The organism is Thalassospira xianhensis MCCC 1A02616, assembly GCF_003326475.1.
Taxonomy (GTDB): Bacteria; Pseudomonadota; Alphaproteobacteria; order Rhodospirillales; family Thalassospiraceae; genus Thalassospira; species Thalassospira xianhensis.
Genome location: NZ_JPWA01000008.1, coordinates 1 through 57,671, shown reverse-complemented (window position 1 = coordinate 57,671; position 57,671 = coordinate 1). Strand labels below are relative to the sequence as shown.

General features: G+C 51.2%; 49 protein-coding genes and 8 tRNA genes (1 of these 57 running past the window's edge). 27 read left to right on the top strand and 30 right to left on the bottom strand.

Translation table 11 applies throughout. From position 1 onward, the window contains the following. The 3 genes from TH5_RS08640 to TH5_RS08630 form a co-directional block, all read right to left on the bottom strand. A protein-coding gene (locus TH5_RS08640; protein WP_114121516.1) for an ATP-binding protein crosses the window boundary here: on the bottom strand, positions 1–118 show its start. The gene continues 2,894 nt to the left of window position 1, outside the view; 118 of the gene's 3,012 nt are visible here — the first part of the coding sequence; its start codon is at positions 116–118; its stop codon lies beyond the left edge, outside the window. 116 nt (positions 119–234) lie between these two features. Next, a complete protein-coding gene (locus tag TH5_RS08635; protein ID WP_114121515.1) occupies positions 235–3,090 on the bottom strand; it encodes an AAA family ATPase in 2,856 nt (951 codons plus the stop codon). 25 nt (positions 3,091–3,115) lie between these two features. Then, positions 3,116–4,054 (bottom strand): prepilin peptidase, encoded by a 939-nt coding sequence (locus TH5_RS08630; RefSeq protein WP_114121514.1) that lies wholly within the window; start codon positions 4,052–4,054, stop codon positions 3,116–3,118. Between the two features lie 348 nt (positions 4,055–4,402). On the opposite strand from TH5_RS08630, the gene TH5_RS08625 reads away from it, so the two are divergent. Continuing rightward, positions 4,403–4,792 carry a hypothetical protein gene (locus TH5_RS08625; protein ID WP_114121513.1) on the top strand — a complete coding sequence of 130 codons (390 nt, stop codon included), beginning with the start codon at positions 4,403–4,405 and terminating at the stop codon, positions 4,790–4,792. 73 nt (positions 4,793–4,865) lie between these two features. Here the strand turns inward: TH5_RS08625 and TH5_RS08620 are convergent, their stop codons facing one another. Together TH5_RS08620 and TH5_RS08615 are read right to left on the bottom strand one after the other, a co-directional pair. Beyond that, entirely contained in the window at positions 4,866–5,348 is a 483-nt protein-coding gene (locus tag TH5_RS08620; protein WP_167443503.1) for an Hsp20 family protein, read from the bottom strand. A 129-nt stretch (positions 5,349–5,477) separates the two neighbouring features. Then, entirely contained in the window at positions 5,478–6,350 is an 873-nt protein-coding gene (locus TH5_RS08615) for a DUF4349 domain-containing protein (protein ID WP_167443502.1), read from the bottom strand. Between the two features lie 78 nt (positions 6,351–6,428). Here TH5_RS08615 and TH5_RS08610 point away from each other — a divergent pair, with 78 nt between their 5' ends. The 4 genes from TH5_RS08610 (at position 6,429) to TH5_RS08595 (ending at position 10,993) form a co-directional block, all read left to right on the top strand. Then, positions 6,429–7,460: a hypothetical protein gene (locus tag TH5_RS08610; RefSeq protein ID WP_114121510.1), complete on the top strand. Its 1,032-nt coding sequence runs from the start codon at positions 6,429–6,431 to the stop codon at positions 7,458–7,460. Between the two features lie 269 nt (positions 7,461–7,729). Continuing rightward, a complete protein-coding gene (locus tag TH5_RS08605) occupies positions 7,730–9,655 on the top strand; it encodes a hypothetical protein (protein ID WP_147250070.1) in 1,926 nt (641 codons plus the stop codon). Then, on the top strand, positions 9,652–10,254 hold the full coding sequence (locus TH5_RS08600) for a DUF488 family protein (protein ID WP_114121508.1): 603 nt from the start codon (positions 9,652–9,654) through the stop codon (positions 10,252–10,254). The genes TH5_RS08605 and TH5_RS08600 overlap by 4 nt, the downstream gene beginning before the upstream one ends. A gap of 25 nt (positions 10,255–10,279) precedes the next feature. Next, positions 10,280–10,993, top strand: a complete 714-nt coding sequence (locus tag TH5_RS08595) for a metallophosphoesterase family protein (protein WP_114121507.1) — start codon at positions 10,280–10,282, stop codon at positions 10,991–10,993. Here TH5_RS08595 and TH5_RS08590 read toward each other — a convergent pair. Beyond that, positions 10,957–13,356 carry a preprotein translocase subunit SecA gene (locus tag TH5_RS08590; RefSeq protein ID WP_114121506.1) on the bottom strand — a complete coding sequence of 800 codons (2,400 nt, stop codon included), beginning with the start codon at positions 13,354–13,356 and terminating at the stop codon, positions 10,957–10,959. The two genes, TH5_RS08595 and TH5_RS08590, sit on opposite strands and share 37 nt — an antisense overlap. Before the next feature lie 174 nt (positions 13,357–13,530). On the opposite strand from TH5_RS08590, the gene recQ reads away from it, so the two are divergent. Then, positions 13,531–15,411 carry a DNA helicase RecQ gene (recQ, locus tag TH5_RS08585; protein ID WP_114121505.1) on the top strand — a complete coding sequence of 627 codons (1,881 nt, stop codon included), beginning with the start codon at positions 13,531–13,533 and terminating at the stop codon, positions 15,409–15,411. Here recQ and TH5_RS08580 read toward each other — a convergent pair. The 5 genes from TH5_RS08580 to TH5_RS08560 all read right to left on the bottom strand — a co-directional run bounded on the left by TH5_RS08580 (position 15,408) and on the right by TH5_RS08560 (position 16,985). Then, entirely contained in the window at positions 15,408–16,130 is a 723-nt protein-coding gene (locus TH5_RS08580; protein ID WP_114121504.1) for a hypothetical protein, read from the bottom strand. The genes recQ and TH5_RS08580 overlap by 4 nt on opposite strands. A gap of 256 nt (positions 16,131–16,386) precedes the next feature. Continuing rightward, complete coding sequence (locus TH5_RS08575) at positions 16,387–16,707, bottom strand: cyclic-phosphate processing receiver domain-containing protein (protein WP_114121503.1); 321 nt, start codon at positions 16,705–16,707, stop codon at positions 16,387–16,389. Positions 16,708–16,726: 19 nt separating this feature from the next. Next, positions 16,727–16,803, bottom strand: a tRNA-Asp gene (locus tag TH5_RS08570). Between the two features lie 19 nt (positions 16,804–16,822). After that, positions 16,823–16,895, bottom strand: a tRNA-Glu gene (locus TH5_RS08565). Between the two features lie 14 nt (positions 16,896–16,909). Further along, positions 16,910–16,985: transfer RNA gene (locus tag TH5_RS08560), tRNA-Glu, on the bottom strand. Positions 16,986–17,528: 543 nt separating this feature from the next. Between TH5_RS08560 and TH5_RS08555 the strand changes: the two genes are divergently transcribed. From TH5_RS08555 to TH5_RS08515, 9 genes are all read left to right on the top strand, one after another. Further along, positions 17,529–18,500, top strand: coding sequence for a hypothetical protein (locus tag TH5_RS08555; protein ID WP_114121502.1), 972 nt, complete (start codon positions 17,529–17,531; stop codon positions 18,498–18,500). 216 nt (positions 18,501–18,716) lie between these two features. Further along, positions 18,717–20,282 (top strand): hypothetical protein, encoded by a 1,566-nt coding sequence (locus tag TH5_RS08550; protein WP_147250069.1) that lies wholly within the window; start codon positions 18,717–18,719, stop codon positions 20,280–20,282. 270 nt (positions 20,283–20,552) lie between these two features. Beyond that, a tRNA-Trp gene (locus TH5_RS08545) sits at positions 20,553–20,625 on the top strand. Between the two features lie 22 nt (positions 20,626–20,647). After that, positions 20,648–20,723: transfer RNA gene (locus TH5_RS08540), tRNA-Thr, on the top strand. Positions 20,724–20,741: 18 nt separating this feature from the next. After that, positions 20,742–20,984 carry a hypothetical protein gene (locus tag TH5_RS08535; RefSeq protein ID WP_114121500.1) on the top strand — a complete coding sequence of 81 codons (243 nt, stop codon included), beginning with the start codon at positions 20,742–20,744 and terminating at the stop codon, positions 20,982–20,984. Then, a tRNA-Thr gene (locus TH5_RS08530) sits at positions 20,975–21,050 on the top strand. The genes TH5_RS08535 and TH5_RS08530 overlap by 10 nt, the downstream gene beginning before the upstream one ends. 26 nt (positions 21,051–21,076) lie before the next feature. Then, positions 21,077–21,150, top strand: a tRNA-Cys gene (locus TH5_RS08525). 2 nt (positions 21,151–21,152) lie between these two features. Next, positions 21,153–21,229 (top strand) — tRNA-Arg (locus tag TH5_RS08520). A 25-nt stretch (positions 21,230–21,254) separates the two neighbouring features. Continuing rightward, positions 21,255–21,755, top strand: a complete 501-nt coding sequence (locus TH5_RS08515) for a hypothetical protein (protein WP_114121499.1) — start codon at positions 21,255–21,257, stop codon at positions 21,753–21,755. Between the two features lie 56 nt (positions 21,756–21,811). On the opposite strand, the gene TH5_RS25280 is transcribed toward TH5_RS08515, so the two are convergent. From TH5_RS25280 to TH5_RS08500, 5 genes are all read right to left on the bottom strand, one after another. Next, positions 21,812–22,138, bottom strand: a complete 327-nt coding sequence (locus TH5_RS25280) for a hypothetical protein (RefSeq protein ID WP_147250068.1) — start codon at positions 22,136–22,138, stop codon at positions 21,812–21,814. Between the two features lie 32 nt (positions 22,139–22,170). After that, entirely contained in the window at positions 22,171–23,694 is a 1,524-nt protein-coding gene (locus TH5_RS08510; protein ID WP_114121498.1) for a hypothetical protein, read from the bottom strand. Between the two features lie 109 nt (positions 23,695–23,803). Further along, positions 23,804–24,106: a hypothetical protein gene (locus TH5_RS08505; RefSeq protein WP_114121497.1), complete on the bottom strand. Its 303-nt coding sequence runs from the start codon at positions 24,104–24,106 to the stop codon at positions 23,804–23,806. 18 nt (positions 24,107–24,124) lie between these two features. Beyond that, complete coding sequence (locus TH5_RS26055; RefSeq protein WP_279627754.1) at positions 24,125–24,256, bottom strand: hypothetical protein; 132 nt, start codon at positions 24,254–24,256, stop codon at positions 24,125–24,127. Between the two features lie 46 nt (positions 24,257–24,302). Further along, entirely contained in the window at positions 24,303–24,833 is a 531-nt protein-coding gene (locus tag TH5_RS08500) for a hypothetical protein (protein WP_147250067.1), read from the bottom strand. A gap of 105 nt (positions 24,834–24,938) precedes the next feature. On the opposite strand from TH5_RS08500, the gene TH5_RS08495 reads away from it, so the two are divergent. Continuing rightward, complete coding sequence (locus tag TH5_RS08495; RefSeq protein ID WP_341866606.1) at positions 24,939–25,388, top strand: peptidyl-tRNA hydrolase; 450 nt, start codon at positions 24,939–24,941, stop codon at positions 25,386–25,388. A gap of 368 nt (positions 25,389–25,756) precedes the next feature. Here TH5_RS08495 and TH5_RS08485 read toward each other — a convergent pair whose 3' ends face one another. The 5 genes from TH5_RS08485 to TH5_RS08465 all read right to left on the bottom strand — a co-directional run bounded on the left by TH5_RS08485 (position 25,757) and on the right by TH5_RS08465 (position 29,831). Continuing rightward, positions 25,757–26,428, bottom strand: coding sequence for a hypothetical protein (locus TH5_RS08485; protein ID WP_114121494.1), 672 nt, complete (start codon positions 26,426–26,428; stop codon positions 25,757–25,759). A gap of 8 nt (positions 26,429–26,436) precedes the next feature. Then, positions 26,437–27,351, bottom strand: coding sequence for a nucleotidyl transferase AbiEii/AbiGii toxin family protein (locus TH5_RS08480; protein ID WP_114121493.1), 915 nt, complete (start codon positions 27,349–27,351; stop codon positions 26,437–26,439). A 196-nt stretch (positions 27,352–27,547) separates the two neighbouring features. Continuing rightward, on the bottom strand, positions 27,548–27,823 hold the full coding sequence (locus tag TH5_RS08475; RefSeq protein WP_097052928.1) for a hypothetical protein: 276 nt from the start codon (positions 27,821–27,823) through the stop codon (positions 27,548–27,550). 32 nt (positions 27,824–27,855) lie between these two features. Further along, positions 27,856–28,515, bottom strand: coding sequence for a hypothetical protein (locus TH5_RS08470; protein WP_114121492.1), 660 nt, complete (start codon positions 28,513–28,515; stop codon positions 27,856–27,858). A 71-nt stretch (positions 28,516–28,586) separates the two neighbouring features. Next, positions 28,587–29,831 (bottom strand): hypothetical protein, encoded by a 1,245-nt coding sequence (locus tag TH5_RS08465; RefSeq protein WP_114121491.1) that lies wholly within the window; start codon positions 29,829–29,831, stop codon positions 28,587–28,589. A 328-nt stretch (positions 29,832–30,159) separates the two neighbouring features. On the opposite strand from TH5_RS08465, the gene TH5_RS08460 reads away from it, so the two are divergent. After that, positions 30,160–31,764, top strand: a complete 1,605-nt coding sequence (locus tag TH5_RS08460) for a single-stranded-DNA-specific exonuclease RecJ (RefSeq protein ID WP_167443500.1) — start codon at positions 30,160–30,162, stop codon at positions 31,762–31,764. A 9-nt stretch (positions 31,765–31,773) separates the two neighbouring features. On the opposite strand, the gene TH5_RS08455 is transcribed toward TH5_RS08460, so the two are convergent. Next, entirely contained in the window at positions 31,774–32,514 is a 741-nt protein-coding gene (locus TH5_RS08455; protein WP_114121489.1) for a hypothetical protein, read from the bottom strand. Between the two features lie 187 nt (positions 32,515–32,701). Between TH5_RS08455 and TH5_RS08450 the strand changes: the two genes are divergently transcribed. The 8 genes from TH5_RS08450 to TH5_RS08420 all read left to right on the top strand — a co-directional run bounded on the left by TH5_RS08450 (position 32,702) and on the right by TH5_RS08420 (position 41,660). Next, positions 32,702–32,977 (top strand): hypothetical protein, encoded by a 276-nt coding sequence (locus TH5_RS08450; protein ID WP_114121488.1) that lies wholly within the window; start codon positions 32,702–32,704, stop codon positions 32,975–32,977. Between the two features lie 55 nt (positions 32,978–33,032). Beyond that, the gene (locus TH5_RS08445) at positions 33,033–33,671 is read left to right on the top strand and encodes an RT0821/Lpp0805 family surface protein (protein ID WP_244204860.1); all 639 of its coding nucleotides are present in this window, start codon (positions 33,033–33,035) and stop codon (positions 33,669–33,671) included. Between the two features lie 150 nt (positions 33,672–33,821). Then, entirely contained in the window at positions 33,822–38,120 is a 4,299-nt protein-coding gene (locus tag TH5_RS08440) for a bifunctional DNA primase/polymerase (protein ID WP_147250066.1), read from the top strand. Positions 38,121–38,199: 79 nt separating this feature from the next. Next, positions 38,200–39,063 (top strand): hypothetical protein, encoded by an 864-nt coding sequence (locus tag TH5_RS08435; RefSeq protein WP_114121486.1) that lies wholly within the window; start codon positions 38,200–38,202, stop codon positions 39,061–39,063. 166 nt (positions 39,064–39,229) lie between these two features. Further along, complete coding sequence (locus TH5_RS25475; RefSeq protein ID WP_167443499.1) at positions 39,230–39,391, top strand: hypothetical protein; 162 nt, start codon at positions 39,230–39,232, stop codon at positions 39,389–39,391. A gap of 94 nt (positions 39,392–39,485) precedes the next feature. After that, positions 39,486–40,457: a hypothetical protein gene (locus TH5_RS08430; RefSeq protein ID WP_114121485.1), complete on the top strand. Its 972-nt coding sequence runs from the start codon at positions 39,486–39,488 to the stop codon at positions 40,455–40,457. Between the two features lie 122 nt (positions 40,458–40,579). Continuing rightward, complete coding sequence (locus tag TH5_RS08425) at positions 40,580–40,798, top strand: TraR/DksA C4-type zinc finger protein (protein WP_114121484.1); 219 nt, start codon at positions 40,580–40,582, stop codon at positions 40,796–40,798. A gap of 1 nt (position 40,799) precedes the next feature. After that, complete coding sequence (locus TH5_RS08420) at positions 40,800–41,660, top strand: hypothetical protein (protein WP_114121483.1); 861 nt, start codon at positions 40,800–40,802, stop codon at positions 41,658–41,660. Positions 41,661–41,683: 23 nt separating this feature from the next. On the opposite strand, the gene TH5_RS08415 is transcribed toward TH5_RS08420, so the two are convergent. From TH5_RS08415 to TH5_RS08400, 4 genes are all read right to left on the bottom strand, one after another. Beyond that, positions 41,684–43,846, bottom strand: a complete 2,163-nt coding sequence (locus TH5_RS08415) for a PcfJ domain-containing protein (RefSeq protein WP_114121482.1) — start codon at positions 43,844–43,846, stop codon at positions 41,684–41,686. Between the two features lie 33 nt (positions 43,847–43,879). Continuing rightward, complete coding sequence (locus TH5_RS08410; RefSeq protein WP_114121481.1) at positions 43,880–49,240, bottom strand: strawberry notch C-terminal domain-containing protein; 5,361 nt, start codon at positions 49,238–49,240, stop codon at positions 43,880–43,882. A gap of 222 nt (positions 49,241–49,462) precedes the next feature. After that, complete coding sequence (locus tag TH5_RS08405) at positions 49,463–49,792, bottom strand: hypothetical protein (protein ID WP_114121480.1); 330 nt, start codon at positions 49,790–49,792, stop codon at positions 49,463–49,465. Between the two features lie 4 nt (positions 49,793–49,796). Further along, complete coding sequence (locus TH5_RS08400) at positions 49,797–50,699, bottom strand: hypothetical protein (protein ID WP_147250065.1); 903 nt, start codon at positions 50,697–50,699, stop codon at positions 49,797–49,799. Between the two features lie 35 nt (positions 50,700–50,734). Here TH5_RS08400 and TH5_RS08395 point away from each other — a divergent pair, with 35 nt between their 5' ends. Beyond that, complete coding sequence (locus TH5_RS08395) at positions 50,735–53,200, top strand: AAA family ATPase (RefSeq protein ID WP_114121478.1); 2,466 nt, start codon at positions 50,735–50,737, stop codon at positions 53,198–53,200. Between the two features lie 29 nt (positions 53,201–53,229). On the opposite strand, the gene TH5_RS08390 is transcribed toward TH5_RS08395, so the two are convergent. Continuing rightward, positions 53,230–54,051 carry a hypothetical protein gene (locus TH5_RS08390; protein ID WP_147250064.1) on the bottom strand — a complete coding sequence of 274 codons (822 nt, stop codon included), beginning with the start codon at positions 54,049–54,051 and terminating at the stop codon, positions 53,230–53,232. Positions 54,052–54,193: 142 nt separating this feature from the next. Then, entirely contained in the window at positions 54,194–54,946 is a 753-nt protein-coding gene (locus TH5_RS08385) for an acetate and sugar kinases/Hsc70/actin family protein (protein ID WP_097052911.1), read from the bottom strand. A 187-nt stretch (positions 54,947–55,133) separates the two neighbouring features. Between TH5_RS08385 and TH5_RS08380 the strand changes: the two genes are divergently transcribed. Further along, positions 55,134–56,171, top strand: coding sequence for an alpha/beta hydrolase (locus TH5_RS08380; RefSeq protein WP_114121476.1), 1,038 nt, complete (start codon positions 55,134–55,136; stop codon positions 56,169–56,171). A 61-nt stretch (positions 56,172–56,232) separates the two neighbouring features. Here the strand turns inward: TH5_RS08380 and TH5_RS08375 are convergent, their stop codons facing one another. Both TH5_RS08375 and TH5_RS26140 read right to left on the bottom strand, forming a co-directional pair. After that, on the bottom strand, positions 56,233–57,282 hold the full coding sequence (locus TH5_RS08375; protein ID WP_114121475.1) for a hypothetical protein: 1,050 nt from the start codon (positions 57,280–57,282) through the stop codon (positions 56,233–56,235). Positions 57,283–57,285: 3 nt separating this feature from the next. Further along, entirely contained in the window at positions 57,286–57,504 is a 219-nt protein-coding gene (locus TH5_RS26140; RefSeq protein WP_385968959.1) for a (2Fe-2S)-binding protein, read from the bottom strand. Positions 57,505–57,671 lie beyond the last annotated feature (167 nt).

Genomic DNA, 57,671 nt, shown 5'->3' with positions numbered 1-57,671 from the left:
CTTTGGCAATCAGTGTTTTCCCGAAAGCGGTGTCGAGGAAATTGAACGACGCAAGAGATTTCTTGCCCAGGCCGCCGCCCGCTGCAATGAGCGTGTCTATCAAGCCAACAAGACTCATGGTTTTTCCTTGTAAAACGGATGGATTATAAGGAAATAATTCCACGTTTTACTTTATTCATCAAGGAAAATGGAAGCGAGTCAGCATGGCTCGCTTCCTTAATTGGAGGGTCACACTCAGGGCGTGGGGCCCTGGCTTTCAACTTCATTGTCATCATTAGCCGGAGCCGGGCGCGATGCAAACCCGGCAAACGGAGAAAACATGGTTCGACGCGGTGGTAATACGGTTGACGGCTGCGGCTCCTCGACCTTTGGCGGTGGTACGTCTTGCACTGTCGGCCCGGTTGCCGCCGGTGGAGGTGTAACCGGAAGCTTCACCTTCCCTCCGAATGGCCGGAGGAGGGGAGGCTTCAATGCTGCCTTTTGAGTTTCCTCGCGCGGCTTTTCCCCTGACGGAACGGGTGAAGCGGTCGAAATAGTGCCATGGACTTCTGGCTTCAACTTCGGAGGCGCACCAAATGGCGTAAGCGGCCTCGTGACAGGTGTCGCGGGTGCAGACTGTTTAGATGCAGTCTCCCGGGCATTGTGACCTGACGCGATGTTGGATTGAGGCTGTGAAGGGCTTGTTCCAAATGGTTTACGGAATCCCAGTCCCATTCCAGGCGCTAACGGTGGAAGAGGTGCGTTCTGGTTGGCTGCTGTCGTTGTACCGTCGACCAGTTCCAAGGTGCGCTGGGCTTGCTTCGCGAGTGCTTCCCAGTTGATTTTGCGGGTCGAGTTGATGTTCAGGCTACGGATAAATGACCTGAGCAACGTCTTTCGGCTTTCATCGTTAACACGCGTGACGGCCGTTTTGAACGCCTCTTTTTGTCCAAGCACAAAAAGCCGCTTCTTTGCCCTCGTCCAGCCAGTGTAAACCTGCTTTTTGTCGAGCATCCTTGTATGTGCTTCAATGCAGCCCATGACAACCACAGGGAATTGGTTGCCTTGGCTTTTATAGATGGTACCGGCATATGCAAGAATGAGCTTGCGCCATTTGGACGTGGGGAACTCAACTTCGCGACCGTTCATCAGCCGGAGCTTGATGATATTCCGTCCGTTCTGGTTCTTTCCACTCCCAATGATAAATGCCCGGTCACCATTAATCAGGCCGAGCTTTTTATCATTCTCGGTCACCATCACCTTGTCGCCGAGCCGCGGGGCGGGCATGGTTGGGTCGTCATCTTCGCTGCGATAAAGGCCCGGTATCGGCAGCCCGTCCGGGTTCAACCTGGCTGACAGGCGTGCGTTGACTTCCCAAGAGCCGCCTGCGCCGGGTGCCTGGGGAATGAGGACTGCGACATCATCGAGCGGGTCATAGCCTTGCTCGGGAAGGATTTCGCAGACCAGTTTTTCAATTTCTCCAGCAATACGATCGGAAGCCATTTCATGGAATGAAACTCCCTTGTCGTTCTCTGGCCCGAGTGTCGGCACTTCTCCTTCCCGGATTTTTGCTGCACCAATAGCAATCCCGCTATCACCTTCCTGGCGGTAGACTTTGAGGAGTGCGACCGATGGCAACAGAGGGGTCTGATCGGCTACGGTTGCTTCCAGCAAGTCCTCCAGAACCGTCCCCGGGCCAACCGATGGAAGCTGAACAGGATCACCTACTATGAGCAGTTTACCGTCTGACGGGAGCGCCTGAAGAATTGCTGACATCAACTCAGCATCAAGCATGGACGCTTCATCGATGATAACCCGGCAGCCCCCTGGCAATGGAGACCTGGAATTTCTGCGATAAGTCGTAATATCGGTGGAAGGGTCATGAATGGCACCGAGCATGGCATGAACGGTTTGCGCCGGACGCGCGGTCGCCGCGGCCAGTCGCTGTGCCGCATCTGCGGTGGGAGCGGCCAAAAGAAGCGGGCCCCTGTCAATGGCTTCGGACAGCTCACAAACAGCTTCCATGACTGTCGATTTACCCGTACCGGGGCCACCTGTGATGATCGAAACCGGTTCCGATACGGCCATATAGATGGCAATACGCTGAACCGCGTCAAAACGTGAAAATTCAGGCCTCTTGAACAGTGGGGCTGCGTGTGCCTTTACAAATTCCGCATCATGACGCTGTCCATCGTTAACCATCTGGGCGATGCGGTTGGCGATATCAATCTCTGCATGAAACAGATGAACTGGTGCGCAAATGGCCTCTCCGCCAATGCGATAAATCGCAAAATCTTCGGCGTCGCGGTTCAGGTTGTTGAGAAGGAAACTGGTCAGAACCTGCCTATCGATCCCGGATACTTCGCCAAGGTTGGACAGCAAACAGTCAAGGTCCGCAAAGGTTGAACCTTCTGATTCCTGTTTGCGCAGAACTTCATTGACCGCTGCGACCAGACGTCGACTGTCTACCGCACTGATACCCATATGGGTGCCCAATATGTCAGCATTTGGAAACCCAACTTTCGGGATTTCCGCTGCCGCATATGGATTGGCACTAATCATGTGGTAGGTCTGTTCCTGCCAGGCCGTCAGGATGCGGTCCATAGCGCGAGACTCAACACCGGCCGCTTGCATCAGCGAAACAGCCTTCTGACCATTTACCTTGCGTCCCCACACTTGCAAAATGATGTTGCGAAACCTTTTGGGATCGGAGCACATCTCAAGCAGGATTTCAGGGTTTTCCGTGGCCTGCTTCAGGCAAGCCGCACCACGCCTATCAACGAAGAGATCCACTGCATCGCTTGAGACACCATGCCCGGCGGGAGAGAAGGCCACCTTAAGGAAGCTTTTTATGCCAGACACCGTTTGAGGGATGTCGGGTCTAATCTGCTTCCCATTGAAGATTTCTTCACTCTTCCCACGGTAATTCGAGGGTCTCCACTCACCTTCAACGACAAAAGCGTCGCCAACCGCCACTTCGCGCGCAAACCCGCCGACTTTTGTCTGCGCAATTTGACCTGTCTCGGTCTCATACTCAACGGCAAGGAAAACTCGACCGGTATCCTCATTCGTTGAGAGAACCTTGGTGATAATCCCTCTGATGGTATCCATAAATTCCCCGTTACAGCCAAGCTGTTTATTCTAGATGCTCAACACTGTCGTAACTCGGGGACTTGCAAACAACGCAATGAAGTTCGGGGTACTGAAAAGAAAAAGGCACCTGGTCTCGCAAGGGTTGCGCAGTATCTGTCGATAGAAACGCGATAATAACAAATGAAGCACAAATGGATGGACCCATAGGAACCCAATCTTTTCCTTTACCCCGCTCAACGAGACAGTGCACTATGCAGAACAGCGAGCAGAGAAACATGCCCAACACGAGGCTTCCAGGGCCAACCCAAGTCCCGTAGGCTCCAAACAGAAACACATCTCCAAACGCGACAGCATTAACCTTCTTCTGAAGCGAAATAAGCATCATTATTAGGAGTGGAACACCAACTCCTATGGCGCCACCAATAAATCGCATGATGGCATCTTGCTCGAAAGGCGAGAATAACAGGCCGATGACGGCAATGGGGATAACGATGATGTCGGGTAGCATGTATTCACGGATATCTATCCACGCCAGGAGCACTCCGGTCCAGAAGAGGAAAAGGATGGCAATCAGTTCTGGCGTCGGGCCGAGTAAGTAGGCAACAGTGCCAGAAACAAGGCTGGTTACTGCTTCTACGCATGGATACACCGGTGAAATCGGCTTCGCGCAAGAGCCACACTTTCCGCGTGAAAGAAGCCATCCAAAGACAGGAATGAGAGACCAGGCCGGGATGGTGCGCAGGCAGTGATCACATTTGGACCTTCCGCCCAGAGTGGAGGGCAAATGTCTGTTTGCCTTCACATCTGACGCGACCTCCTCAGGTATCTCCCACCCCAGCATGCCGGGAAGGCGTTGCGCTACAACCCCGAAAAAGCTCGCGATCAGAGCGGCCAACAGGGCGACGACTGAAGCCAAAAACAACGGGAACTGTTCGAATAACCACACCCAGTCGGAAAAGTATTGAGAAATCACTTCGAGCATATCGAATTTCCTGATTGAGCGGACGATGAAAGAGAGTTTGTACAAACCCAATCGGCCGGGCGGGATTGCCGGGACGCGGAAAGTGGCTAAAGGAAAATTGCAAAACAAGGCGTCTTGGTCAAGGAAAATAAAGATTACAATTGGGATTGTCCTTAAAATAGTGTCATCTCTTCAAGGTGTTGCGGGAGATTTTCCTTTATGCGTAAACAAAATACTGCAATTTTGTTGTCGACTTGCGACGGTATTTCCCTCTAAAACATAAACTCTGTGTACAAGATTCCCGGTCGCTGCTTAGGCCCTCCGGTTCCCGCCCAAACCCGCATTTGCTTGCCTACGAGGATGGATTGAATGACCGACAACGCGCATGCGCAACAGCTCGATCTCTTTTCCTATCAGCCAGTACCCCCCAAATTTGATGAAGAAGCCTACCGACAGCAGAAGGTTAAGCCCGCAGCTGACGTCCTTCCGTTCAAGCCAACCAATCCTGAATTAGAGCCGGAAAGTCCGGCTTTAACACCTGCCCCAGATTTGCAGACTTCGCCGCGCCCAGCCAGTTTCACCGGACGCTTTCAGGGCAGACGTCGCGCCAAACAAATTATCAGCATGGAGGAGCGCCTGAAAGCCGAGGCTCGGGACCGCGCAATGATTGACGAGTTTCTGTCCAAAGGTAAGGTCCAGAAACTGGAAACGCGGTGGGCAATCGGAGCCGTCAGCCTATCATCATTGCCCGATATTTAGGTCGAGTGGCCACGCGAAAAAGAGGGGGGAGCAACAATGTGCTCCCCCCTCTTTTCAGATATCTGGAAGACGATCAGTTGGTAATGTCGACGTTAACCGCCTGAGGCTTGGAGGGCTTCGTCGAGGTCAGCTTGATTGACAGAACACCATTCCGGTGCAGAACAGAATCCAGCTTCAGATCGGCAGGAATGCGGATATCATGTTTGAACCCGGTAAGTTTTTTCACAGAGCGCAAGAGCTGGAAGTCATCCATCTCGACAGCGTCGCTTCCTTTGGTGCCGGTATCGGGTTCCGACGCCGGTTCCCCGACGATGGTCACCAGTCTGTCTTCGGCTGAATGCGTAACCGAGAGCTCCTCCGTAGCGTACATGGGAACGTCAACGACAAGAAATGCTACACCGGCGTCCTTGTGATAGCGCATAACCGGCACATTCGCAGGGATGCCGTCGAAACCAAGTTCTCTGAGCGAATGAAGGAACCTGGACGCAGGGTAGTCCGGGCTAAGAACAGTGTAATTCTTGAAGGCTCTTTTGAAGCGCGTAATATTATCGTCCATTTCAATCTCTCCGATTAGAGCAGAATGAGGGAAGGTGCCCATGATTGGCGCACCGTTGCGTGCTCCTTTGTGCGGCAACACGCAACGGCAAGCATACATGTTTTCCTTTGTTCGGTAAAGGAAAACTGATTATTGTTCTTTTCTCCGCCAGAACTTGAGTGACCGAAAAGTTGGACGTTTGAAGCCCATAATACGCCAGATGAAAACGAACAGCGAAAACGGTATGAGCCATGGAACAGCAAATGCGATGAATGCGATAACGGCACCCAGGCTTGAAGCGAACTCGGACGGAACGCTCTGGAAGCTATAGATGACCGGTGCGAACCAGCGCCCTCCAGTGACCGGTGTTGCGAAAGAAATCGTCAGGAAGTCAGAAGATGTCTCAACTTTGATGCGATTAAAGCGGCCATCCAATGCTTCAATTTCATTTTGAACCCTTGAAAGCTCCTGAGCCACCTCAATTAGGTCACTGACTTTGTTAGCCCGCGACTGAATATCTATTAGACTGGTGCGCTGTGCATGCAGCATTGATTGGCGTGCAGTGATGTCAGTCACCTCTTCACGATAGTCGGTAGCAGAGGTTGTCGACGAAGTTATCGTGTTTGAGCTGGATGCGACTTCTTTTACCGTCTCAATTGCCGCGGCTGGCATGCGCATGCCAAGATGGGCATAAGGATGGTCGCCTGCCGTAAGGGAGGCCGAGATCAATCGACACCCATCGAGGGAAAAACATGCCTCGCGAGTACGAGCGTACGCCGCCGAGACATTTGAGCTCTCAACAGAGACATCATGGCGATAGGCGAGCCATTCGCTAGCCCTTTTCCGCCCTGCCGTCTCTCCCAACCTATTCAGGGCGGCCGGTGCAATGCGTCCGGCATGCTCTACCTGCATAGCGGCGCTCGGGGGAGAGGCCATGGTCGCTTGGGAATGTGGGGATTCATCCCGGCAGCCAGAGAGTAAAAGAACCGCAGCCGCGGTAAGGATAACGATATTGCGTTGCATTCTGTTTTCCTTATAATTGAATGGAATTGTTTGCATCATACAGCAAAATTATAGTTTTGCTGTATTTCCAGGTGAATTATGAGCCAGAAAGTTGCGATTGAGGTTCCATATGTTTACAACGCGACTGTCGTTAAGGCACGCTGTCGAAAGCATGTGGATATCCTTTTCCGCGATGAAGCGCCGATGCTACTCGAAGCCGTTCCCTCCGAGCAACGTCATGAGGCGTTCCGATATCAGAACTCCAAGGTAAAGCATGAAATCATCCTGTCGACTTTTGACGGGAAAGACGGCGTTTACAAAGCCCTGTTAGAACCAGACCTGAAAACGCCTCTGTCTCCGGGCAGATTGGAGTACCTGCTGTCCAAGAAAGGCGTGACATGGTGCGACAATCCATTTCCGTTTGCCGCTGCGGCTCATATGGTGAACCGCAGTGGCACAGATATCATCGACATCCGCACCCACCAATATCGCCATGAAGTCCCGATTAAAGAATGGCGATGGGATGACCGGTTGGCACGAATAGCAAATTTGCAATGGTGGCTCGATCTTGTAATTCTATGTAACGGCGTCCTTTATCGAAGGGATTTGGAGCCAGTTTGGCTGGTAAAGCTGACGTCTCCTGGCGAAGCGAAAATATCGGCAACAACATGCCCGGCCGGAGAAGACCCCTTTTTCACGTTCAAAGCCGATGCTTTGGACGAGGCGATCGATTTCGTTAAGGAACGCCTGAAATCCAGATTCAATATCGACGGGGCGCTTAAGGTGTCATCGGCCCTGGCGGTTAGGCGTAACGACCGGCAGATGGCGGCCTACCATGTTTTGAAGGTGTTCCTGTCAGACATTGAGTGCAATCCGTTGCAGGAGTTGCCGACCCATATCCTCCGTCTTTATTGCGCCCTTCGTGAGTGCAAGGAGTCTGTATTGGGCTCTGGATGGTCCGAAGAAATTTGTGACCAAATTATTCGTAATGCCCTGACACTTTCAAAGGTTCTTCAACAGAATGTTGGTTCTCCCACATGCATCAAAAAGAGTGTGCTGCAAAGGTTCTCATTGCGATGGGAACTGGAAGAAGTAGACCCGTTTCGGGGGTTATCAATTTCCTTTGATTGACGAAACCGAGAGCATGTGGTCTATGTTTTCCTTTCATTGAAGCAAAAATGGTCGTGTTTTGCATTGTTGACGGATAGGTTTTGTTGAAGATATTGTAACGCCGGGATTGAGTGATGTTGACTTTACCTAACAAGGAAGCCTTTAAAAGGTTGGCAGAGCATTTCTGCAAAAGCCCAGAGACAGCACATCTGGTAGAGAGGTCGATTACAAAATTCCGACTTCGGGCGGCAAGCATGTTTGCTGAGGCTCCGGCTCCAGGAATCAAGTCGATGGCGCGTATCTATCGGTCGGCGGTATTTCAGTTTGACGATGGGCGAGTTGGAAGTACTGACCTGTTCGTGTTGGCTGACCCACGCGCCTTTTTCACACAAGATATGGGCAAGGCCAGCTGCCAGTACTCGTTGAACAACGGTGCTCAGGTTTTCATCGAAAAGCAGCCACCGGTGATGACAAGAAGTGTGCCTACGATACTTGATTTTACCGGCGGAAGGGTGATCAACACACTCGACGACCAGATCAGAATGTTGGAGTACTATCTCAACAAGGACCTGGCTGGACATCCTGATATCGGTGATATCCTTCAGCCGATCCGGCCCGTAATCCAGGGGAAATCCGAGGAGAATTATGGGGCAGACATCTCGCCACATCGAAAGATGCGCGCGGAAGTGTCAGATGGCGTCAAAACGGTTTTGAGAAGGTTTATCGAAAGCGAAGCCAGAGAAGCGCTTGAACAGTTTCGCGCGTCCCTGAACCAGAACATTCTCGAAGCAATGAATGGCGCTGCTGCGAACGGTATTAAAAATTACAACTGGGCGGTTGGCGTTCTGCCCGATGGAAGCCTGGATGCGGAACTGGGCAGGCGGCGGCAGCAGGCTGCAAAAGCGTTTCCAATCCTCTATTCAGCGGTGGGTGCAACATACGGCCCTGTTTGCGATGCCATTGAAAATGCAGAGCCGCTAAATCCGGTGCTTCAGAATATGTTCAATATTGAAGCTTCCACACTGCGAAAGTTGAACGGATTAACTGTTGCCAACGCCGGGATGGAGACCCCTCCAAACCACATGGCAATTGTGGGCTTCACAAAAGATATCGAAATGATGCCAGATGGCCCTGCACCCCAAACTCGTGAAGGGTGGAGGTCATATCTTACTTCGGTCTCTTTGGCCAAGAAATTGGGGAGGATGCTTGTCGGAACGGAGGGGGCGACGGCTCAAGACGTTGTCGAGAAGTTCCTGCAATCCGGTAGAGGCAGATGGGAAGATATGTCTCCGGATGCGCTAGAGGTCGCAAACGAGGGCTTCAGGGATATGTTCCTGGACCTTTATGAGAACCTTCTAAAACCGGCGGCCGAATTCTATCGCTCCAAGCATAACGGCTCGGCTTATGCTCCCAACTATACCATATCTGAAGCTCTGCAATGTCTGTTGGAGGGATGGAATATCGAGCAGGTAGCGGAAGCTTGCACATACTGGGATGCAAAGCAGGCGGAAATGCAACATGCCCTCTCTTTGGCTTACCCGGGCTCAGATGCGAGCAGGGAAAGAAAGGCGAGAGACAGTTGGCCGCCGTTGCACCAATCGGAATGGCGCTCCAAAACGGGCCTTCTTGTCGTTCATCTGACTAACCAAGACATGCTCGACGATGAACGCAAGCAGTTGAAGCACTGTATCAACCAGTATGCCAAGAAGGCTTTGTACGAAGGTTCACATCTGGTTTCCATCCGGACGCCCGCGGGGACGTCATTGGGAACGGCTGAAATCATTCAGGAAAGATTGATCCCGCTCGTTAAATCGCAGGATGACGAAACAAACAATGAGCTTTTCTCATTGCCGCCATCTGTCCACCAATTCCGCGGTATGAAAAACGCAAAGCCCCCAAGCGAAGCATGGGCCGCGCTTTGGGAATATATGACGGCAATCTACACAGGAAGTCTGAAAATCGAAACAGACTATCTGGAGAGCGCCCTGAATGATCGGCGTATCGGGGTCGCTTCGGAACATCATGCTGGTGCCTGCTATGACAGCCAAAACCCGAAAGCCGTAGACTTTGCCTTCGAGCAGTTTGCTCCTATTCTGCCGAAGCGCGTCAGGAAGAAGGGCTTCAAGGCACTGTTTGGAGACAGGTTCGAGAATGAAGTTTACGCAGCCTTGCATGAACCTCAGGAACCTCTGCGGGCTCCCGAGATGGGGGCATGATGGAGCGAGCGGAGATCTTTACGATCGGGCACTCAACGATGGAAATGACGACATTCATTGACCGTCTGAGGAGCCACGACATCTCAGATTTGGTGGATGTCCGATCATCTCCATACTCCAGATACTGTTCACAGTTCGACAGACAACATATTCGAACTAGCGTCTATCGGGCTAAAATGCGTTACACGTATCTCGGCCAAGCTTTGGGCGGCAGGCCAAAGGCAGCTCATTGCTACAATGGGCATGTCGCCGACTATGAAATCATGGCAAAGGAAAGCAGCTTCACCGACGGCATCAAACACCTGCTAGCGGGCGCAATGCGCGGGCACAAGATATGCCTGATGTGTTCCGAAAGCAGCCCGTGTGATTGCCACCGGTGCCTGCTCGTTGGACGGGCCCTATCGTCGCAAAGTGTGGTCGTTAAGCATATTATGGGTGACAACAAGATAGCGAACCAATCTGACATCGAGGAATTATTGCTTCAAAAGTCATCAATGACCGAACCTGATTTGTTCGCATCACGTGATGAGCAGTTGAGCACTGCCTATCGAAAGCATAGCATGCAGGTTGCCTATTCTTTGAAGCTTATGACATCATGAATTTGACTACGACCGAGAGCATTTGATGACAATCTTGTTTTATGGCGATCCGCACAAAAAATTCTCCCATTTGAAGGATGCGGTGGCGAAGCAGAAGCCTGAGCATGTTGTCATTTTGGGCGACCTCGAGCTTGAGCGTTCCATCAGGGAAGAACTGGCCTCTTTCTTCGAGAGCGGGATTGGTGTCTGGTATATTCTGGGGAACCACGACACCACGACAGGCGAACAGCTTGACTGGCTGCTGGAGGATTATCCAGAAGGGAACCTCGGCACGAGAACGGTCACTATTTCAAGTGATGGTACGAAGCTGACGCTCGGTGGGCTTGGCGGGGTCTATCGGGGTAAAGTCTGGTTCCCTAGATCTGAGGAGCCGCCAAAGTTTCACACCCGTGCAGAATACCTTGAGAAGCTCGCGCATCATGCGCGATGGCGCAAAGGGCTGCCTTTGCGGCAAAGGGATACGATATTCCCTGAGGATCATCAAATTCTCAGCGCCATGCGATGTGATATCCTGGTTACTCATGAAGCGCCGTCATCTCATGTCAACGGAACTGTTGAATTGGATCAGTTGGCTGCCGACATGCATGCCCGCCTGCTGGTTCATGGACATATGCACGACAGCTATGTAGGAATGACCTCTACCGGTATACCGGTCAGAGGCTTGGATGGGTGCGAACTCCTCTCGGTTAACGCGGCCGAGTTTCAGAAGCTCGCATCCTGTTCCAACGCATCAACGTAGCGAAATCTGGATAGCTGAGACAAGGCATCCATATAGGCGCGCGGAAACAGCTTCATAAACTGCTCGGCACCTTCCACATGCCATTCGGCCAAGGGGTCACGTTGTCCGTAGGCTCTCAGCCCTACCGCATCCTTGATATGGTCCATGACCGCCAGATGCGTTTGCCAAGAGGCATCCAAGGCTTTGAGTATCGCTTGCTTGACGAAGGCCGCAACGACATCCGGAGGCGTGTCAGACCACAGGTCTACGAACTTTTCCAGTACCTGGCTTGTCAAAAGCGCTGAAAGCTTGGAAATGCTGGTGACTTCCGTAACACCCGACATGTCACGTTCTGCAAGACCGAAATGCATGCAAACATGAGCCTTAAGCCCATAGATATCCCAGTAAAGAGGCATCTCTGGAGGGCGGGCATAGCGATCAACCATCCTATCTACCGTCGCTTCCAGGATTTCACGCGTCTCCGCGAATATGTTGTCCGAGCGCAGAAATTCGTTTCTCGTCTGGTAGAAGGCAAGTCGCTGGGCATTCAAGACGCTGTCAAACTTTAACATTATCCGACGGGCGTCATACTGCCTGTCGGACTGGTATTTTTGCCAGTTGCGAAGATGTTTCAATGCCCGCTCGCGCCGAACGACCTGACCAAACCGATCCGACTTGAATGGGGGAATCGTGCTTCCGGCACCATCTTCACAATCTTCCAGAGACAGGAGGAAAATTGTTGTTCCCGGGTCACCTTGTCGACCAGAACGACCTCGCAACTGGTCTTCTACGCGCTTGCTATCGAACAGCGCCGCACCAATAACCAGAAGCCCTCCTGCCGCGACAACAGCACGCCTGGAGTGTTGGGTCACCGGCAGACCAAATCTATTGGCGCATTCTGATTGTTCACCCCCTAAAAGAATATCAGTCCCTCTCCCGGCCATGCTCGTGGCTATCGTAACTGCTCCAGGTCGTCCGGCATTCGCAATAATCTCTGCTTCGCGTGCATGGTGTCTTGCGTTCAGAACCGAGTGAACAATTCCTTCAGCCGACAGCAGAGCTGACAGCCTTTCCGAATCTGCGACAGATTTGGTTCCGACCAAAACCGGGCGCTGAATCTTATGCGCCTCGCGCACCAAACTAACGACAGCCTTATCACGGCTTCGGCAGGAGCGGTAAACCCGGTCTGGTAGGTCCACCCGGTTGACTGCCTTATGCGGTGGTATGGAAATCACCCTCAGGCCGTAAATTTCCGCCAGTTCATGGCGTTCCTGGGCGGCCGTGCCCGTCATGCCAGATAGCCTTGGATACATGCGGAAGAAATGCTGATAGGTAATCGATGCAAGCACAGTATTCTCTGGCTGCACCGGAGAACATTCTTTTGCTTCGAGGGCCTGATGCAGTCCCTCAGAAAATCGTCTGCCGTGCATCCCTCGACCCGTGTTCCTGTCGACTATAACAACTTCGTCGTCGACCACCAGGTAGTCGCTGTCCTTTTCAAACAAAAAGTGTGCCTTGAGGGCTTGGTGAATGAAGGGAACTAAATGAAGGTTCACCTCATCATACAAATGAGTGCCCGGTCCCATCGCTCGGGAGTTCAGCAATAACTGCTCAACACGCGACAGACCGGCATCAGTTAACTGTACGGAATGTACTTTCCGGTCAAATAGCACATCCGCCGGTTCAATTTGAGAAACGATTTTGTCCGCCAACAATACCGCTGACGACCAGTCTTCACCCACACCGGATATCACAAGCGGGGTGCGCGCCTCGTCGATCAGGATGGCGTCCACTTCATCAACAATGGCAAACTGAAAAGGCTGTTGAACGATGTTTTCTTCCACAACTTGCATATTGTCGCGCAAGTAATCAAATCCGAGCTCACTGTTTGTGGCATAGGTGACCCTGCAACGATAAGCTTCTCTGCGCTGATCCGCGGTGGAGCGATTAATCACGCATCCTACGGAGATCGATAGCAACTCGAAAACCTGGCGCATTTGCTCGAAATCGCGGGCAGCCAGGTAGTCATTGACCGTCACAATATGGATGGAACTGTGCCTCAGCGTGTTGATGCATGCTGCGAGCACAGCAACAACGGTCTTGCCTTCGCCAGTTTGCATTTCTGCTACGGCTCCATCTCCAAGAATGAAAGCGCCGACGACCTGACACTCCCTGACTTTGAAACCGAGCACTCGCCTGATAGCGTCCACAGCATATGCCGCAGCCACATTTTTATCGCCGCTGTAGTCACGCTCTCCTTGGAAAAAGTCGCGGGCAGCCGCTCTAAAGTGACTCTCACTTAGCTCAGATAGGTCTGCTTGTTCAGCTCGCACCTGCAAGATGCGTTCATGCATATGTGCGGAAGAGGGCTTTAGCCGGGTCATCAAGAGGCGATGCCTTCCAGGATCAGGAGTGACGGTTCATGAAGGAAAAGTTATAGCAAAACCATTCAATCTTAAAGCAGAATATCAACAATTTTTATGGTTGTTCTTGACTGTTTGCGTCGCTCGCTCTAGTTTTCCTTTGGCTTCATCCCAGAGTTATGGTTCGTCACATCCATGAAAAATAATCCCGAGCAAGTTCTCAGGTCTGTCTTCAAGCTTGATAGCTTCAGAGGGCTCCAGAAGGCGGCTATTGAACATGTCATCCGGGGAAATGATGCGGTTGTGCTGATGCCGACCGGCGGCGGAAAGTCACTCTGCTATCAGATACCCGGGCTCATCCGTGATGGTATCGCGATAGTGGTTTCCCCCTTGATATCCCTCATGCAGGATCAGGTTGCGGAACTGGCGAAACTTGGAATTAGAGCTGCGCAATTGAACTCGTCCGTTCCTCCCGATGAAGCGCTTATCATTGAAAAACGCGTGAGAGGTAAGCAGCTTGACCTGCTATATGTTGCCCCTGAGAGATTTGCACTCACAAGATTCCAGAAGTTGATTGAGCAGTCAAAGATTGCTCTTATCGCAATTGATGAAGCGCACTGCATTAGCCAGTGGGGACACGACTTTCGGCCGGAGTATCTCCGCATCGGTGAAACCCGTGCTGAGTTCCCGAATATTCCGATGATTGCACTCACGGCAACAGCTGACCCCACAACACTCAAAGAAATCCAGAGGCGTCTCAAGCTGGAAGAGGCGGCAGTATTCCAAACCAGCTTTGACCGGCCCAATTTGACAATTGTAATCGAGCAGAAGACAACCCCGAAGAAGCAACTCGTTAGTTTTCTAGAGATGCGAAGAGGGCAGAGTGGCATTGTCTACTGCAATAGTCGGCGCAAGGTCGACGATACGTGTGCATTTCTCCGGCTAAAAGGGTTCGATGCTGTTTCGTATCACGCAGGCATGACAGCGGAAGAAAAGCAAACTAATCAGCGATACTTTGCTCAAATGGATGCAGTCATTATGGTGGCTACGGTTGCGTTTGGGATGGGTGTCAACAAAAGAGACGTGAGGTTTGTAGCTCACACGGATTTGCCTCAAAGCCTTGAAGCCTACTACCAGGAGATCGGCCGGGCAGGGCGAGATGGAAAGCCAGCGACCGCTTGGATGAATTACGGCGCCGCCGATATATCTCAGCGACGATATCTAATCAACGAGAGCACAAGTACCGAAACAAACAGGCATCTGGCACACCATCGGTTACAAACCCTCATCGGAATGATAGAGAGTCCGCGATGCCGTCGTGAAGTTCTTCTACGGCATTTCGGTGAGGCGCACCCAGGCAATTGCGGGAAATGTGATCGCTGCTTGCAACCGGCTGAAACCTTTGACGGATCGGTCCAGGCTCAGAAGGTTCTATCAGCCGTCTATCGTACTCAGGAGACCATTTCGGCTCACTATGCCACCCTTATACTGACCGGGGAGCGGACGCCAATTGTTGAACGGAATGGTCACCATAGACTTCCAACGTTCGGAGTTGGCAAGAACAACACCAAAGAATACTGGATGCATATCATCCGTCAGCTCATTGCCGCGGGTGCCTTAGCATCACCGCCGACGCGTGACACCCGGCTTCTTTTGACACCGCGCGGCAACAGTATTCTCAGGGGAAAAGAAGCCATTAAGCTCGTTCACCCTCCGGCCGAGAAAAAAACTAAAACACGAAGCACGCACGCAAAAAGCACTAGGCATTCACTCTCACATGAGCTGCCCAGCGATGTGCACCAACTCTATCGTGCACTAAGTGCTGCACGAGAGGAGATAGTTGAAAATAAGTTCTCCGGTGCCACAATTCCGGAACGGGTGTTGCTTGCGATGGTTTCCGTTCTGCCCGAAACCGAAGAAGACATCAGTCAGTTGCTTAAAAAACATAAATGCGACTTGAATCTGGACGATAAAAGTCGCCTCCTCGGAGTCATCGAAGAGCACCTACGGCATCGTAGAACAACGTCGCCTGATCGGTTTGATGTGTCGTTCTGTCGCCCCCCAAAAACAGCCTAAACCGAATAGGCTACAGCTACCCTTGAATAGGCCCCAAGCACATTACGGTGTGATGTAGATTCAACTCGAGTGTCAATATGGTTGAGCCAGAACTTTCCATCGGAAGGATCAAACTTCAGGAAGGCTACTTTCTGACCATTACAGAAGACGTCATAGCCATTGGCACCGTCCGATGACACGGCGAACTCGAAGGAAACACCCTGGAAGTCATGTTTGGCTTGCCAGCCCTCGGGCAACACTGCGGCATTTTTAGAGGCCGCTTTCTTCGGAGGAGTTGCCTTATTGGCGGAACTTGCACTCTTCTTCGGCGGGCTTGGCTGTTTAGCTGACGCTGCCTGCTTTTTCGGGGCGACTGCTTTCGCAGCCGGTGCCGAGGCTACTTCCTCGTCCTGGTCCGGAATGACGGTGCCGCCTTTGCCATCAGGCACGAAGGTAGAGCTTTCTTCTGGGTGGCCACCAAAAAGTACTCCCAGAACGCGCTTAACCTCTCCAAATGCGCCGATGGCAACTTTGACTTCTTTCCCGGTGGTCGTATCAATCAGATTAACCAACTCTGCAACGAGATCTGACCGTACTTGAAAGCGCGGTGGAAGAGAATACATCGTTCGAACGTAAGCTTCTTCTTCGCCAGCAGCATCAAGGACAGCTTCACTGGTTTTCTTTACGTTCTGCGTGCGAGGCGTATTCTTTTTTCCACTTTGCGCCGGAGCTTTTGCCATGTCTGTTCCCTTTCTACCAACTGCACCAAAAGACAGCGCATCCCTAAGATGGCGGACGATACCTTATTACACCATTGAAATCAAACAGTTATATGTGGTGTGAATAAGGGGTTATTGATAAATAATCCTTTGTGTTCTTGGCACCCAAAGATTGATTCTTGATCCTTTTCAATGGATTAAGAACCATCAGTGATCCGATTTTCGAACATTTCGGAAACGAGTAACTATACGAAGGGCTATATCTTGACGCAAGTGGTTAATCAGTGAAATCTGATTGACGGTCGCAGAGGTAGCGATTGAGAGTCCCTTCAATGTAAGGCCCCCTGACGCAATTTTGCGAATGCACGGAGAACGTGAAATCTTCGGGCAGGCGCCTTAGGTCAAGGTCGTATTCGACCAGCCAGCGTGCGAACTCCCACCCCTCACGCTTCCCGGGCCCCAAATCATTGTCAAAGCTTACATGTCGCGGTGCGCCATTTTCTCGCACATAGGCAATAGCGGCTTCAACAGACCTGACAATAATGGCCTTGTCATCAACGGGAAATCTCTCGTCGTCAATGAAAAGTGAGTAAGTCATCGCACATAAGCCCAGGGAATGGCGGTGATGACGGGACTCGAACCCGCGACCTTCGACGTGACAAGCCGATGCTCTAACCAACTGAGCTACACCACCAATTTTCGCATCAGCTTAGTGAGGCCAACGAGATTTGAACTCGTGTTCTCGGAGTGAAAGTCCGAGGTCCTGGACCGCTAGACGATGGCCTCACTAAGCTGATGTATGGAGCCCCGTAGCGGATTCGAACCGCTGTCTCCACCGTGAGAAGGTGGTGACCTAAGCCTCTAGTCGAACGGGGCGTCGTTTTCTGACTTTGTTATAAGGCGGAACAAAAGAATAAGTCAATAGTAAAAATGAAAATATCCAAATAAAAAGTGCAACTCCTTAAGTAAAGACAAAGTAAAACACGTGAGTAATCATTCACTCACTACTAAGTGAATGCTGGGTAATTATTTTGCTGAGTTACGTATTCTTCTTTTGTTTCTTCGTCGTCTGGCATTGGCCAATCCTTTCAGGCATAAAAAAAGTCGCCACATGTGGCGACACTTGAACAATCCGACTTGTCATCAGTCACCACAAAAGCTGCGGTGACCCATGGGCTATCACCGCGAGGACATATCTTCCTCGCGTTCATCTCGGCCGTTAAGGCAAATGTTGACAAAGATGCCGTTCATGACGGTGCCTTTCGAGTTGCAATAGATGAACTTTACACGAGAGCCAGGCGCTTGACAAGTAACGACCTGTCAACATTTTCTCGATAGTTGGTTGCAATCTGCCCCTTTAATGTTGCTCTTGAACAAAATTAGAGTTCGTCTCATCTGATTTTCCTCACGAGGGCGCATATGAACATTCCTCTTCCAGTATTGGGTATTAGGATTTTAATGAACAGGCTGGGGGTCTATAGGGGCCTTCCAAACGCAGTTCTAGTCTCCAAGGCTTGCGGATTTCATGCAAGTGCAACGGGTCCATTTCTTATTGAGAAAGGATTGCGAAGTTTGGGGTTCTCTTACGGCCGTGAGGATAACTGGTCATTGAATGATCTGGTTATGTTTGTGAGGGAAGAAGGTGAGGCATACGTCCAGCTCCCTTTGTCTAGTGAAGCTGAGCACTGGGTATGGGTTCGCGGTTTCAACGAGGCATCGCAAACATTCGATGTCTATTGCCCGCTATCAGGGCAGCGAGAAATGGATGCGCTGGATTTCGCGCCAGATGTCCTTGGTCCGGAATACCCCCCGGTTTTCACAATTCAGACATTGGATGAATGGCACCCTGGGCTCCGTAATGAGAAGAGAATTGCTGGACTTATCCGAGGCTGGAAGCCAGTAAGCGACATTTCCTTCGAGGAGTTTACGCGAGGTGCTTCAGTCATTCGTGACGAAGATCTGACTGATAGCCTAAGACGACTCATAGCAGATGCCGCCGTCGAAATTCGCGATTGGAGCGAAGGCGATTGCGGCCAAGAGTTGCTCACGCAGTTCAAATCCGATTACCGTTTCTTTTCCATCCCATCTGTTGCAAGGGGTGGCCTAAGTCATATGTATGTCCGTGAAAAATCAACAGGTGATGTGGTCGGTGGAATTGCCGGTGGAAACACGTGGGTTGATGAAAAGCATCGTTGCAAAGGCATCGCCTCTGAGATGATCCTAGCAGCGTGGAACGATGTTGGGTTTCAGTATCTAATGCCCGGGTCATTTTCAGAGTCCGGTTATGCTGCTCGACAAAAGGCATACAAGTTGGCTCTCGAGCGCCATGCCATACTGACACAAGATGAACAGATACCACCAACGCGTTCCTTGGCACCTCTCGGTGTATAAAGTAAGTTGTTTTGTTGAAGGTGTTCCTTATCAGCGTTCAGACTGAACGCATTGACGTCCCGGCATCGAGCAGCTAAATTACCCGGCGAACCGAGCATTGCCCCATTCAGTTGGGAATATGCCTCCACAATTACGTCAGATCACATCAACGAGAAGGCTATCCCTTCTCGTTGATGTGATCTGAGACCAACACTAACAACGTGTGAGCCAAGCAACATGCCAAGCAGTGTTTCCACACACCGCGCGCCGAAGAAAGTCAAAGCCTGGGAATTTTCATGGCCCGACGCCGAGTTACCGGAAGAGAGCAAGCCATCTCCGACTTCCGAACCGGTAAAGGAAGCTGACCATAGTAGCGCACCGGGTGACCGGATACGGCAGCCTTCTGCGACATCTCCGACGACAAAGAAAAAAGCTACTGTGAGTGGCCGAGAGGCGTCTAAATCAGCCAAGTCGCCTTCCGATACGAGCCATATTCTGTCCGCTACCGATATTCTGCGGCAGTTGCATGACCAAGATGACAATGCAGGCAAAAGCGAACCAGCCCAAGAACTTGAGAGCACGGAACCTCAAGAAGCCAAGGCTCCTATAAGTGAGCGCTCACGTAAGGCTTCTCTGACATCTCCGACAACAAAGAAAAAAGCAACATCGAGCCGCCGAAGCGCCCCTCAGGTTAAGCAAGAAGCAGCCAAAACGAAGCGTATTCTGTCTGCGGCTGAAGTCCTAGAGCAGTTACGCAATCCTGATGAAACAGCCTCGACTGGCACAGACGCGCCGAAAACCGCGGCACAAATGTCACTGAACATTTCGGAACCATCAGGCGAGGGCGCAAGCGAAACTCAATCGACGAAAAAGCGCACCAAAAAGGCTTCAGGCGCTCCAAAGACTGCGACGAACAAGTCGGCTGATGAAATCAGTCCCGAAGAGGCGGAACTGACTGAGACTGACAGAAAGCTGATTGCGAAGAAAAATCGCCTTCAGAAAAAGCAGGAGCAGGAACAGGAACGCGAGCGGGCTCTTTTGCAGGCGCAGAAAGAACGTAATGTGGCGTTCTGGACAGCAGCAAACAAGGCGAACAGTACCGAACCAGCTCAAGCTGAAACAAAAGATGACACAGCCCCTGCGCAGGCAACAGAGACATCGGATAACAACAAAAAGCCTTCCCAGGAAGAACGTCAGGGACCATCCATCGTTGCATCGCCAAAGGAAGGCATTGAAGGTGAGGCGGTTAAAGGCCTGCGCCGGGAACGGCTGGAAGTCGCCAATCCAAAAAGTGGCCGAGCGCGGAGCGTTGAAGTTGTCCGCCTTGGCAAGATGACACCGCGCCGAGAAGCCCGACCGGTTCTAAGTCTGTCCAAGAACAGAGATGCAAGAAAAGCTGAAGAACAAACCGGGTCGGATGCTGAAGCAAAGGCACCGGAGATTGCCACCCCTCCCGCAGAGCCAATTTCTGTGGAACCAGTATCTGCCTCCGCAAATGGCGAACAACAGACGACAGATGTACCTGCGAAGGCTTCCAGTACGGCCCCGATAGCCGAGCCAGCAATTGCCAAGGATAATAGCGATGTCATCCATGGTGATAAGCGCGCGGAAACAGTGCTCTCCAGTCATGCCGATATTCGCATTGTTCGTGCCGCCCTGGACGTTGCAGATAAGCTCAAAGAAATAGACAACCTGGAAAACCCGGGCGAAACTATGCAGGGATGTTTGCATCAGGTTCGTCGGGCAATTTCTGCCATTGAGATCGAACTGTCGGGCAAAGGAATTCGGATGCCTGCGAAGTAGGAAAACTCGATAGGGGGATTTTTCTTTTCTTTTGTGATTGACAATGAAGGAAAAGTCCCCCTATTATCGGCTTATCGAAAAGAGAAATTTAGGAATACGGCGTGATGCTTGTCAGGAACAGAACATGTGGCACAAGGACGACTTGCTGGAGAAGCAAGGCTGCGTTGGTGCGCGTGAACAAAACCTGACAGTAAGGTCTTAGTTCCCGAGTTCTCAGCGAAGCCCAAACCCTGGAGCTTCGTTTTTTTATGTCTAAAGTGTGTGTTTTGCAGGAGTGTAGCTCAGCTGGTAGAGCGCCGGTCTCCAAAACCGAAGGTCGTGGGTTCGATCCCCTCCGCTCCTGCAAAACACATGCTTCAACTGATGCCGGTGTAGCTCAGATGGTAGAGCACCCGCTTCGTAAGCGGATGGTCGGGGGTTCAAATCCCTCCACCGGCACCATTGGGAAGATAGGTGTGAATGAACTTTTCGACCGCTCAGATTGAGACTATGGCGGAAGCCATTTATATCCAGCGGTCTTCGCGGGCTGGACGCGAGTGTGCGGGATGGGCGAAAAGGCTGAAACAGGATAGGGATGACACCCGAGAAGAAGTGATGGCTGCTGTTTTGTCTATTGGCTGCACAATTGAAGGCAAAGCAAGCATGCTGGACGTTTTAAAGACTACGTTTGATTGCGAACGTGCCGAGAATATGCCGGAATAGCTCAGCTGGTAGAGCAACTGATTTGTAATCAGAAGGTCGGGGGTTCAAGTCCCTCTTCCGGCACCAATACCGAGCCAAGGCTCAATGAATATGGCGCGATGTCAGAGTGGTTATGTAGTGGACTGCAAATCTTCTTACCCGGGTTCGATTCCCGGTCGTGCCTCCAACGGCCCCTTAGCTCAACTGGATAGAGCAACGGACTTCTAATCCGTAGGTTGCTGGTTCGAATCCAGCAGGGGTCGCCATATTTCAGAAATCAGGGTGACAGTCATGAACGGCGACATCAGACAGGAAGCATTAAAAATCCTAGATGAGTTAAAGCCTGTCATCGAACTGAATTTTTACGCGAACGGGGGGTGGAACCCTGACGAACTCAAGAGCGTTAGAACCACCTTGAGCAAATTGGCGAGCGACCTCTTAGAGCCAACGCCTCTCAATCCTGGATATAGAAATAGTCGTAATCTTCTCAGTGAGCTGCTGTACTGTGGCTGGAACGATAGCGAAGCGTACGCCAAGATTTTTGAAAACTTGCCGCAGGGAAAGCGTTGGCACCACGACGCCTATAATATCCGGACCGAAAGGGGGCTCTGGCATCTATATAGTGTGTACCATTCCCTTGGGGACGATCATTCGTATGGAATGACTATTGATACCGCTTCGGGCCTTCCCCAGTTGATGTATACTGATTCCATTCTCACTGACATCGACGAAATCTACTTCCCTCTCATGGAATATCGACTTGGGAATGTTCCAGTGCCCCGCAATCCGTAATCCGTCACTCCAGGCGAAACCCTGCTTGCTGCCAAGTAGCCCTTGTTGAGGTATGCTTAATCGCAATCTGTTTCGCAATTGGAAGACGTCTCGACTTCCAAGCCCATAGCCTGGGCAATAACTACCATTTCCGAGATGACCCTGTCTTTGTATGTCTGACCACGTTTAGCCCAAGGCACTACGTTGCGACCGCGTTTACGGAACCCGTATGAGGCTTCCGCCATATGAACGAGCTGTTCGTGGCTCACCCGACACCCAACAGGGTATGAATCAAGCCGCTCATGCGCAATGTGCTCGGCCGCACCTTGACTGATCGTCCTTTCAAGCCAGCTATCTGAAGGAAGCCCAGACGGCGCTGGCACAATTGCAAACTTCTGCTGCATTGAGCTGTCTCCTGCGGCTAGTTGCGCTTAGTTTACGGGCAAAGAGAGGGAGCCGGTTCTTGAGCATCTTGAGAGGGCTTGTAAGTACCGGGCAGTGGAATCGTGCATGCACCTTCATCGATGACAAGTGGTTTACCACCAAGAGCTTCATTCAGTTTGGTTTTGCCACCACCAGAACTTAGGAAAGTCAGAACTTCGCCAAAGCTATAAAAAGAACCATAGTCCAGCGCCTCAATATCAATCTTTCCAACTTTAACCTGTGAGAGCATTGATGTTGGTAAAACTGCCGCATCAACGCGATGTTCAGACACCTGCCTCAAAAGAATGAATTCATCCCCTCCATGCGGCACAACTGCAATTGTGTCCGTATCGATCATGTCACACGAGGCGTACGTGCAAGCACTTTCAATTCCATGACGGTCCCGAACGGAGTCGAGATAGCTACTCAGTCTATACCAAGACAGCAGATACTTGTGCCCATGTGTTCTCATGAGGACACTGTGCTTCCTGAAGAAGTCGTGCATTTGTTCAATTTCAGTGGCAACATCTGGGTCATTCGGGTCAAATTTCGCCAAACGATGGGAAGCTCTGTAATTGGCCCGAACTTCCTCGGTCGCCTCATGATGTCCCCACTGAGGAGACGTGGGTTCACACTTCCTTCTTAGGCGACCAGCTTCGTATTTCTTTAGAATGCCAACTTTCTTCAGCGTCGCAACAAAGCCAACAGCGTGAAAATGTCGATGGTAATCGGTCAGCACCTGGATGGCACGACTTCTGAGTTCGTCGACATCCAGGTGCGCCCCCGGGGTATTGACACGGCGCGTTGTACCGTCGAGGTAGCAGCGGGTCATCTCCTCCGCACGCTTTAGGAAGTCATACGTAAGAATCTCCGATTGACTGCGGAGCTCTTGTTCGACCGCTGCAACGGCATCATTCATGAAGGTGGCTGCTGGCTTGAGATACTTGTTGATTTCAAGATTGAACAGCTCCCCAGTGCCAGCTCTCAGGCGCTCAGACAGGTCGAGGGCGTGACTGGCACCGACTTTTGCCAAATCATGAAGCGCGCTCTCTTCGCACAGCTTCTCATTCTTAAAGGGCCTGAAGAATTCGGTTGCCTCGGTGAGCACCGCGATTGCGTCACGCAGTCGCTTTACACGGTCACCATCGAGAGGCCTCTTCATTATTGCTTCAAAAGCAGCCTGCGATTCATTGGAAGCCCAATCGATAATTTTCTGGCAAAAAGCAGGTATGTCCCCTTCCGCCTCAAAAGAGAATTGGTAAAGGGGATGAAGTAGCACCCTGTGCTGCATTTTCTTTTGCGTCACTGTAAATAGCTGATAGAGCTGCGGTGCCCCGATTGCTATTTGTTCGTCCGACGCCTCTTTTAGCTGTTCTGCAAGCTCAAGCAGGTCTTTTCCTTCATTGAGGTTCCAATCATGTGCCGCTAGCGTGTGAAAAACAGTCCCTTGCAATGATCCGTCCAGCGCGAGCCTTCCATAAACGACATCGTTGTCCCCGTCAAAGTTGGTGTCAATATTCTCAAAATCTTCAACCATGATTTGGCGCTTCCGTCGTTAGGGTGATGAATTCTCATAGGCTATTCCGCCGGAAGGAAAGCGACTAAGGAAAACACGGGTTTCAGGTGCTTGGTGGGTGCGAGAGCACTCAATCTTTGCAGTACTTCAGGAAATGATGAAAGTCGTCAAAGCAGTCGCCAACATCTAAATACCTCAGATATCGTTGCTGCGACCTGCTCAGCTTCCTCACGGACCCCATTCCAAGATACTTGACCTCTGAAGTCGGATGGCAGCTGGCGATAACCCCAGGCTTGTCGCTATCGAAGTTGACACCAATATGGTGTCCTCGATCGGCAGCGATTACACCGGGTTTCCCGTAGACTTCAACGCGACGCCCGAGGCATGCTGGCACATCATAGTATTCGCGGACATAAGTGAAATCATCTGGCATGTGAACCGTCCTCCAATATCACCGGAAGAACAGGGAAGGGGCATCGTTCTTTGCCGGAACCCAGTTGGCAGGAACTGCCCACCCCGTTTCATCAAGGATGATTGGTTTATCGCCAAATCCGATGTCGATGTCGGTCAGAAATTGTTTCATGTGTCTACCTTTGCCCATCATTAAACGATCGGAGCGCTCTTGGACTTTATTGGTCCACTCCGCTCTTGACCGCCCGGTGTACACACAAGTATTCGAAAGGCTCTTTGGAGGAGCGAGAAAGACACGATGCTGCTCTCGGGCCCTCGTCCGACATCCATACGATGTTTGTGAGTTCATCAAGCCCGGCGGTTAGCCCCGTTCCAACATCTATACAGTCTTGATATGTTGACGTCGGAACGACAAACGGCAATCCGGTTCGAAAGCCGCCGTCTTTCCTTTCCGTAATAAGGATAATACAGCTGCGCTCGCGGCGAGCATCACTGCCTGTGAATGCCTGCACCAAGCTTTCAACGGTATCCAGGGAGGAGTCAGGCTTGGGTTTGACTTTTACGACCTCTGGATGCGGTGGAGCATTCTTCTTTGGCTCTAGCCGCTTTTCTCGAGGCACCACCTGAATCGTAACAGATTCTGAAACGTCACCATCCGCAACTTCTGCTTCTGCATGCAACGAGATCATTGAAAAACAGACAAGGGCAATTGCCACGACAACAAAGCCGCACAAGCGACGATAGCTCATATGGAAATCTCTTTCCTTGTTGTGCGCAAGAAATGTGCTTGCGCAATGTGTGTGTAGTCCTTATATTCCTATTGTCGTTGAACTTTCAAGGAAAACTATCGATGCATTAAAGAGACACGGTTTAAGCCCGCACAGCATGATGCTGCAACACCTACGACGCTATCAAGTGAAGCGTCCTTCACCGATTACTTTACGTTCATCATCGAACGTGCCGACCTAAAAATGAGCCGCGGGAAACTTGCCGCGCAGTGTGCTCATGCATGTCGCCTTTCCTTCCTGTCTTTCCTGAACAAATCCCCTGGAACGATTCCGTCAGAAGCAGACTCAAGTGCTTTTGGCTCTATTGTCGTACTCAAAGCAAAGTCTGAGCTACAACTGAAGAAGCTGTTCGAGCTGGCTCAGGAGCGCGACCTTCCAACTCATCTCTTTACGGACCACGGCCATGTCATCTCCGGAACGGTGTTCGACGGACAACCGGTTTTGACGGCATTGGCGATTGGGCCAGTACAACGCGCGCGGATCGATGATGCGACGCGTGCTTTTTCATGTGCATAAACTGGAGTGTAGAAACATGACCACAGAAAACAACTCAATGACCGCGTCCCGTCGCTCTTTCTCTTACACAGATGCTGGAAGAGCCGACTGGATTGCCTCTGCTCTCACTTACAGAAGCCGCGAAGACTATCTGGCCTGGCGGACCGCTTGGCGCCAGGAATATGCTGAACTCTCCAGGACCATTCGCGAAGCGAAAAGGGACCGGGATGACAAGAACCTGAGTTCTGACCAGAGATCTGGCGCCCAGGCACACTGTCACACTTTGCGGCAGCGCGCGCATGACATGATGGAGCTCCGTTCTGCTTCCAAAACCCTCGCGGGAGAACTTCGCCAGGCTGCGATGACAAAGACTCCGGCCGCATAGTTTCTCAGAACGACATTTGGTGAGTCCAGTTGGGTCGAGCGTATTCATCCGTGAAACGCTCGACCTCTTCTGCGGTTGCCCTCAAAGTCACAAGAGCACCAATGACGCTGTCGTATTCCTGATCTCCCGGGATATCAATGTCATCAGCGTCTGGTAGCCACATTGCCACCTTTCTGTTCCTGTATTGCATCAAGACAGCATCAGCCAATGCGAACTCAGGCTGCACGCATGTGAACCCATCAAGCCCTTCGTCGGCCTTGGCGGCAATCGTCGCATACCAACGGAGATAACGTCGCTCGATGACATATCCGTTCAACTGTGGAACCGTTGTTTGACCTCGGGTGCCAGGGATGGCGAGCTCAAGGTTATGAGGTCTTTGAGTCGTCCACCCATGATGGTGAAGCGCACTTCCTCCAATCACAAGCCCAGGCAGGCGAAAGTACTTATGGATCGCCTCCTTTCTCAGGAGGAGGGGGCCTTGGGGATTTGTTACCAAATTGAAATGAACGCCGACTTTTCGTTCACCGAGCCCTTCGATTAACCCAGCATTTCTCCACCGCCAACAGTATTGATTAGCATCTTTGGTTGTCACGTTGAGAAGGCATTCAACATCGCGAACATCAAAAACATCCGGAAGTGAGCGAAGTCGATCAACGGCCGATTTGTACTGATTCATCAGCGAACTCACATCTTCAAGCCAGCAGCAATCGAATTCTCGAGATGTTCTTCAAGCAACCTGCATCCCTTTTCGACTTCTGACCGGGCAGAATACAGCATGCTTTCGAAGAGCCCTGCTTCATCGTATGAATGATAGACATCGGCATCAAGCCAATGCCGCATGTTTTCACGGAAAGCACTCACATCTTCAAAGTGACCTGCCTCCAAGTATTGCTGGAGTCCTTTCACTATGTCGTTGGGTGTCTTCCCGTAAATACTGGATGCTCGCAACAAGTTGCCCGTCAACTTGGCGTCATCTGGATATGTACCGCTGACAGATAACCTATTCGCTATGAATGCCAGATCGAAAGCATCCCTGTACTTGAAGGCTGGCCTGGTAGCGATTGCCTTCACTTTATCGGACCAAAGGGCGGCGATTTCGGCTACCGGAACTGGCGTTGTAATTCGTAGCGCCTCTCCCCCAGAGAGTGTTGCCATCATCCGGGCGCTATATTCTGACAGAAGGTCCTGGTCGACCCTGAAGAACTCCATCTTTACAAGAACCTTGCCTCGACGGTTCGGATGCGTCCACCGCACATCCCATACGTCAACCGATGACTGGCCAGGCTGGCTTTGCCTGACCTTGAAATCGATCTGACAGTCAGGATAGTGCGCTTTCATAATCAGCCTGGTTTTGTCCGCAACGGGCTTCGCCGCAGAAAGAAGGCTGCTGTGGGCTGTGGGAGAAATCATAAAGTCGAGGTCTTCTGACAAGCGGTGGCTGTCATATGCCAACTTGAGCGAAGTGCCGCCATGGAACACGGCGTCTTTGTTTTTCCATCGGGTGACCCGGAACGTTTCTTCAAGCAGAACTGTGTGCAGATGAGTAGCTATACGGAAACTCTCTGCGGTCGATAAGTTTGCCCGAACGTTCAGATCCATCGTTTTCACTCGCCAGTTTAAGTCTACAAATTTGTAGATTAAAAAATGCTATCACAATCAGCATGGTTCGAACTACAAATTTGATAATTCAAATCATCTTTTAGTCCGAGCGCATGCAAATATGGTGCGGTTGCTCCCACTTCTAAAAAGCAGTGCAACCGCACCATAGCAAATGCGTTGGCAAGGAACGAAGGTCTCAGAAACTCATTGCCATCGAAGATGGTTCAGGGTCGACGGCGTCGAAAGAAAATTGCCCTCGCTCGCTGTAATCCTGCGAAGCAGACAGAATAATGGTTCGCTCCTGGCTGTCCGGCTGCCCAATCATAAGGCTTGCTGCAAATATGACTTGCTCACTCAATGTAAGCTGTTCTGAACGGCGTGAGCCGCCCTGCATCCGCGAGCTCAGACGTTCGCCATTGCATACAGCCTTTTCCAGAGCGACTACGAGAGAATCTTTCGTATAAGGCACCATGCTGACTTCCTCCAAAGAAGTTCATACCGCGCTTAAAAAAGCGAAGCTTGGGATGTTTTTGCCAAATCTTTTGCACTTAAGCTTTCCGGGAACATTGATGAAAGCTTCTCAATCAATTCTGCTTGGCGTTGCGGCCATGTGTCTTCGTCAGGATACTGCTGCAACTCACCAGTTTCGACAATCTCTTGAGCGATAGAAGAAAGAAGTAGACCTAAAGCGTTTCGCCCACGACTTCTTTCTACGCATACTCCCCATCTGAGATCGGACCAGTTATTCCACTCAATGATTGGGCCTGCCTGAGCTTCATCAAGCAACTTCTGCACCCAAACTTCATTTCCCGGCACCGGAGCCCAGCGCTGGCGTTGAAAAGAATCCATGGCGGCAAGACAGGTAAACTTCCACCTTCCACTCTGGACACCAAGCCCCATTTTCTTTGCTTCTGCGGCTGTCTCAGCTTGAAAAACGGCCTCTGCAAAGGTCAGAACCCTGCCGCCCTGGATAGCATGCGACATTTCCGGGTTCTTCGCCGCTACATAGGCAAATTCCAACGTGTTCGTTTCAAACCCACGGAAACGAACCGGCGCACCAATTGCCTTCAAATTGGAAAACCAATTATCGACCCATCGACCACTATATTCTACATATGGGTCGTCGCAATATTTGCGAATTGGTAAAGCTTCCATTTGCAACATGAGCAGCACTCTCCTTTTGAAGGAGAATAGTTCTTATAAGTACTTTTTGCAAGTTACTTGTCAACACATGGTTACGAGCAAAATGAAGGGGGAGAAACCGTTGGTTTTGGGAGCTTTAAAATAGAAGAAGCAAGTTGCAACGCGTGTGCATAAATTTGCGTACGTTTTATTTCGTTGAGGTCAACCTTGAGAAAGCGACATAGTTTGAGCGGGGACATTTCAAACAACTCCGCATCCCAGTAGTCAAAGCAATCCAGTAACCGATCAGGTTCAATCTGTCCTCGCGCATCATATGCGACGCCGTTGTGTAACACGAAGGCATGTATTAGAACCGGCCCATCAACGTTGTCATCATGTGCTGCGGCCTCGTCTATATATGCTGAAATAGGATGTCCGCTCAGCTCATTAATGGCGAGCGCGAGGTATTCGCAATGACCATGAAGGAAATCGACCTCAACTCCATTCACTTCTACAGGATTAAGCACTGTCTCCAGGGGAACGTTATCGGCCTCATCCGTGATTGAGATCGTCGTGTCGGGCATTTCAGACATATTGGTGATGGTCGATAACGCAGCAACCCCCTGAGCTGCGCCAAAGTCATGGATGCGCCAGAGCAAGCCATCAGCCTCGATAATCATCTCCAGATTTTCACCGACCATATGAGTTGGTACGAACCCATACTCGGCACATTGCCGGTTGCCGGGGAGACGACCGTTTCCGATAACCTTTAACTGCTCTGGATCAGCCATATATGTGGGAAAGCTGCTGGCTTTGACCTCATAATGACTGATGGCCCCGTCGTCAAAAGGCCTGCCGATACTGATGCCGATTGAACGCTCACTGTTATGGTTGAGGCGAGTAACAACGCCTACCGTACCTGGTGCAGGATAACTTTTGCCGACGTCCCGCCCGGTCAAACTTGCATTGAAGCAACCGACATCGGTAAACTGCACGATGGTCCCCAAGGGCAAGAACATGGATAACGGGTCTTCATTTAACCTTTGGATTTTGGACAGAACGGATTTTTCCCGGTCGGCAAAAGCAATAAGGGCTCTTCCATACTCCTCCTGGGTCTCATCCAATGTTCGCCGCATCTCATAACGGTAGCCTTCATCAATTTGCTCCCGCTCACAAGCTGAGACCATGTGTTGTCGAGTGGATACCATTTCTGCGCGCTCATCTCTAACTTTGGAAAGAACGCCAGTTAAATAATTCTTGAGGTCACTTGCTGCGCGCGAAACAGGTTCGGGAATGTCAGAGTTAATTAATTCTGCAATCCTTGCCAAAGCGTCTTTCAGCGTAACCTGTGTCGGCATCAATACTTAATCCAGTTGGTCGCGATTTGTGAATATCCGTATATCACACTTTCAAGCGCGGGCACTCACTTTTGGCTCTGGATGAGAAAGAGTTCAAAGGAAAAGTAGAATGTTGACAAATATCGGTTATCGTTTAGCATCGGTATGTCCTTCATGCTAAGCGAAAGTTCTCCGAATGTCGGTTTTTTGCGCCTCTGTTTCCGCGCGCGGTCGAAAGTGGCAGGTTCGATCTCCTGCAAACGTGCCCGTCAATGCATATAGCCTTCCGAGCGGTGCGTTGGTTCATCCGTCGGTTGTGGATATTGTGGCCCGCCGGGGATTTACAGATATGTCAGCCTATTTTGAACCATCACTACGTAATCTGATGCCAAACCCCAGTTCCATGACAGGAATGGACCAGGCGACCAAACTGTTTTGCGAAGCGGTATCTTCTGGGCGAAGGATTGCTATCCTTGGAGACTATGATGTTGACGGGGCTACTTCGACGGCCACGTTGCTTCGATACCTGCGGCTCATTGGCACGACGGATGCGATCTTCCATATTCCACAGCGACTAACTGAAGGTTATGGCCCCAACATTCCGGCAGTTGAAAGCCTGTATGAGCAGGGCGCACGCTTACTGATGATTGTCGACAGTGGAACCACCGCTTTCGGGCCCATCGAGCGCGCAGTCGAACTCGGTATGGATGTTATTGTTTTGGACCATCACGAGCCACCATCTGATGGGATTCTGCCTCCTGCCGTCATTGTTAACCCCAAGCGATCTGAAGATGATGGCACTCTGAGCTATCTCTGCACTGCCGGTTTGGCAATGATGTTTCTTGTTTCAGTAAACCGGTACTTGCGTGCAGAAAACTTCTTCGATGAGCGTGGGGTAAGCGAACCGGTGCTTCAAAACCTTATGGGGTTAACAGCACTAGGGACGGTTGCAGACCTTGTTCCACTCGTTGGGCTCAACAGAGCATTTGTCACTTTGGGCCTTACCCGAATGAGCTCAATCCCCGGAATTCAGGCTTTATCCGACGCTCGACAGGAGACAGAGTTCTCCGCAAAAACATGTGGGTTTGTCTTTGGCCCTTGCATAAATGCTGGAGGACGTATCTCCGACACACGCCAAGGGTCACAACTGCTTTCAACCGACGACATTGATGAAGCCAAGTCCATTGCAGAACGACTGGTCGCTCTGAATAACGAGAGGAAAGACATGCAAACTGCGATGACGGATGCATGTATTGACTCACTGAGTAAGACAGAACTTTCCGATGTCATCGTCGTCCACAATGAAGAATGGCATCCTGGCGTCGTCGGTTTGGTGGCTTCAAGAATTCTTGACCAGTTTGACCGAAGTGCCGTGGTTATTGGCGCCGGGGGCAAAGGGTCGGGCAGGGCGGTCGGCGGTTTCAATATTGGCCAGGCTTTTATGTCGGCCGTAGAGAAGGGGTTGCTGCTAAAAGGTGGAGGGCACGCAGCTGCTGGTGGTCTCACTCTCCAGCCAGGCATGTTGGACGCATTTGTGCGTCACATGAATGAGGCCGCAGAGGGATGCGAGCGACCGCCCGCGACCGTCGACGTTGCGTGGAGCATCCGAGACCTGTCCTTGGATGTGGTCGAGGGGTTTGAATATATGGCCCCATTCGGCATGGGCAACGAAAAGCCCCGAATTGCCATTGTCGACGGTATCATTCAGAACGTCAGGATACTCAAGGAAGCGCACATCTCTGGTTTCCTTGTTCTACCCGATGGCAGCGCGCGCGTAAAATTCATCCTGTTTTATGCGGTAGGAACGCCCCTTGGGGAAGCGATTTGCAATGCAGAGGGGAACTTTGCTGACATGATGGGACACGTTAGCCCGAACACCTATAACGGCGTCACCAGCGTGCAATTGGTACCTACTGATGTCATGATTGGCGGGAAAGCCACAGCTTCATCCTGAAGCCGTTCCCTAATATTCCCAAGTCGACGGGTCATCCGGATCAACCGGGTGGCCCTGTTCTTTATCGCATGCCGAAAATGGAATAGGCACGTATCGGGACTGCAAGTGTGCCCGAACCAATTTTCCATAATGCGGGCCAATGCTTGCCATTAGGTGTTGGCAGCTTTTGTGGATGCCATCGCCCTGAAATACGGGGTCACCGTTACTGCATGCGGTTCCACAAACCAAACAGTGTCCGGGTTTCGCGTGCCAGCCTCTGCGGATAAACGCCTCTCGAGAAAACTTGTCGTCTGGGAGCTTTAGAATATCGCCACACCTGACTGCGGTCTCGAAAATGCTACTGGCGGCCAAGACTGCCGTTCGCGACACACTATTCTTGGTGCGTGGAAAGCAGGAAATGAAGTCAAGGTACTCTGAGGCAAGAGTACTATTGCGCCATGCCTCATCAACAATGGAAGTTTGTGCTGTCAGCACCGCTTCATCCGGCGATAGACCGCTCAAAAACAGCCTGCCAGCTCTCCGGCGAACTTCCCGAGCATCGCCGGGAAACACTTCACCCCAAACACTGGTATCCACTCTCGCCGGTCGAAAGCTGTCGATATCAATTGCGCTAAATCCGGGCGGCGAGAAATCAGGGTCGTCGTCCTCCGCCGGTACCGGCGTTGCAGCCGCCTGAAGGGGGGGCGCGCCAAAGCCAGCGCCACTCACTTTTGGCGCGGAAAGATTGAAAAGTGGCGTTCTGAATAGCATAGACACCGTCGGAAAACCTAACATCCGAATTTGTCACACATATGGACAAGCGACAATATGAACTGCTCAAAATGTCCTTGTCAACATATAAGATAAATTGCTTGTTTCTTGCATGAATTAAGCAAAATATGATGTGCTGTCACAAGTAAATTATGATGTGCTGTCACAAGTAAATAAGGTGTCTAGAATGGATGCAACAATCGAATTTGCGGTCGACCCTCAATGTGGGGTCTTGGCGGCTTATAGCGATCGCAGTCTGGATGCGGCGACAAAATTGGTGCTTGACCATAAAACCGGGAAAATCAATGCATCTGTGGGGATTGGTAAAGTTCGAGCCATCGACTGCGGAACGGTTTCCTTTGGGATGACCAATGCTCTCACGCCTTATCAAAGCGTGATTTGGGCGCGAATAGAGGGCGATCAATCTATCGCGTTAGCCGAACTTCCATTGATGCATAACTGAAAATCGAGAATCGAAGCCCTTCCCAGGGTTGTCGAAAAGAGAGAGGAACTCGAATATGACAACACTTTTTGAAAGAGCCGCAATCCTTCTTGGCAGACATAACCACTGTGAGTCGACTGGAATGCGTAAGCAAAGCACGCCACTCCTGGACAAAATGCGAGGCGTTCTTCGCATCGCAGGGATCGGAGGGATGGTTTCACTGGCTGCTTGCTCGAACATGGATCTCAGCAGGCAGAAGGAGTATATCGGCACAGGATTAGGCGCAATTGGTGGCGCAATAATTGGTGCGCAATTCGGAAAAGGGAACGGTCAGCTCGTCGGGGTTGCTCTCGGCACGCTTGGCGGTGCTTTCTTGGGGAACTCGATTGGGGCGAGCCTTGATAATGCGGACCGGGCAGTTATGGCCCGCGCCGAGACGAAGGCACACTCCGCGCCACTGCATCACACTGTCACCTGGAAGAACCCCGACACAGGAGCACAGGGTTCGATTACACCGGTAAGGGAAGGGGTCGACCGGGAAAACAATCAGTGCCGGGAATATCATCAGACCGTATCGATTGGCGGAAAGACAGAAGAAGCCTACGGAACTGCTTGCTTGCAAAGGGATGGTTCCTGGAAGATTGTCAGCTATCATGACGACACGCAGTTTGATAACCTTGCGGCCCTCGAAGCACCTTCCCAACGCATGGGATGACACCGATATATCGATTAAAGGAATCAGGCGCCAGTAGGTGCCTTTTTCTTTTTAATTCTATGGAAAAAATCTATTTATTCTTTCCTTGAAGCAAAACTTGAGTGTGATAATATCCCCGGCAATCAAGAAAAGAGAAACTTGGAGTCCCTCGTGGCAGACAGCATCACCCCTGACGACAGCCCAAGCGCACAGCAACAAGATGCTTCCGAGATGGAGTTCCTATACGCACCATCCGAAAGCATATTTGGAGCAACTGCGCCGCTAATGGTTGCCAACGGATGGTCGGTCTTCCCACAGTACGGTGTTGGCCGTCGCCCCGGTAAAGTTAACGGAGAAACCATCAAGTGGGCAGAAAAGCACGACCTGGCGAACAAGCTGCCAGATAGCGCTTCTTTGGCGCTTTGGTGTTCGCATTGCGCCACCCTCAACGTAGCGTGCGTTTTCGGGCCCGCCAGCGGCAACACCTTTGCTATCGACATTGACGTTACAGATGAAGCAATGTCGCGGGAAATAACAGCGATTGCCGACGAAATTCTTGGGTATACCCCGCTGCGCCGTGAAGGACGTTCGCCTAAGATTGCTCTGATTTACCGCCAGAAAGATGCCTCAGAAAGAATCCCGAGCATCTCCCGTCACTTTGCAGACATTTCCGATGACGGTAACGCGAACAAGAGTGACCAGGGCCTGGAAATTCTAAGCGCAGGCAAACTGATCACATTTCATGGTCGTCACCACGTCACTGGCTCTTATTTCAAATGGCTTGACCAATCCCCATTGGTTCTGGGGCCACAAGACCTTCCCGCCGTCAGTGAGGCCACCGTCCAGACCTTCCTGGAAGCCATCGATGCCAAGTGGCGCTTCCACCGCGGGGCATCGTTTAATGCAGAAGGGGCGACTTGGCAGTGGGATGAAACCACAAAAATGCACGTCCCCAATCTGGCATTGGCAGCAGGCGGCTCGGCATGGGTGGAGAATAGCGAGGGCTTGGTTTCTGATGGACGTGAGGCCTATCTGTCCCATCTGGTCTATCGCATGATTACCGGCAATTTACCTGCCCTTCAGAAGGCCAAGGATACAGGTGACGCAGAGCTGGATGACTTCAAGCAATCGGCCGCGATTGCCGTTGTCGAGCAATTTGAGAGAACTGCCGAACTCAGTGGGCGCTGGAGACTGTCGAACTTGCGGCACGAAGCGCGAGACAAGGTGATTCGACTGGTCGAAAAGGTACTGAGTGGCAGGATTGCTCTTCGCGCAGAAGATACTAGCAATAACCGTGCGAGTGACAATCGCTCATTCCAGATGCCGAAGCCACGACAAGTCAATTCAGCTCGAAATGAAACGGCGCCTGTGGGCAAAAAATCTTTACCGACCGAAATTGTCCCGGCCGAAGTAGAAAGCCACTCGACAAACGCGGATGAAGCGCCTGCGCAAGATCCAGAGTTCGACTTCCTGAAGCCGAACAAGCCAGGTGTACGTAAACTTCTCAAGGGTGGCATTGAAACACCTGAAACCTTCGACGATTTAAACCTCCCCCAGGACCGTACCGAAATTACGGTTGGCATTCGCAAGAGGCTTGAGGAATCTTTCACGTCCTTCTTTTGTGATGTCTATGGACATGAAACAAAGAACGATTTTATCGCATATGGGGATAAGAGGAAGCCTCGCATCCATATTCTGATTGCGCCCACGGGTGCGGGGAAGACCAGTCTTGGCATCCGCTTTATTGCAGCCGACCCAAGAACTTACGAGACGTTCAAGTGGATCGATAGAAACACCGGTGATGAGCGGGAGGGCCGTGCGCCCGTCGTTTTCCTGCTGCCCACTTACCACAACATCGATGAGTTGCGTCACCGAGCCCAGGTACTGGGATTGGACCCCAACCTCTCAGATGATGAGCTGCGGAAGAAGGCAGTCGACCTTCAGTTAATCGCAGAGGACGAACTCGACGGCAAAATCGCGGAACTGCGCCGGGACGCAATAAATTGCGGCCTGAAAACAATGACCTATTCCGGCAAAATCAAAGCGGGTTGCGCGATGGAGGAAAAGGTTGAAATGGCAATGTCCGCAGGAATCGGAACAGCCGGTTTTTGCAAGTCATCGGTGAAAGAAGAAGACGGCACAATTGCTGACATGTATTGCGACCATTATGGAAGTTGCCCAGCTATTCGACAGCGGCAGGAAATCAATAATGTGCATGTTGTTTTCTTGCCGCACAGTTTCCTTTCGCTGACCATTCCGGAAGAGCTTGAACATGTGCGTGCGGTTGTTGCTGACGAACGCATTCATCATCTGTTCCTGCACACCGCGACGTTTAGCGCCATGAGTCTGTCCATCCCCCGGAAACTTCCTAGACTCACGAAGAAAGAGAAAGCGTCCGGGGTGATGCCAGAAGATCTTATGGCGGAGCGTGACCAAGCTGCTGGAATTGCTCTGGACGCCATTCGAGCCGGGGACTGCCCCGCAGAAGCTCTTCTGAACTTTCGCGGGATGACCGGGAACAGTTTCCCGGGGCCGTCGCTTGTAAAAAGCGCAATCCGTGTTTGTAGTTCCGCCATCCAAAAAGATGCAAACCTGTCTCCGGCCATGACATTGGACGAAGTCAAAGAACTGTGTGCACAACCAACGGGTAAAGATGTGCGCGAGGAATGGCGGTTTTGGAAGATTATCGAAGAACGGCTTGAGGCTTTACAGTTTGACAACCTCAAGAGAACCGGCATCCAAAAACTTGAACGTGAGCTTGAGACTTTCACTGGCGAATTCGACATGGATGAGCGCCTCAGAAAGGAAAGTCGGCTGGCGCACCTGAAAACCCTTCCGAACAAGGCCTGTGGGGCTATTGATGTTCGAATTCAGCTTCTGACCGATCAGTCTGTCAATGGCGGAACGACCGAAGTTATCCGAATATCGTGGCGTTCGAAGCCTAACTGGCTTGGGGTCCCAATGCTTCTGCTTGATGCCTCTGCGGCACCACCCATTATTGCCAAAATCTGGTGCTTGCCAGAAGAGGATATCGTAGTCCATCGGGTTGTTGATGACATTGGGAAGTCACTGAACGTAAAGGTGGTCGGGATTGTCAATCAGACGTTCTCCAACTCTTCTTTGATTGCGTCTCCTTCATCTTCGGAATTTGAACGGTTCTCTGCCGCGAAGAATCTATCAAATGTCCGTCAGGCACTGACCACCGTATCGTCTCTTTATGGTGACGGGCGCGTTGTGGCTGGCACCAGTATTGTTTTGCGGGAAGTGATTAACAATGGTTGGGTGGCACCAGATAACGTTGACTGGTGCCATTTTGGGGCAATGCGCGGGCTAGATATGTTCAAATTCCACAGTGCAGCGTTTTCTGTCGGCCGGATGGAAGTGCCAGTGCGTTCGATTGATGGTTTGGTGGCGGCACTCACTTATGACGACGTCGCACCGGAAGCGCCTTTTGACCGGCTCGGCACGGGAATGGACCCCGCCAACCCAGAACAACCTCTGCGGCTTCCGATGGGTGACCAGCGGCTGCGTCTCCGTTCAGGCTACATTGCTTCCATTCCCGTGCCGATGGTGCCCGGCCGTTGGGGGCGCATGATTCAAAAGCAATATCGGGAAGAAGAGCTCAATCAGTTCGTGGGACGACTGCGTCCGGTTTATCGCGAAGGGCGGACACCAGTCTGGTTTGCCCTGTCTTCGGTCATTCCTGAGGATCTCATTGTCGATGAGCTTGTCCACATTGATGACCTGCTGTTTGGCCCCACGGCGGTATGGGATGCCGCAAGACGTGTTGGCGGCATACTTGAACCAAAATTGATCGCGACTGCATGCCCGGACCTCTTCCCATCTGAAGAGGCGGTTAAAGTGGCCATGTCAAAACTTGGGTTTGATTGTGATACTGGTGAGACCAATGGGCGATTTACCCGTGGGTATGCCAAAATCAGGTTCAGGTTTGCAAAGTCACCTTCAAGTGAGGCATTTGCTTTCGTGATGGGACACAAAGCAAACGGCTTGGAGCATTTTATCGAGATTTACCGGCAAATGACCGATGAAGAAGTGTTTGGCACGGTTATGGAGCAAACAGACCAAACCCTTGCACGGCCGCGCGAAGCTGACAAGGTCGAGCTCCGTATTGGTGCGAAGGAAGTCCGGATTGCAAAAGCGGACGAGCGCTTCTCCGAAATGGGAGAAATACTGCTGAGCTCTCCTGGTGACATTGAAGAAAAGTTCTCCGTAAAGCGGTTCCCCGTGAAGGTTTCCAGTTCCACCCGTCACGTATCGTTGCCAGAGATGGATGCGATGCTCGCAATCCGGGACTATTGGAAAAGCAAATCTGGTGCTGCCGACGACCGGGTGTCTCCGGTTTTGGCGGATGCGCCTGTGGATATCACGGAAGGTGGCGACTACAGCACCTATGAACACATGTCTGCGATGACCAACGACGAGTTGCCAACCGCCGCCGATGTCGCATGACAGTGGGTCTCCTCACTTGTCGCTTGCATGGTGCCCGACAACTATTAAGGTGTGTGTGGCGGCAATTGGAAAATAACAGATGACGAACGTTTCTGATGTAGCTTTAAAGGTTCTGGCATTTCTTAGCCGGAACGACCTGCTCGTTCGGCGCTACCACTATGGGATGAGCAATTCAAATTCGGTGGCATTGGAACCAAAATCCATCGGGTTTGCAAACTACGAAGCCAGAAGGAAGAACAGAGAGCTCTCTGTTCATGACCGCGCGATCACTGTCTCGCATTCGGTGATTGAAGGATTGACCAACCGAGGGTTTCTTAAATCATTAAATCTCGACAGATATAATGACGCCCACGGAACCGTGATTCCGAAATCAATGAATACGTCGGTCCTTGGCATTACGAAAGAAGGGCAGAAGTTCCTGGCGGAGCAGAAGGGCCGCTTGGATACGCTGTATGCGCAGGATGAAAGTGCTTATGGCCACGAGCGTCTCGTGATTGTCAAGGCAGCAACGCGCGGCTCATATCACTCTGGCACGATAGAAAATAAAAGCCGTCGAGCTGGAGAGCTCTGCCAGATTATCAGAGAAACTGAAGCTCGATATTATGTTCAGGTGATTGAAGAGGTCCAGAGAAGACCTGACGAGTACATGACCACCAGTTTTGTGGAAGGCTCTCGCGACAAATACTATGTTGCCAAGGATAAAATTCTGGCATCTGACGTAACCCGTGCACAATACGACGCCATCCGTAAGAGTGACGAAGAATACCTTTCATCGATGGATGTTGCCCGGGCCCAGCGTGACGAGGAAATGGAGCCAATTCTCAAACGCTTTGAGGATCGGAAGATACAGCTGCAAGCCATGCGAGATGACGAATTGCGAGAGCTTCTTGGCTCAGATGATAGCCCCGAAGATGGCGCCGACACCTCATTTCGCCAAGGATGATAAACCAGTCTGTCCCTCTTTGAGTGGACCTTTCGTACATTCGAAAAAATGACCGCCGACTGGTGGTCGTTTTCTTTTGTCACTTGCCAAGTTTGCTCCTAATCAAGATTCATCAAGCAAAAAAATTCACAATCTGAATGAAGAAAACCGGATTAGGTTGACGACTATGAGCAAGCGCCGAAACATCGATTATGGAGCAGATTTGACACCAGATCAGATCTGGGATCGCTTTAGCGCTTCTCTCTCCGCCGAAATCGTTGCTTACATCGACCGCGGCCGGTTGCGAGAGCAGTTCCTTAAGTCCACCCTTGAAAACCAAGTGCAGTAGAGTTTTCCTTTGGTTGTGACATTTCCTTTAGATATTCCTTGAAATTTTCCTTGAACAAACGGCACCATTAAGTAAAGCCTTTAAGGGAATTGCCATGTTCACTGAAAAATATCTAAAGCCTGTCCTTGCTGTCTTTGCGGTGATGGCGGTGACGACCAGCCCGGCTTTTGCTCAGGCCGTGAATTCAACCGGCGCTATGGTTGCCGAGACGGGAAAAGCCGTCGACCCATTCATGATTTTGCTGGTCGGTGTTTCCTATCTCATCGGGGTATGGTTGCTCGGAAGCGCACTCATTCTTCTTGGAAAACAGGACCAGAATACTAGCTGGGGCGATGTTCTGCTACGTGCCGCTGGCGGGTCACTAATGGTCTCTTTACCTAGTGCCTTAGGTGTCGGACTGGGTACGCTGTTGGGTGAAACAGACAACTATCAAAGGGACGGCTCAAGCTTCGGTGAACCAAGCGTTTGCATCGGTTCCGGCGCATCTTCAGAGGGCCCGCTTGCATGCATTCTGAAGAACGTTGAAGTCAATCTGGTGCCTGTCTTTATTGATGTAGCCTTTGCCTTTATGGTTCTCTTCGGCCTCTTCATGATTGCAAAGTCAATCTATTCCATGGCCGTAAGCCATGCTCAGGGGCAACGTGGCCAAGGCGCGAGTTGGCAGGGGAACCTTATTCTGGGCATCATTCTTACCAATCTTCCTGCCTTTTTGCATACGATCGAAGAGACGCTGGGTGTCGGAGACGGCGTCCTTTCGGAAGAAGGTTTCAATTCCAGTAGCTCTTTGTTGTCTTACACCGGTCCGAGTAGCTCCGGGGTTCAGTTCCTGGCAGAATACACTGCGGCGTTGAACAGTCTTCTGACAATATTCGTGATGTTCGGCATTGTAGCCATAATTCGCGGGTTTTTCATTCTGAAGGCTGTGTCGGATGGCGGGTCACAAAAATCATTCGGGGCCGGGGTTACTCACATCGTGGGTGGGGTGGCGTTGGCAAATGCCAAGTTTACGATTTGCATCGTCACGAATACGGTGCTTGGTATCGGGAATGCCTCGGGGTTCTGTTAGTTTTCCTTTTGCTAAAGAGTTTGACAAAGGAAAATATTGAGATATCCTTTTGCATCGGTCGCGAGTTATGTAAAACTTGCGACCGAAATGTTTAGCTCGGAAGAAGAATAAAGGTTTCAAGAATGGACGATATCGACATTTTACAGAACGCGGCTGCCCTCGAAGACGAGGCGCGGTTGCGTAAGCTTCGGATGTTGCGCAAACGCGAGGACCATCTGCCAGTTCCCGAAAGCAGGGAATGCGAGAGCTGCGGTGATGACATTCCCAAAGCTCGCCTTGAAGCCAGACCGGCAACTACCATGTGTGTCGACTGTCAGCAGGAACGCGAGGGTCGACGCTAGTATGTCAGAGGAACTGCTTGGCCCGCGCCTGCTAAATGCCTTAAGGCAAATACCAGGCAGCCCTGAGCGAGAACACATCATCTCGTTGTTGACGGAGATCTCACAGCCCTTCCTGCTTGACGAAGAGGTTGTTCGACAGGCCGCCTGGACCGTCAAAGAGGCTTCAGAAACGATCGAAAAGACACTTCCCTTGCTAACGTTGAGACAGCCCGTCATTTGGCTGGAGTATCCCCATCTTCCACGTCAGCTTGCATTTGGTGTAGATGAGAGTGCTGATGAACCCGGCCTGCCAAAAGTGCTGCGAGTTGGATGCTTAATCGCGGTAGACCCTGAAGACCCGACACATATTTCAATCTTTGTTGCTTGGGAAAATTCCGACGGTGGAATTTACCATAGCTATGCGATGCTACATTGGCGCTTGGATGATTTCATCAAGCTGGCCGAAATGAGCAGAAAAGAGAAGCTGACAACATCGACTGCTGAGCGACTGACAGAATTGGCCATCCTATCCATACCTCCAGGTTTCCGTGATGAGATCATGGTATGGGAGGGAAGAGAGCATGCCAATGAAGACGGCGACAGTGAGCGTGTCCTTAAAACCAAAAAGGATGCGTTGGGCGAACACCTGTTTCTGCTGTCAGCGTTGATGCTGATGGCTTCAGATGCCACAGAAGCAACAGAACAGGTTGTCGCCGATGTGCCGGAAACAGGCTTGGTTGACACCTATATTCCCGACACCATGAAGATGGTTTGCACGGTCTCCATCTCCAGGAAAAAGGCTCCTCTATTTGAGAGGTTTCGGAAGCCGGGCTTTTATCCGGGCCTTGGCCTGGAGCCGGTTCTGCGCTGGAAAGCTCCTTAGTCCAGCGCAGAATTGACTTCGCTTTACAGCTTGTAAGCCGTGGGTAGCAGCGTTTCCCGAACCGACATGACAGCTTCCGTTTCAGCAAAAGAGTCCAGTCCCATTTTTCGGTACTTCTTTCCGACATAAGGTGCCCAGGGCATCATAGCGTTTTCGATGTGCTTTCTGATTCTCCAATCATAACCGCACTCTTTCTCGATATCGTCGGTGGAGAGAGCCATCTGCATTGCATAGGCAGAAATCATCTCAAAGTTTATGGGGACTTCTCCTGTCTCCACCGCCTTGCAGAACCATTCAAATGCCTGCCGTGCTTCCAGAGGTATCTCCTGGTTGTCGAAACCTCGATGTTGTTTTACCGAGATTTTCACGTTCGTCTTGGAAACCGCTTTGGTTTCTAGTGTGGAGAGCCTTTCGAAAGTGGCTTGACCACCCGGCGTTAGTCGTCTGAAGGACAGAACGTGAGAAGACCCTGTCCGGCACTGTGGTGCGTACCCGCCAACGCAGTGATAGAGCCCCCGGGAGTTGTCGGCATTGTGTCCATGCCGTCCCTCTTCTGCCAATAATTGGCTCGAGGTCAGGGGAACGATGAATATTCCATTGGGAGCCTGCACAATCGGACAAAGAGGAGGCCAATCGTCTTCCCCTTGTTCGGTGTCATAAATCCCGATTTCGGCCATCGCCTGTCGTCTGCGCTGCTCATCTTTCAGTTTGGCCCTGGTTTCGTCTTCGTCAATACCCGCGGCAAAGAGAGCTTCGTACTGAGAGTGTGCCTGACGTGAGATCTCGAACAGTGCGGTAGCAGCTTTTCCGGCAAAGAGAATTTCTCCGGCAGCCTGGTCTGCTGTTTCCCGATGTAACTGGGATATGGGCATTTCAGACATCCCGGTTTTGTATGCGGCCAATGGCAGAAGAACTTTCTGAGAGAAAAGTCTGCGGACGTCTTCCAAGTCAATACACGCATTCCGGATAGCGGCTCTTGAGATATTTGGCCTAACCTTGTTTGTAATCCACGTCGCGATATCGCGGCGGTTCACACCTTCTTCTGGTAAGTTCTGGAGAGAATTCACGAAGTTTTCCGCCAGAACAGCAACCTTCTGTCGCGGCAGCCCCCTCAATTCATCCCAGCTCACAGCCTGTTCGAAGAATTTGACCGTTATCTCAGTGGAGCCTTCTGGCGGCCGTGTGTTGGTGTAGGCATTTGCAATCCGTTCTCGGAACTGGACCCATTTCCCACCGCATCCTGCAAACAAGCTTTTCGCGTCAAAACTGGAGTCATCCTCAGCCTTAAGAAAAAAGTGCCCAACGGTAGCCGTAATATCGCAAAATGCTTCCCATTCCGCCTCATCCGAAGGGAACCATTCTGGTGGGATTTGAGATAGGGCGTAAACCATTGTGTCGACCGGAATGCCGTTCAAAGGCCAGTCGACATTCCGCATCCGGTTAAGCAGGCCCTTTGTTACAACAACTTCCCCTCTCTTGTTTTTGCCAAAAGCGGCTATCACCGCGTCAGTCAGAGATTGTTGATCGTCGATGGCCCGTTTCAAGGAAGGCCTCTGGACGAAGTATGAGGCGAGCAGGGGGTATACTCCCGCTGCCTGTCCTCGGAATTTCCCGAGATTTCCCTCGGCAGCATAAAACTCGTAGTCTCGCCACAGGAAGGTGTCGCAAGCGCGTAAAGCAAACAGGGCTTCGTCGTTCAGGGTTTCCCTGACTTGTCTTAAGCCACCAGCTTCAAACCTGCGTTGCTCCGAGACCATAAGTTCAGAGAGCGGAATGCGCGCGGCGATATGTTTCTCAGGCAATCCTTCCACAAAATTTGTCACAGATTGCCAAGCAGAGTGCGAGACGGTTCCGAGCAATCCAAACGCTCTCAAACCTTCGCCAAAATTCATCGTTTCAAGGCTGTCCATCCTGTAGAACAACAGGTCCGTTGCCATTGAGACGAGTTTATCCTTGCTCGTAGCGCGTTCCAGGGGAGCCAAATAGCCGGTTAAAAATGAGAGGCGTCCATCAGGGTGCGTCAAGACACAGGCCAAAGAAGGTTGCGTCAGCGTGCTATCGATGATTACCAATCCGTTATCACCGGCAGGCAGTTTGATTGGTGCTACGATAACCTTGGAAATGTGTTCATTCCATGCGGCGCTCAAGTATTCCTTGGCAGTGCCGTAATCTTCAAGTCTTGCCATTTTGTTCTCTTATCGGTCGATGGTAGCTATGGCCTACATGGCCATAGCTACCTGCTCTGGTTGGTCGGGCTCTTGGTTACCGTGGATGTTATGGTAGTTTTTGGCATTCCACTCATTGGCCCAAACTCGGAGGCCGCTTTCTGCATAGAAACGAATTCCAGCAGCTTCAAAGTGACGCAGAACGTCCTTAATGCGCCCCATTTCAATCTCGAACTTGGGACGCTCATTTGCTTTCACATCACCAACTTTGCTGTTTTTCCAAACCGCGTAGAGGGCTTGAATCGGGGGGTGTTCATAGATGAATCCCCATGTACTGTTCTCCATGTTGGGCATTTCAATCTGTACCCGACCGTTCGCCATTTTCTTCAGAACCAGACCACTGTTCTCGCTCATCTTCTCCGTGCTGAACAAAACGAGTTCTCTGGATTCGTTCAGAGCGTCCCCAGCCATTTCTGCATCCGTGATGGAGATTGGAAGGAACGACAGGTCTCGGAACCTCTTGGAAACAAGGATACCTCGACTTCTGCCGTGCGTCGGGTCTTCCCAAGACACCATGTTGCCGAGCTTGTGCTTAATCGTGAGGGCCATCGCCTGCCAGCTGTTACCGCTGAGGATGATACGTTTCTCAAGTTGCTGACCATCCATTGCATAGTCGAAACGCTTAAGGATCGCGTCTTGCTCTTCACCGTTCAAACCATCGGAGATCTTCATCGCCGGGTCATTAAGGAGGGCTTGAACCGAAATCCGCTGCTGAATCGTCATTCCCGGAACGACGTAGTGAACCGAGTAGGATGAGGCCAGATGTTCGAAACCGCGGCGCGGCATCAGAATGTTCGTCACAACGGCTTTCTCGACGACACCATCAAGTGTCATCTCGAGTTCGGAACCGGGACGGATATTCAACAGAAACTCTGTGAGAGCCTCCATTCGCTTCGACATTTTTGCCGCACTTGAATCCGGTTGCTGGGCAATAGCCATATCGATATCGTTCACGCCATCCGGCAGATAGGACTTCAGGAAGGACTCACGATACCGGACAAGACGATCCGCCATTGCATCAGGGCTGTTGGCCCCCATTTCAATCAGGCCACGTTCATAGGCATCCACAATATCCTTGCCACGCAGCGGGGCAACAGCGTGTTCGATGACCACACCCTGCTGATACACCGGTTCATGGAACGCAGATGTAAGGTTTTCACTCGGGAAGCCGTGGATCGCCACCTTTTCATCGCGAAGATGTACAATGCCGTCGATCATCCTCGTTTTAAGCGGGTTCGAACCGCGAGCATCCAACTCTTCGACCGTTGCCCGATACTCGTTTTCGATTTCAGTGAAGGTCTGCAACTGCTGGGCATAAGGCAGCATTGCAAGACGTGCCAGGAACATATTGGCTGAGCGCTGGTTGTCCTGGCTGTCCTCTTCACCGTCTTCATTGTCCTGATTCAGTCGAGCCTGATCTTCATAGGCGTTGACCGCAAAGCCAAGACGGCGCAGGAGGTCAGGGCGTGCTTCAGCGTAGCGCGCGCAAACCTGGTCACCAACCTCGTTGATAAGGTCTGGAACAACACCCAAAAGAGCTGCACTTTCTCGGTTTGAGGTGGTCGACGCACTAAGACGCCGAAGTTTTGAGTTCCTCATTGCCAGCAGCCGGAATTCGATGGGAAGACCAGCCATGAGTGTCCTGATAATCGGTCCAATTACCTGGTCATATCGATTGACACGCCCCCATGCCTGGACCTGCTTGGAAATATCAGCGTTGCCCTGCAATTCGATAAATTCGCGCTGACGCTGGTCCTTGAAGCGAGCGCCAGCATGCAGGTCAATACCCGTCGACCCGGATGAGTTGATGATGACGGCATCCAGATCACCACGGTTGAATGCGTTTTTGACGACCGTTTTAGACGTTTTTGGCTTCCGAATGACGGAGCCGTCACGATATTCCCAGGTACGCCCGGTGATTTCACCACACCTGTAGCCTTTTTCTTCCAACTTTTCGCGCAAAGCGTCAATTGGCGAACCCGGCAGGTCGGGTAGTTCCATAATCATGGCGCGAATGCGCTTGACCGCCCGATAGGTGTCTTCAGGCAGAGAGCTTGCAAGCTTCGCCAGCATTGGCGCAGCAGCGGCCGCGTCATTCGGAAGCAGGTCAAGCATAGCGCGCACCCGAGTGATTGCAGCTTCTGTCTGCTGAGGTGTGGCCGTCAGAAACGGCTTCGTGAACTGCTCTTTTGCCAGCTTCGCAAAGACCTTGTTGATCGTCTCCAACGGCTGTTTGTTGGCCACGACATCTTTCATATCCGCGCGACGAATGTCGTCTGGCAATGCGGCCAGCAGACGTTCAATCAGATGTTCTGCACTTTCCAGTTCCATGTCCGGAACTGCGAGATCCTCGACAATACGATCACCGGTGACCGCATCCTTGCGGCTCGTCCTTGTCAGTTGCGCAAGTGACCTTAAGAGCATGTCTTTGAAGTCTGGTGCGCGCCCAAGGGCCTGCCCTTGCTCGGCCTGCTCTTCTGCAAGGCTTTCCAAAACGGCCTGCATAGTCTTGTCGACAAGGATTACCGGCTTGCGATTGTTCTCAAGGGCTTCGATGGCAACAGAGGCGGCCTTGTCGACCAACAGGGCGCAGGTAAACAGTCGAGAGATGTTGTAGAGCGGTGAACCAAAGGCAATCGAATTGACTTGCAGCTTCTTGAGGCGGCGACTAACCGCCTTGTCGGTTGCCCGCTCACCAAGCTGTGCACGGATGGTTTCTGCAATCTCGTCGTTCCGGCTGCCAATACGTAGACTCAAGTCGCCGCTCATGTACGCCATTTCAGCCAGGACCGGAGCAAGGAGGTCCATGTACTCACGGTTCCGACCCTGATTTTCTTCGTCCAGAGCCACCTGGATGTCACACTTGCTAAGGTCGTGTTCACGGCGAACCATGACACCATCGCGAACAAGCATGCCGGAGAGGGTTTCCTGCATCGTGTCGCCACCGCGCCGCAATACTTCGGCGAGGTTCACTGTTTCGAAACCGCGCGGGAACAAACGCTTGTAAATCGCCATCGTCTTGGCTTTTTTCGAGTAAGTAGCCGAAGAGTAAAAGACGTTGTGACACTGATCAATCGCTTGATCGACGTTCCGCCCGGTGTTGGAAACCCCAGTCGAAACGTTGTGCGACTCATCAAGGAACAGCGTGACGTCGTTGTCGACGGCCGATAGCAGCCAACGGGACTTTTCTGAAACCTGAAAATCTTCCTTCGGCAGGCCGGTTTTTTTGTCCAGTGGGGCTTCACTGAGCTGGTTGAACTGGCTGTATGTTCCAAAGACAACGTTGTAGTCGTCCGGCCACTCCCCTGACTCCAGAATACCGGCAAGGATATCCCTATCGGTGGCTTTCATCACCACTTCCTGAGTCTCTTCATCAATGATTTTGGTGTCAGCATTCAGGAAGAGCGGAGAAAATTCTTCCGCAGAATTGATGTGGACGATATCGCGCCAGATGTCGGACAGGTTGGATTCTTTCTCCGTCAGGAAAACGACCTTTTTTCCCTTAAGAATGGCGCGCCGCATCATTGCTGCAAGGAACCGGCCTTTACCAACCCCCATCTCGTCAGCATTAAGGAATGCGCGACCGCGGACATCAGCATCAATCGCCAGCGCGAGCGCATCAATCTGCTCAGGGCTGAAGACATCTGCCATTTGCTCCTTGGTCATCGCCAATTCGCCAGCAACCCATTCGTCAATATCACCGTATTTTTCCGCGATACGGCCAAGAGCATCACGCGAATCCGCTTCAAGGTTTCGGGGAATCATCGTTGACGCCTGACCAATCGCCGACAAGCTCGTGTACGGAGCCTGGAAGGAGTTCCGTTCACGCTCCTCGTCCGTCAATGCTTCGTTTTCAATTTCGAGAGCGCGCTTCTCAGCCAACTGTGCGCGTTTCGCAACGACTTCAGCGGTCCACGACCACGTGCTCGCGAAGTCAGCCAGCTTTGTTGTCGCGGGTGCTGCTGCAACGGATGGTGCGCTTAACTTCTCACCGACACAAATCGCGACCATGGCTGAGCCGACAGGGCCACCATGAAGCGCGCCGTCGATTTCTGCCATCCCTTCAATTGAAAACCTTGAAGCGATGTATTCTTTGAGATCTTCGATTTCGCTCTGGTCACTGGCTCCGATACCAGACTGCAACAGAATTACACTTCGACCATCGGCCTGCCGAGCCTCTAGACTGGCAATTGCCGTCACGACATCTGCACGACTGTAGCGGCTACCATGCAAGTTGACGGCACTGTCGAGGTGCGACAAGGGCAGGTTCATGACGGTGATATCAGCCGCCTTGCAACCATCCTCAAATGCGGCGTCCTCATGGGACATGGCATTCAGAGATACGGTTTTGGGCAGGTTTGCCTTGAAGGTCTGTTCGTCAAGGCCGACCAAAAGGATTGACTTCCCATCCAGGTCCGAGCCGACGATACGCTGCGTGGTTACCTGCAAAGGAAGAGGAAGAAATGCAGAGGGCCTACCAAAATTCCGCGTAACCTCACTTACAAAGGCGAAGGAGTCATGCAGCTTGATGGACGCCGTGTAACGCTCACGCATCGTGTTTGTGTTGATGCCCGCGATGAACCGACCTGCTTGCTCATGAATGACAGCATGTGCTTCAGCAATCCGAGGGTCGTCATTTTTCATTTCAGGCTCGTTGAACACGGCCTGAGCAAACCTGACGAGGTCGCTATAACGTCTTACTTCGCCCGAGTTTGCCTCAAAAATAAAGCCTTCCGAAGCGGCCCGAATGTCCTCTGGTGTATCACCATAGAGAAAGAGGCCCGGCTTCATGTTCCCTTCGACATAGAAAGTCGGACGAGGCGATTCATAGGCGCTGTCGAGCAAGAAGCGGTTGTCTTCGCTCTGGTATACTGACTTTCCCTGACGGTTCAGACCGAGATAGGTAGAATTCTTTACCAGCTCCCCCACATTTATGGCGGCTTTCTCCGGTGCCTTAGGCTCATCAGGCTGTTCTGAAGCCGCCTCAGGAGTTTCCAGGACACTATCGTCTACTACCGGTTCAGCCTGCTGCCCTTGTTTGACTGTGCCCTTCTTCTTCGGTTCTGCCTTTTGCGCGCCTTCTGGCCTTGCCTTGACAATAATCTGTTCTGGCTCGAAGTCGGCTTCCTTGGCGTTGGGGAATACCGCCTGAATTTCTGCAAAGGTCGGATAAGCCGACATCAGCACCCAGGCACCTGATTTGGCGTGCTTTGCAAACCCGAGTTTAGCGACCTTATCTGCGTGCCTGTCGCCATTGGTCATAACGAGTACCCGTCTTGCAGGCTGCCCTGCTGTTTCTGGCAGCTCTACCGCAACCAGTTTCATGCCATCTGCTGACAGGTCGATCCACTTCATTTTGGGCCCTCAAAACATATTGGTAGGAGTTTTCTGTCTTGATTGGAGCCCGAACCCTTGCAAGCAACAACGGCTTCAAGGAAAAAACATCTTATTGCAGGAAAATACGTACTATACCAAAGTATGTACTGTGGTCTAATTTGAAAAGTACAGCTTGTTTATCAACGCTTTGTAAAGTCATAACCTATACGAAAGTGGTGAATGTTGACAAGGCAAACTGCTTCAATCCAAAAGAATGTCCGAAAAATTCAGCATGTTTTTCTCGTGTTCGCAGTTATCCATGCGCTCCAGAGCCTTTTGAAACAATGACTGTTGCTCCAGATGGCGAATAAGAGCGGTTTCTTCATCCACGGAAATTTCGGGAACCGGCAGTCCGGGAAAATACGGCCAGACGCCTAAACCGGCAGCAAAATCAGGTACTTCCATAATAGTCCCAGCGAAAAAGCTGGTAGTTTCCCCACGCCTTTTTACCGCTCCCCAAACATTACTTGGCCAATGGGGGTGATATTCTTTCATCTCATTGGGCTGTAAAACGATACAGATGTCGGCCATAGTGTTACCTCGGGAGTAAAATTTTCTTAGGGATGAGTTGGAACCAAGGTTCATCGGCAATATGGCGTAATTCTTCTAAGCCGTATCCGGCGGCAAAAAGCCATTTAGGCCATCCATCCTCTGACATTCCAGCCCGTCCACGGCAGAATTCCAGCAATCGCTCGCCAATTTCTAGAGTTTCACCCTCGGCGCAACTGCGGATAAAATAACTGTTACTCAAAATATCCTTCAAGTTATCCTTGAAGGGATAAGAAATGCTTCGGATAGCCTCAATAAAACGTAATCTTGTAGCCAGTGAGGAAAAAGGCTGTAGATATCCAGCAAAGGCCCCTCTGTTCATTGAGCAAAAGTTTACAGCGTCGAAGTCATCGTAATGTAAAAGATGGTGGGAATACCCTAGAAGAGTGCTCTGAATATTATTTTTGCATTCATTTCTGCTAAAAAAGGTAAACTCAATATACCATTTATCTGTCGTCTTAAGTAAATCAGTGACAGATAGACAATTTATTAGTTCATCCGTCCAGGCCCTCCAGTTGAGCCCACTATCCAGCAAAAACCCTCCTTCATTAGCATCAAGAAATGCAAAGCTTTTCCTTGAGGTCAGTCTAGAGGCATCCTCTTTCAATCGATCTTCGAGTAAAGGAATGAGGGTCTGTTTACATGGAAACAGGAAAGGAAATCCATCGACTTCAAACAGCCCGTTATCATCTCGGGCCACTGCGGTTTCAATCGTGTAGCGGAGAAGCGAGGAGTCGGCCGCAACTAAGAGGGCGGCTGTTTTCTGCGGGTCCTGGGAGGGAAATAGCTGAGGCAGCAGGAATCCTCGCGGGACTCGAGAAACCACTTCTTCCTCTTGTCCTTCCTTAATACGAAGTAAAGACGATGTCAGGTTTCGAACGAAAGTCATTTTTGTTTGCATGTAAAATCTAATGTACCGCTGGTATGAAAGGTTTCCTTGGGCTCGAGTCAATCATAAAGAAAAACTTTCTCTTTTGCCATCGCTATACAGCAAATAATGTTGACACAAGATGGAGAAAGCCGCCATATTTCCCCCACATTCAAGATACCGATTGGGATGGAGTTCTCTTTTTTATGCATACTTGCCAATTTACGGCCTCACTAGCCACTGCAATGAGTGATGCTAAAAAATTCGCGCTTGCCAAGCGTCACAAAGCTATCACTGTCGAGCACCTTATTTTCAGCTTTTGTCATTCAGAGACAGCCATCGGATATTTTACGTCAGCAGTGGTCGACGTAACATTGCTGAAAAGCAAACTTGAAGAACACCTGGAGGGATTAGCCTCCACGCCCGCAGGCGTCGAGGCTGAGGCGCCAGTAAACGACACAACATATAATGATGTTCTGCAAAAGGCGGCGGAGTTCAGCAAGACCGCAACAGCCAACCAGGGTGAAATCTCCTGCCTTCATGTTCTTATGGCGTTGTACGAATACAACCATGCCTCTTATGCGAGTTGGCTCCTCCTTGAACAAGATGTCGCGTATGTAGACTTCTGTAAGGTTCGCAACCTTTGTGGCGACGACCATGAGAAACAGAAACGCGTGCAGACAGGAAACGGGCGAACCAAGAATCTGTCCAAGGCAACCAGCACCTCCCGTCAACCGGCAAGAAGGCACGAAAGGTCTTCGGGTGAGAACAACAATGGCATCGCCGAGTGGACCACCGAAATCACGGGCGAACAAGTCAATTGTTTTGGACGCGATCTTCAGGTTAAGCGCGCCATCGAGATTCTATCACGGCAATCCAAAAACAATCCCATTTTCGTCGGGGACGCGGGTGTCGGAAAGACCACGCTTGTACATGCAATTGCGCGCGCCATCCGAAATGGCGATGTACCCGACAATCTCAAAAATAAACGCATTCTCGAGCTGAACATTACCAAACTTTTGGCGGGAACGCGGTTTCGTGGTGACTTTGAAGAACGCGTCAGCATCGTAATGGATGAAATGAGGGAAGACCCTGAACTCATTTTATTCATCGACGAAATCCACACGCTGATTGGGGCAGGTGACAGCACTGGTGGCTTGTCTGCTGGAGACATGCTTAAGCCCGGTTTGGTTAACGGTAGCATTCGCTGCATTGGAACAACCACATTCAAAGAATATCGCCATGTTTTTGCGCGAAGTGAGGCCATGGCTCGTCGCTTCCAACGAATTGATGTTCCGGAGCCTACGGAGGACGAAGCTTGCGATATGATGCTTGCAAAATGCCGAGAGTTGAGTCGCTACCACAGCATCAGCTTCCCGCGGCATGTAATTGAGGCAAGTATCCGTTTGGCTGTAAGGCATATTAAAGACCGAAGGCTTCCGGACAAGGCTGTTGATGTTCTCGATGAAGCCGCAGCTGCCAAGAAAATGACCCTTCAGGGCACGAATGACGAACTCGCGATCTCGGACGTGGAGTTGGCGGTTTCAAAGATTGCCGCAATCCCATTGACGAGTGTCGACACGGACGAGCGCGGCGCCATCATCTCTTTACCAATGCAGCTCGAAACAAAGGTATTTGGACAGAAAAAGGGAATTGCAGCGCTTTGTGGCGCATTTGAAATGTATAAAGCCGGACTTCATGACTCTTCTCGCCCAATTGGCACTTTTCTGTTTCATGGGCCGACAGGGGTTGGGAAAACCGAAATCTGCAAGCAGTTTGCAAATTTGACGGGCATGAAGTTTTTGCATTTTGACATGACGGAGTATTGCGATCCATCGTCCGTCTCACGCTTCATTGGAGCAGCGCCAGGGCATGTTGGCTTTGAGAAGGGTGGCGCGCTAACTGATGCCGTCGACCAGTCTCCACATTGTTTCATTCTGCTTGATGAAATCGAGAAAGCGACTGACGAAATCCATCAGTTGCTACTTCAGGTCGCGGATGAAGGAAGATTGACTGACAGCTCTGGCAAAGTCACCAGTTTCTCGAATGTTATCCTCGTCATGACGACCAATGCAGGTGCGAATGATGCGCCGTCCCATGTCATTGGTTTTGGAAATACAAACCAGACCACCGGAGACAACGGTATCGAAAGTGCGTTCCGCAAGGAATGGCTGGCGCGCATTGACGAGATTGTGCATTTCGAACCTCTGGCGCAAAAGGTTGTGGAGCAGCTTGTAGATAAAAACATCGCAGAAGTGTCAAGCGCGCTCTCCAGCATCAAGCAGCCAGTAACCCTTCGCCTAGACAGCGACGCGCGTTCATGGCTTGTGGAGTTCGGATACACGAAAGACGAGGGTGCCCGTCTTCTTAGGCAACTTATCACGCGAGAAATCAAGCGCCCAATCGCCAGGGAGATTGTCGGGGGACATCTGTCGGATGGCGGCGTCGCAACCGTCTATCTGTCAAATGGGTCGTTGCGAATTCGCTGCGAACCAGCAGTTGAACTGGCTCTAGTTGGCTAAGAGCACGTGTCGCCTCCTTGTCTCTGACGTCAAAAAGGGGTCGGAGCAGGTGGTGGTGCGCTTTTGGCTTCGTGGGCGAGGTTCTCCATATCATCCCGAAGATGACTTCCGCCTCTTTCCATTGCCAGTCGCAGGGCAAAAGCGATGCTCCTTAGTCGTGGTGTCCATCCGGTCTTACTGACTGCAAAAGCAAGGCAATCGGATAGGCTGTCGATCGCCTCATCGAGGTCTGCATCCGAATCTGCAAAAGCGGTGTCACAGCGGAAATCTGTCAGGCCGAGATGCGGAGCATCATGCTTGTTAGCTATTCGGTCAAGAGATTGCCCGATTGCGAGTGATAGCTCAGGCGTCAGTTTTGTTGTCTTTGCCAGATCTTCAAGTTGAAGAACTGCTTCATTCAGCTTCTTGGCTGAGTTCCGGATGGCGCGCACGGTGCGCCCGGCCTGTTCGGCAACAACAAGTTCGTTTGAGCGATTGGCCGTCTCGTCGTTTTCACGAAGTTCTTGCTTTTTTGCTTCTCCGGCGAGAAACCTCGGTGACGGCTTCAATACTGGACCGCCAAATTCCAAAGTGGTGACTTCTTCCACCAGTTCTTCACCAACAACAGGTTGCTGAACCGAAGTGTCGGCATCAGTAGCGTCATGCGCATATCCTGAGTCCGACGGCTTAAATTCAGCAAGGCCGGTCGCTTTGCTGGTTTCGTTGTCGAACGCTTCGATGGTAACGAGTAAGTTGAGGAGCGCCTGCCGGAAAGTTTCGGGTGCGGTGCCAATCAGTAAGCCACCGCCAGGTGCACGCTGAAGGCATAGCTTCCTCGCAGCTTCAACGACGTTGATAGCTTCATCCCTCATGGCAATCCCCTGCGAGTTGTGCATTTAAAAGAATGCGACATGAACTCCATCATGGCTCTTGCTATGACGGTTTATGACAGCATTATTCAATTACACTCGAACTCGAGGTTTTCGACAAGCGGATAAGCAAACGATGGTCAGGCTAGTCTATCACAAGACCCGTGCGTGCAATGACTGAGCGGATGTGCATCGAGGCTTCGCTAACAATTTGATCGGTGCGTAGGGGGATGGAGAGCGCTATGTTCTTTTCGGCGCGCGTTTCCTCCACAAGCTTTTCGATGAAAGTAACCAAACCTGGATACTGGGTAACAAATTGTTCAGGGTCGGGATTGTCAGGCATCTTGCTGTTCAGCAGGCCAGCGAATAATGATGCACACACTTCACGATAGGCGCCATCCACACCTTTGTTTGACAGAAATACGGGTTCGGTCGCTCGGAGAATAACAGCAGCGATAGCTCCTCGCACAATATCTGGCGATGCCCATCCAAGTTGCTCAAATGGCTCAACAACTGAATCTGCGAGCACACTACCGACATCCTGGATGATTATTGGCAGCAATGAGTGAAAGTCTTTCGCGCATCGAAGCATTTCATCATGCATCAGAACTACAACATCAGTGTCGCGAGCCGCATAACCGAGACACTCGAAGACGGCCTTGAACAGATCAGGCTGCTCTTCTTCCGAAAAATGTAATCTCAGAACTTCCTTATCACCCTCGTCCGAGTTCCCGGAAATAACCGGCTCTAGCCGGAGCGAATGTGGGTCAAGGATTTGTAATGCTGTAGCGCGATAACTATTGCAAAAAGTTCTTGCCGGTGAACCTCGTTCGTTTGTTGCATAGCCTGAAGTATCTTCAATATCATCTTCGGGTTCTACATCGACAACGTAACGCATTGCAAGACCTAGCTAAACTATTGAAACGCTCAAAGCAAAATGCCGATCAAACGTGTTTCAGTCAAGAAAAAAGTTGTCAATTTTTCGGTTTTGCTAAAGGATTATGAGGTATTGTGTCTGCGAATATTCTTTTTCACGTATTCCTTAAATTGCTGAACAAGAGATAAGGAAAACAGAGGCGCTTCCGATGCAGCGAAAACTTTGGACTCGAAGAGATTTTGTAAATGCCCTGCTTGTGGCTGGTACCGCATCAGTTTGGGCGAACAAAGCGCTTGCGAGTGACGTGATTATCAAGAACCCCAACCCTGATATTAACCAGGGAGACCTGTATAGCCGTCTAGCAAATGCCGGAGAGTGGGGCTACCCAAGCAAACCGGTACTCATTAAGCTTGATAGTGACCTTGTGGTATTTGCCTACCTACCACCTACAGTACGGAACGCCCGGGTAGTTGTTTTCAGCCATGCCGAGCTGTCTGTTCCCAGCGTTTACTCCCCCTTGCTAAACCATTGGGCATCACAAGGTTATGCTGTTCTTGCCCCTATCCATGAAGATAGTTTGCTAGACGGTGGCACGGACAGCATTGCCAGAGGAACACTCAACGAGATATGGGCACCATCCGCGGCTATCACTGACATTGGGATATGGAACCGTCGCATACGGCAATGTGAAAGAGTGCTTGAGTTTATACCTGTTCTCAACAAAACCTGGGGAACGGACCTCGATATAACTCGTCCAATTATCGCGGGGCACTCTTGGGGTGCTTTTGTCGCACAGATCCTCACCGGGGCTAGAGCTGTGACTTATTCCGGTGAAGTGCTTGAACGCCCGAGTTCCGGGTTTTCGTCGGGTATTCTGCTATCGCCGTTCGGTAGAGGCGTCTTGGGTCTTGTCGACGGTTCCTGGGAGAGTGCGCTGAAACCAACCATCGTGGTTACCGGAAATGGCGAGAAAGGTCAGGAGCCCTCGATAAGGAGTGAGGCCTTTACGCTCGCTCCGGCCGGGAATAGGCACCTTGCTTGGTTCAAGGCAATAACCGAAGGGCTTGTGAGCGGCGACGACACAAGGCAAGGCAAAGTTTCAGAACACATATTTCTTGATGTGCTTGCCGTAACCACCGCGTTTCTGGATGCCTATGCACGCTATGATGAAGAAGTTTTTGCCGCTCTGGCCGGGCAGTACTTCACAAAAGCCACAAGACAACGGGTAACGGCCTATTATCGGTAAAAGGAAGCGCGCGCCAGATGATTACTGGCGCACGCTTCGATTTTGAATTTGGGGCCTGTCTCTAAAACGCAGAGGGGCCGGTCGACTGAACAGAACTGAAATCCAGTTCTTCTGGCCAGAATTCGTCAGGGATAACACCCGCTGAAAACAATGTTGAAAGGGTGGCCACCCGGGCACTATCAAGACCCATTTCCTCATCCGACTGCCTGGTTGCTATAACGTCGCCATCCCACTGCGCGCGCAAAGTCGGAAAGGCATCGCTGTGCGTGATGGTTACGCCGAGCATTTCTGGTTCATTCAGGAGGGACGAACTGAGGTTGAAACCCTTGATCATCTCGTCCAGGGCTCGGAGCTTCTCGATGACACCTTGATAGTCGACAACTTCGTCTTTAAACACATGCTCTCGCAGGACGGATTCGAAGTTATCCAGACTTGCCACAGCCTCAAGGAAGCACCAGCCTTCTCGCCCTATCAACATTGCGCCGATTAGAGGGTTTTGGCTGTATTCACCCCGGTGACAGTAAATAACGACATTTCCTGCACTCTCAGAGATATTACCGTATTCCTCGACGACTTGGTTGCTTTCAGAGACCCCAAGGGTAATTCCGGGGATGCCTCCGAGTTCCTTGAGTGTGGACGTTATCCGATTTGTAACGTTACTCACAATCGCGGCATCAAAGCCGAGTGCCTGGTGTTTGACGGCCTTCCCATTTCGTGACCAATCCTCAAAATGCCGGGTAAATTCGTCAGCCTTTAGTGAAACGAAACCCGCTTGTGAGAAAGCCGTATTCAGTTGCTTTACCACGGCTTCGATGGCTTCAGGGTCCAGCGTGCCGTCGTCAAAAGCTGACAATTCCTCCCATAGATCGGATGCCCGATCAAGAGCCTGTTTGCGTGTCAGCCGATCATCTTTAATATCTGCACAGATAGCTTTGATGCCATTTCGAACGAGTTTGGCACCTTTTTCTGTGGCGAAAACAAATTCTGTCATGTCACTGCCGATGTTGCGATTTCCTTGAGGGTCATCATCAATCAAATCTTTGGCAAGATACAAGAAAATATTCTTTTCAGGAAGATAATTTATTCTTTTTGCTTCATGTCGTTCAAGCAATATTCAGGAATATTCCTTAATTTGGAGATGGTGCATATTGGTAGGTGTTGAAGAAGGTGGTGACAGGCGCCCAATCAATGCTTCAACCTCAGAGCGGCATTTTCCACACTGTGGCTTAACTCCGCATTCAGACAGAACCGCGCGATAAGTAGAGGCTCCATCAACAATCGCGGCGGCCACTTTTCGGCTGCCTAAGCCGTTGCAATTGCATACGTAAACCACAGCACTAACCCTGCAATATGACAAAGCACGGTGGGGAGCGATAACAGCTCCCCACCGCAAACCTTAGTTTTTGGCAAAACCGGGTACGCCGAAAGAGGAGCCACCGGTCAAGAAGCTCGGACGGGCAGGCTTGGAGGCTTCCACCGGTGCCTGTTCTTCAGCTTTGG

What these genes read in the sequence shown, in the direction of transcription:
- TH5_RS08505 (WP_114121497.1), bottom strand. Translation starts at nt 24,106, where the DNA reads ATGCCAGATGATTTCACTTATGTCCGCGAATACTATGATGTGCCAGCA.
- TH5_RS08535 (WP_114121500.1), top strand. Translation starts at nt 20,742, where the DNA reads ATGAACTTTTCGACCGCTCAGATTGAGACTATGGCGGAAGCCATTTAT.
- TH5_RS08445 (WP_244204860.1), top strand. Translation starts at nt 33,033, where the DNA reads ATGACAACACTTTTTGAAAGAGCCGCAATCCTTCTTGGCAGACATAAC.
- TH5_RS08390 (WP_147250064.1), bottom strand. Translation starts at nt 54,051, where the DNA reads ATGAGGGATGAAGCTATCAACGTCGTTGAAGCTGCGAGGAAGCTATGC.
- TH5_RS08410 (WP_114121481.1), bottom strand. Translation starts at nt 49,240, where the DNA reads ATGAAGTGGATCGACCTGTCAGCAGATGGCATGAAACTGGTTGCGGTA.
- TH5_RS08425 (WP_114121484.1), top strand. Translation starts at nt 40,580, where the DNA reads ATGGACGATATCGACATTTTACAGAACGCGGCTGCCCTCGAAGACGAG.
- TH5_RS08455 (WP_114121489.1), bottom strand. Translation starts at nt 32,514, where the DNA reads ATGCTATTCAGAACGCCACTTTTCAATCTTTCCGCGCCAAAAGTGAGT.
- TH5_RS08590 (WP_114121506.1), bottom strand. Translation starts at nt 13,356, where the DNA reads ATGACCCGGCTAAAGCCCTCTTCCGCACATATGCATGAACGCATCTTG.
- TH5_RS08430 (WP_114121485.1), top strand. Translation starts at nt 39,486, where the DNA reads ATGTTCACTGAAAAATATCTAAAGCCTGTCCTTGCTGTCTTTGCGGTG.
- TH5_RS08420 (WP_114121483.1), top strand. Translation starts at nt 40,800, where the DNA reads ATGTCAGAGGAACTGCTTGGCCCGCGCCTGCTAAATGCCTTAAGGCAA.
- TH5_RS08380 (WP_114121476.1), top strand. Translation starts at nt 55,134, where the DNA reads ATGCAGCGAAAACTTTGGACTCGAAGAGATTTTGTAAATGCCCTGCTT.
- TH5_RS08400 (WP_147250065.1), bottom strand. Translation starts at nt 50,699, where the DNA reads ATGACTTTCGTTCGAAACCTGACATCGTCTTTACTTCGTATTAAGGAA.
- TH5_RS08415 (WP_114121482.1), bottom strand. Translation starts at nt 43,846, where the DNA reads ATGGCAAGACTTGAAGATTACGGCACTGCCAAGGAATACTTGAGCGCC.
- TH5_RS08635 (WP_114121515.1), bottom strand. Translation starts at nt 3,090, where the DNA reads ATGGATACCATCAGAGGGATTATCACCAAGGTTCTCTCAACGAATGAG.
- TH5_RS08385 (WP_097052911.1), bottom strand. Translation starts at nt 54,946, where the DNA reads ATGCGTTACGTTGTCGATGTAGAACCCGAAGATGATATTGAAGATACT.
- TH5_RS08550 (WP_147250069.1), top strand. Translation starts at nt 18,717, where the DNA reads ATGCCAAGCAGTGTTTCCACACACCGCGCGCCGAAGAAAGTCAAAGCC.
- TH5_RS25280 (WP_147250068.1), bottom strand. Translation starts at nt 22,138, where the DNA reads ATGCAGCAGAAGTTTGCAATTGTGCCAGCGCCGTCTGGGCTTCCTTCA.
- TH5_RS08595 (WP_114121507.1), top strand. Translation starts at nt 10,280, where the DNA reads ATGACAATCTTGTTTTATGGCGATCCGCACAAAAAATTCTCCCATTTG.
- recQ (WP_114121505.1), top strand. Translation starts at nt 13,531, where the DNA reads ATGAAAAATAATCCCGAGCAAGTTCTCAGGTCTGTCTTCAAGCTTGAT.
- TH5_RS08435 (WP_114121486.1), top strand. Translation starts at nt 38,200, where the DNA reads ATGACGAACGTTTCTGATGTAGCTTTAAAGGTTCTGGCATTTCTTAGC.
- TH5_RS08500 (WP_147250067.1), bottom strand. Translation starts at nt 24,833, where the DNA reads ATGAGCTATCGTCGCTTGTGCGGCTTTGTTGTCGTGGCAATTGCCCTT.
- TH5_RS08510 (WP_114121498.1), bottom strand. Translation starts at nt 23,694, where the DNA reads ATGGTTGAAGATTTTGAGAATATTGACACCAACTTTGACGGGGACAAC.
- TH5_RS26055 (WP_279627754.1), bottom strand. Translation starts at nt 24,256, where the DNA reads ATGAAACAATTTCTGACCGACATCGACATCGGATTTGGCGATAAACCA.
- TH5_RS08575 (WP_114121503.1), bottom strand. Translation starts at nt 16,707, where the DNA reads ATGACTTACTCACTTTTCATTGACGACGAGAGATTTCCCGTTGATGAC.
- TH5_RS08555 (WP_114121502.1), top strand. Translation starts at nt 17,529, where the DNA reads ATGAACATTCCTCTTCCAGTATTGGGTATTAGGATTTTAATGAACAGG.
- TH5_RS08465 (WP_114121491.1), bottom strand. Translation starts at nt 29,831, where the DNA reads ATGCCGACACAGGTTACGCTGAAAGACGCTTTGGCAAGGATTGCAGAA.
- TH5_RS08620 (WP_167443503.1), bottom strand. Translation starts at nt 5,348, where the DNA reads ATGGACGATAATATTACGCGCTTCAAAAGAGCCTTCAAGAATTACACT.
- TH5_RS25475 (WP_167443499.1), top strand. Translation starts at nt 39,230, where the DNA reads ATGAGCAAGCGCCGAAACATCGATTATGGAGCAGATTTGACACCAGAT.
- TH5_RS08485 (WP_114121494.1), bottom strand. Translation starts at nt 26,428, where the DNA reads ATGAATCAGTACAAATCGGCCGTTGATCGACTTCGCTCACTTCCGGAT.
- TH5_RS08630 (WP_114121514.1), bottom strand. Translation starts at nt 4,054, where the DNA reads ATGCTCGAAGTGATTTCTCAATACTTTTCCGACTGGGTGTGGTTATTC.
- TH5_RS08605 (WP_147250070.1), top strand. Translation starts at nt 7,730, where the DNA reads ATGGCGCGTATCTATCGGTCGGCGGTATTTCAGTTTGACGATGGGCGA.
- TH5_RS08515 (WP_114121499.1), top strand. Translation starts at nt 21,255, where the DNA reads ATGAACGGCGACATCAGACAGGAAGCATTAAAAATCCTAGATGAGTTA.
- TH5_RS08405 (WP_114121480.1), bottom strand. Translation starts at nt 49,792, where the DNA reads ATGGCCGACATCTGTATCGTTTTACAGCCCAATGAGATGAAAGAATAT.
- TH5_RS08475 (WP_097052928.1), bottom strand. Translation starts at nt 27,823, where the DNA reads ATGGTGCCTTATACGAAAGATTCTCTCGTAGTCGCTCTGGAAAAGGCT.
- TH5_RS08450 (WP_114121488.1), top strand. Translation starts at nt 32,702, where the DNA reads ATGGATGCAACAATCGAATTTGCGGTCGACCCTCAATGTGGGGTCTTG.
- TH5_RS08470 (WP_114121492.1), bottom strand. Translation starts at nt 28,515, where the DNA reads ATGTTGCAAATGGAAGCTTTACCAATTCGCAAATATTGCGACGACCCA.
- TH5_RS08615 (WP_167443502.1), bottom strand. Translation starts at nt 6,350, where the DNA reads ATGCAACGCAATATCGTTATCCTTACCGCGGCTGCGGTTCTTTTACTC.
- TH5_RS08580 (WP_114121504.1), bottom strand. Translation starts at nt 16,130, where the DNA reads ATGGCAAAAGCTCCGGCGCAAAGTGGAAAAAAGAATACGCCTCGCACG.
- TH5_RS08610 (WP_114121510.1), top strand. Translation starts at nt 6,429, where the DNA reads ATGAGCCAGAAAGTTGCGATTGAGGTTCCATATGTTTACAACGCGACT.
- TH5_RS08625 (WP_114121513.1), top strand. Translation starts at nt 4,403, where the DNA reads ATGACCGACAACGCGCATGCGCAACAGCTCGATCTCTTTTCCTATCAG.
- TH5_RS08395 (WP_114121478.1), top strand. Translation starts at nt 50,735, where the DNA reads ATGAAAGGTTTCCTTGGGCTCGAGTCAATCATAAAGAAAAACTTTCTC.
- TH5_RS08600 (WP_114121508.1), top strand. Translation starts at nt 9,652, where the DNA reads ATGATGGAGCGAGCGGAGATCTTTACGATCGGGCACTCAACGATGGAA.
- TH5_RS08480 (WP_114121493.1), bottom strand. Translation starts at nt 27,351, where the DNA reads ATGGATCTGAACGTTCGGGCAAACTTATCGACCGCAGAGAGTTTCCGT.
- TH5_RS08460 (WP_167443500.1), top strand. Translation starts at nt 30,160, where the DNA reads ATGTCAGCCTATTTTGAACCATCACTACGTAATCTGATGCCAAACCCC.